Genomic DNA, 49,476 nt, shown 5'->3' with positions numbered 1-49,476 from the left:
CCATAATATTAATATTATTATCCTGATTTTATTATTTTTGCACCAAGATGGAAAATTCAAAAAAGAAAGCCGCTATTGGCTTTATTTTCATAACGCTACTGATTGATATTACAGGATGGGGAATCATTATTCCCGTTGTTCCCAAGCTTATTGAAGAGCTCATTCACAGTGATATCAGTGAGGCTGCCAAATATGGTGGTTGGCTGGGATTTGCATATGCATTTACCCAATTTATATTCTCTCCTGTGGTGGGGAATCTGAGTGATAAATATGGGCGTAGGCCTATTATTCTTATTTCTCTTTTTGGCTTTGCTGTAGATTATATTTTGCTTGCACTTTCTCCGACAATTCTATGGTTATTTATCGGAAGGATAATTGCGGGAATTACAGGGGCAAGCGTAACTACTGCAAGCGCTTATATTGCTGATATTTCAACTGATGAAGACCGAGCGAAAAACTTTGGGATGATAGGTGCAGCTTTTGGGCTGGGATTTATTATAGGACCGGTAATCGGTGGTATCTTAGGGCATTATGGTGCCCGTGTTCCTTTCTATGCCGCAGCGATACTTTGTATGCTTAATTTTCTCTATGGTTATTTCATACTTCCGGAAAGTCTGGATAAAGAAAAGAGAAGAAAATTTGAATGGAAAAGGGCTAATCCTGTAGGATCATTTAAGTTTTTGGGTAAGCATCCCGAAATCTCAGCATTAATATTTGCCTTGATTTTAATTTATATTGCAGGACATGCAGTGCAAAGCAACTGGAGCTTCTTTACCATGTATGAATTCAGCTGGACAGAAAGAATGGTAGGGATTTCACTCGGAGTAACAGGCTTATTAGTAGGACTGGTACAGGGGGTTCTGATAAGATGGACAGCTCCAAAACTGGGAGAAGAAAAGAGTATATATTATGGATTGGCTCTTAATGCGATTGGGATGCTGTTATTTTCCTTTGCTACGGAAGGCTGGATGATGTTCGTGTTTCTTATTCCTTATTGTTTAGGGGGAATATGTGGTCCGGCACTTCAGTCTGTGATTACCAAAAGTGTTCCTGCCAATGAACAGGGAGAACTTCAGGGATCATTAACAAGTCTGATGAGTGCTACTTCGATTATCGGGCCTCCGATGATGACGAATCTCTTTTATTATTTTACCCATGATGAAGCGCCCGTTAAATTCCCAGGAGCGCCTTTCTTCCTTGCATTTATCTTAATGGGGCTTGGTTTGATGGTGACTTATTCTGCTTTTCAGAAAAAAAAGAAATAATTTCAATATAAAAGGGAATTAGAGTATAAAGTTCTTTTTTTGTTGAAAATGGAAATAAATTGCATTCAGAATAGAATCTAATTTTATTCTAAATGAGATGAGAAAAGTATATTAGAGTAAAATATTCACTGTTTTTACTTTGTGATTATTAATTGCTAATAAATATTTATAAATCTTAAAATTTCTTTAAAATTTAAGTGGGGATTCAATATGTGTATAATCTTTTGTAATTTTACAACATGGAACTAAGCATTGGAGAAATGGCACTGATTGCAATTGCAATCGTTGTATTATTTGGACCGGATAAACTTCCTCAGATTGCCCGTGACCTTGGAGCTGGGGTTAGAAAAATGCGTGGTGCAGTAGAAGATATTAAAACTGAGATCATGAAAGAAACAGATAATCCTGTTTCTGAAATTAAACGTGAAATTGAAAAGGTGAAAGATGCTGCAAAAGATTTTAATCCTGTAAAAAATATTGAGAAAGATATTATCACGGAACCTTCTTCTGCAGATCCAAAACCAAAGCCTGCTGATGATGAATCACATGAAGGACCTGTAAGCCGATAATCATAATGGAAGAAATAGTTCAGGAAGACAAGCACGTCTTTTTATATCTCAATAATCTAGGGGACTCTTCTTTTGATCAGTTTTGGATGATGATTTCTTCCACCTGGATCTGGATTCCGCTCTATATTATTTTTCTTTATTTTTTACTGAAAAGTTATAATCTAAGATCTTTAGTATATATTCTTATATTTATTGCTATCGGGGCTACCGTTTCGGATCAGCTTGCTTCTGTATTTAAATTTGGAATAGCAAGATTGAGACCTTGCCATGATCCTACACTGATAGATCATATGAGGATTGTGAAATGTGGGGGACAGTATGGCTTTTATTCAGCCCATGCTTCTAATACTTTCTTTTTGGCAAGTTATTTGAGTATTCTATTAAGAAAGAAATTAAAATGGTTTCCATATGCCATATTTGGATGGGCTATTGTAGTTTCTTACAGCAGAATATATTTAGGTGTGCATTTCCCAATGGATATTTTGGTGGGGGCGATTGTTGGATTTTTATTGGGAGGGCTTTTTGCTACGCTCGCCAAGAAAGTGATCAGCAAACAAAAAAAAGCCACATGAAAATCCTTTTATTACTTCCTATTCTTTTTTCATCCATACATTACGCACAGGACGCAAAAGCAGCTGAAGAATGCTTTAAAAAAGCAGATTATAAATGTGCTGAAGAACAATACTCCAAGCTTGCCGGACAAGAGAAAATTCAGAAATTTCAATCTGAATATTATAATAATTTAGGAACCTCCCAGAGACGGTTGGGAAAAACGAGTCTGGCTTTCAAATCATATGAATCTGCCTTAAAGGCTAATCCTTTATCCGCTCAGGTATACGCTAATCTGGCGTCACTTCATGGCCAGAGGGGTAGTAAGGCAAAAGCATTGGAATATGTGAATAAAGGCCTGCAGATTGAACCTGAGAATGTGGAAATGTATCTTACCCGTTCCCGGATTTATGATGATACAGGGAAAAAGGATCTGGCAGCTCAGGACTTAAATCAGATTTTAAGTTTTGATCCTGAGAATATCTATGCTAGAACAGGCCTAGCCAATCTTAAAAAAAATAACGGAGATCTCGAAGGTGCTTTGAAAGATTATAATCGGCTTCTTGCAGAAAAGCCTGAGTCACTTCTTTATACCGGAAGAGCAGATGTTTATTTTAAAATGAAAAAAACTAAAGAAGCTTTTGCAGATGTTAATAAAGCGATTTCAATTGATCCTACATTTGCACAATCCTATGTAACCAGAGCTTTGATTTTATTTGATTCCGGTAAAGACAAAGAAGCCTGTTCCAATTTAGATAAAGCTGTAAACTTAGGATATGAAAAAACGATCCTTACCGATTATTATACCCGTTGCGAGAAAAAATAAATTAATCGTTATGGTAAGGCTTACCCTGTAAAATCTGATCTGCACGATAGAGTTGTTCAACAATGAACAGACGGATCATCTGATGGGTAAAGGTCATTTTGGAAAGAGAGATCTTTTCATTGGCCCTAGAATAAATTTCATCAGAAAACCCATAAGCTCCTCCGATTAAAATATGTACTTTTTTCACGGAAGAATTCATCCAGCTATCAATTTTCTGGGAAAACTCTCTGCTGGTAAACTGTTTGCCTTTTTCATCCAGAATAATAACAAGATCGGTCCTGTCAATCTGATTGAGAAATAATTTGGCTTCCTCTTTCTTAAGAAGTTCCGGAGATAAATTTTTCGCATTTTTTACATCCGGAATTTCTGTAATCTCAAAATTCCAGTGTTTTGGGAGGCGGTTTAAATAATAATTAATTAGACTCGAGATCTCCTTGTCGTCCGTTTTGCCAATACAAAGTAAATTAATTCTCATTTGTTGCAATCATAATTCATAAGAATGAAAGCCCAAAGATATTCATAAATTCAGGAATAACTTCATATTCTTACTATCATTTTAAGATTTATGATTAGCATGTTCTGGAATAGAAAAGAATGAGAAATCTAAAAAATCAGTACTTTTACCTAATATAGATTCTGATGAAATAAATTGGTTACATTTGGGTTAAGGGAAAGAATTAAGTATTATAGATAAATTCCCTTAAATTTGTATTATGAATTTTCATTAGGCATTCAAAGCAAAATAATATATGGGAATAAAAACTCCAAAGTTTATTTTAAAAATACAGGATTTTTTTGACGGGATTCATATTCCCGTTTTGGGAATTTCAGTATGGCAGATGTTTCAGATCTACATTTCAGGTATTTTTAAAGACAAAATAGGAAGGAAGGCAGCTGCTATTTCTTGGAGTTTTACAATCAGTCTTTTTCCCTTCATTTTGTTTTTGCTTTCCATCTTACCCTATATGCCGCATTATGATAAGCTTCAGTTTTATATTTTTGAAGTCCTGATGCATAATATTTTCCCTTCCAATATGGAAAGTGATGTAAGAGGATATATCGAGCAAAATATTATTCCCAATATGAAAGGAATCAGTAATCTTACCATTGTACTGGCCTTGATATTTGCGACGAATGGAACCTTTTCTCTTATCAATGGATTTAATGAGAATTCAGAAGAAAAACTAAGTGATGTTAAAGAATTTATTCTATCCTTTTTTATTACCATTGGTTTTATCACTATTGTATTTCTTGCCTTATTTGGAGTTTATTATGTAGAAGTAGTAATGAAGCTGTTTACTCCGGCTTATGATATTTCCTGGCTGGTGAATAATCTGACTAAAATTATCGGATTTGTTTCTTTCCCTCTGTTTTATTTTATTCTTTTAGCAATGTTTTACTGGCTGGGGACCGTAAAGATTACCAGATTCAGGCAGGCGGTTCCGGGGGCTATTTTAACAACTATTCTATTTGTGCTTACTACTTACCTTTTTGCGCTTTATATGAAGAATATTGCCCGTTATAATGTGTTATACGGTTCGATAGGAAGTATGATCCTTTTGATGGTTTGGGTTAATGTCAATGTCTATCTGCTTTTATTTGGAAATGAACTGAATATGGCCATCAGGAAATTAAGGATTGAAAAACTTATTTCCGACGGCTTAAAGAGAGAAGCAGCCTATTATCCTTCTTATACAGAATCTGAATCAGAAGTTAATGAAGAGCATCTCAGAAAAATAGAGGATAAAAAATAAAATTTAATATTCTTCAGGTATCTCTTTTCTTTTTTTACTGCTTGAATACAAGACTATATATCCAAGACTAGCAGCTAAGACAGAAGCAATTAGAATCGCAAATTTGGCTTCATCCTGAATTTCAATCTGTCCTTTAAAGGAAAGCAAAGCAATAAATATGGACATGGTGAATCCTATACCTGCAAGAAGTCCAACTCCCAGCATCTGCACCCACGAACTGTTTTGAGGGAGTGAGCTTAGTTTAAGTTTGATCGCAAGAAATGAGAACATATTAATTCCAATCAGTTTTCCAATCACTAATCCTCCGATAATTCCCAATCCTAATGTACTTGTCAACCCTTCGACCATTCCACTGTTGAAGGTGATATTGGTGTTCGTTAATGCAAATAAAGGCATGATGAAAAAGCTTACCGGAATATGCAGCTGATGCTCCAGCTTTTCCAGAGGTGATATTTCAGTATCTGAAGCATTGGTTGGAATGGAGAATGCTAATAAAACTCCAGCAATAGTAGCGTGGATTCCCGAATGGTGCAGAAAATACCATAAAAATAATCCAGGAATCAGATAGAATATGATCTTCGTAACTTTGAAAAAATTCAGAAGGAATAATAAAGCTACGATCACAAAAGAAAGAATCAGATATACCCAGTGGATTTGATCCGTATAAAAAACAGCAATTACCAAGATGGCTCCTAAATCATCTACAATGGCTAATGCAGCTAAAAATATTTTAATGGAACCAGGAATTCTGCTTCCCAGCATGGAAATAATGGCTAGAGAGAAAGCGATATCCGTTGCCATAGGAATTCCCCAGCCGTTACCGTATTCTGTTCCCGAGTTGAAAATAGAATAGATTACTGCTGGAATAAGCATCCCGCCAATAGCTGCAAAAATGGGAAGGGAAGCATTCTTAAAAGAAGAAAGTTCACCCTCTATCAGCTCTCTTTTGATTTCCAGTCCTACAAGAAGAAAGAAAATTGCCATCAATCCATCATTGATCCAAATACTTACAGGATATTCAAGATGAAAAAGGTGAGTACCTATTTCCAGATCTAAAAAACTCTGAAAATCAGTACCGGCTGAAGAGTTAGCAATAATAAGGGATATAATGACACAAAAAATGAGGATAATTCCCGATGACTGACTATTATTGAAAAAATTTTTAAAGTAGATGCTTAATTTCATATATTAAATTATAGTCGTCTCACTTTGGAAACGCCATTAATTGCTTTAATTTTCTTGAAAGTTTCTTCCAGCTGACCTTTATTTTTTACTTCCAGATTAATATTTCCGGTAAATAAACCATCATTGGACTCAATGGACATGCTTTTCATATCCATTCCCATAGCATTACTGATTACAGCTGTGATATCATTGATCATACCCATTCTGTCCAGTCCTTCGATTTCAATTTTCACACGGTTTTTAAAGCTTTCAGCATTTACCCATTTAGCAGGGATTACCCTGTAATCATATTGAGCTCTTAGGTTGATGGCATTCGGACAGTTATCGCTATGCACTTTTATTCCATCGGATATGGTGATAAATCCAAAAATTTTATCTCCTGGAATTACGGTACAGCATTTGGCAAAACTGTAATTCAGTTTTTCCTCATCTTTTCCGAACACGATCATGTCCAGATTCGTTTCCGGCTGTTCTTCGTAAGTGGTATTCTTCGGAGAAGATTTTCTGAACCTTGAAAGTAGGTTGTTGAATACGTTTTTACTTTCTATATATTTTCTCAGGCTGCTTACGTCCAGTTCATTGCTTTGAAACTTAAGAAATAATTCCTGAGAAGTCTTTAAATTGAAAAACTTTTGAAGCTTATTGACTTCATCATCATTAAAGTTGATTTTAGCATGACGAAGTTTTCTCTGAAGAATTTCCTTGCCTTCCTCTACCAGTTGGTTTTTCTGGGAATTCAGGAAGCTTTTGATTTTAGACTTCGCTTTGGAGGTTACTACGAATTCAAGCCAGTCAGTTTTGGGCTTCTGATTATGAGATGAGAGAATATCTACCTGATCTCCATTTTGCAAAATGTAGGAAATCGGAACAAGCTTTCCGTTGATTTTTGCTCCCAGACATTTCATTCCCAGATCGGAATGAACTGCAAAGGCAAAATCTAATGCCGTTGCATTTTTAGGTAAAATCTTAATTTCCCCTTTGGGCGTAAATACAAATACCTCCTTAGAATATAAATTAAGCTTAATATTGTCTAAAAGCTCAGAAGTAGAAAGGTTTTGCTGCTGTTCCAGAACTTCACGGATTTCACTTACCCATCTTTCGAAATTTCTGTCTTCAGAATTCTGTTTATAGCCTTCTTTATATTTGTAATGGGCTGCTACTCCTTTTTCAGCAATCTCATCCATTCTTTCAGAACGGATCTGTACTTCAATCCATTTTTTGTCAGGACCAAGTACAGTCAGATGTAAACTTTCATATCCCGTGGAACGGGGCTGGGTAATCCAGTCTCGCATTCTTGACGGATTACTGTGGTAAACATCGGTAACGATAGAATAGATTTTCCATGCCAGGAATTTTTCATTTTTGGCATCGGATTTATAAATGATCCTTATCGCATAATTATCAAAAACCTCTTCAAAAGAAACACCCTGCTTGAGCATCTTTCTGTAAATGGAAGATATAGCTTTTGCACGTCCTTTTATCGTAAAGTTGAGCCCTTCGTCTTTTAATCTTTCGGACACCTCTTTTTTAAACTCTTCGATATATCTTTCGCGGCTGTCTTTCTCTAATTCTAATTTCTCGGAAATTTCATGGTAGACTTCCGGATTATTATATTTCATTGAAAGATCTTCCAGTTCAGATTTTATGTTGTATAAGCCTAAACGGTGAGCCAGAGGAGCATAGATATAAACGGTTTCAGAAGCAATTTTTTTCTGTTTATCCGGTGCCATACTTTCTAAAGTACGCATGTTATGAAGGCGATCGGCAATCTTAATAAGAATAACCCGGAAATCCTGTGAAAGAGTCAGCAACAGTTTTCTGTAATTTTCGGATTGTACAGAAATGTTCTGGTGGTTCATGATGGATATCTTCGTTAATCCATTCACGATATCGGCTATTTTATCACCAAATATTTTCTTGATGTCTTCATAGGTATAGTCGGAATCTTCAATCACATCATGCAGTAATGCACATGCAATGGAAGTAGCACCCAAACCTATTTCTTTAGCTACGATTTTAGCTACGGCAATAGGGTGGTAGATATAAGGCTCCCCTGTTTTTCTGCGCTGATCTTTATGAGCATCCAGTGCAATATCAAAAGCCTTTCGGATGAGTTTGTTATTTTCCTCATCCAAAGTCCTGTATGTATTGGAAATCAGATCCTTGTACCGCGCAAGGATCTCTTTGTTTTCTTGTTCTAAATCGTAACTCATTTGTGTGAAAGCCTTTATTAAACGAAAATACGAAAAATAATACTATTTTTCTGTTTTTTATAATTCAAAAAATCCGTAGAAAGCTCTACGGATTCTCGGTTATTAGATTTTAAAGATATGTTTTATGATTTTACTTCCGAATTGATACCCTCTGTGGAACCTTTTATTTTTATATTCATACTGTTATGAATTTCCGCTCTGCTCCTTGCATCTATATATTTTTTCAGGTTATCATAATTAGCCTGTTCTATCCCCATATTTTCAAACATATACGTTTTTAAAACCGCATTCTGACTGAAAATATGTTTCGCATTGTCTACCTGATCAAGGTCTTTCACGGCAACACTGGCAAGATATTGAGTGTTGTGGCTGTTGTCCAGATAAATGATATATTCGGAATTTTCAAATCCGGAATTCTCAAGATCGGACTCAAGTTTTTTATAATCGCTGTGAAATTCAAATAATCCAGCTAAAATATTTGACATAGCAATAGGTTTTTAGTTCATACTAAAGGTAATAATTATTTTTTTAATATTGTTTGTTTTTTAATTAAATTTAATATTTGTTGATTTATCTTTATTTATAAGTGTTATATGTTGTGCTTTATTTGTTTTAATGCTGTTTTTTTAAACAATTGTTTTATTTTCATGAAAAAAGAGCAGGGAAATTTTCCTGCTCTTCATATTGGATTTGATATTTTAGCCTAATCGTTCATTTTTTATTTCTTCCACAATCTCCGGGTTGAGTAAAGTAGAAATATCCCCGAAATTACTAAAGTCCCCTTCAGCAATTTTTCTAAGGATTCTACGCATGATTTTTCCTGACCGTGTCTTAGGTAGCCCTGAAACAAACTGTATTTTGTCCAGTTTAGCAATAGGTCCGATCTGATCGGAAATCAATTGATTGATTTCTTTTTTAAGATTTTCCTTGTCTCTGCTTTCCCCGCTTTCCTTCAGCATTACGTATCCGTATAAAGCATTTCCCTTAATATCGTGAGGGTACCCTACAATAGCAGACTCTGCAACCGCAGGGTGCTGATTAACACTGTCTTCAATCGGTGCAGTTCCCAGATTGTGTCCGGAAACAATGATCACATCATCAACTCTACCTGTAATTCTGTAATATCCAACTTCGTCTCTTAACGCTCCGTCACCGGTAAAATATTTTCCCGGAAATGCTGAGAAATAAGTTTCTTTATATCTTTGGTGGTCTCCCCAGATGGTTCGTGCGATTCCGGGCCATGGAAAACGAATACAAAGGTTTCCTGTTACCTGATTTCCTGAAATTTCATTTCGTTTATCATCCATTAATACAGGCTGTATTCCCGGTAACGGTAAAGTAGCATAGGTTGGTTTGGTAGGTGTTACAAACGGGAGGGGAGAGATCATTATTCCTCCGGTCTCCGTTTGCCACCAGGTGTCCACAACAGGGCATTTCTTTTTCCCCACATGATCATTGAACCAATGCCATGCTTCATCATTGATAGGCTCTCCAACGGATCCTATTACTTTTAATGAACTCAAGTCATGCTTATCTACCCATTCCGTACTTTCTTTAGCTAATGAACGTATTGCAGTCGGTGCCGTATAGAATTGGGTAATCTTATGTTTTTCAATCACTTCCCAGAAGCGGTCCGGTTCCGGATAAGTAGGAACACCTTCGAAAATTACGGTTGTAGCTCCGTTACATAATGGTCCGTACAAAATATAAGAGTGTCCCGTTATCCACCCTATATCGGCTGTACACCAATAGATGTCGTTTTCTTTATAATTGAAAATATTTTTGAAGGTATAGGCTGTATAGACCATATATCCAGCACAGGTATGAAGCATTCCTTTAGGTTTTCCCGTAGATCCTGAAGTATATAGAATAAAAAGCGGGTCTTCAGCATCCATGATTACAGTAACAAAATCTTCTGAAGCTTTTTCGTAAAGATCTGCCATCCAGTAGTCTCTTCCTTCTTTCATTTTGATCTCATTATGAGTTCTTTTCACTACTAAAACATTTTCAATGGTTTCAGTCTTTTCCAAAGCTTCATCTACGATACTTTTTAAATCGAGAACTTTACTTCCACGGTAGCTTCCGTCAGAAGTGATAATCATTTTTGCACCACAATCATTTACCCTTGAAGCAACAGCGGAAGAAGAGAATCCTGCGAAAATAACAGAATGCACTGCTCCTAATTTTGCACAGGCGAGCATCGTAATGGCCAGTTCCGGAATCATCGGAAGGTAGATGCAGACACGGTCTCCTTTTTTTATCCCCAGATCCCTTAGAATGCTAGCGGTCTTATTAACCCTTATGTATAAATCATTATAGCTTATGTGCAAGGCCTCTTCTTTTGGATCATTAGGTTCCCATATAATAGCTGTTTTATCACCTCTTTCCGCTAAATGTCTGTCGATACAGTTTTTAACGATGTTCAGTTTTGCATTTTTGAACCATGTAATTTTAGCCTCCGTCATATCATAATCTACAACCTTGCTCCAGCGCTGATACCAAACAAAATTTTTGTCAGCTATATTATCCCAGAATTTCTTAGGATTTTTAATCGATTTTTTATATTGTTTAAAGTAATCGGGAAGGTCTTCGATCTGGTAATTTCTCATATCCTTTATTCTTTATTTTAAATTGTTTAATTTTTTTCTAACTTAAAGTTAATTCAATTTTGCTTAGCAAGCCTTGTATTCAAAGAATTTTTCTTGAATTTCATCAATGATTTTTTCATCGTCAATAGTGGATGGAATCTGGAAATCTTTTCCCTCCAATAGGGTTCTTATCAGTTTTCTTAAGATCTTTCCTGACCGGGTTTTCGGCAACCTGTTGACAATCATTGCGTTTTTTAGACATGCTACGGCTCCTATCTTTTCACGGACAGTCTGTATAATTTCTTTCTCTAGCTGTTCTTCTGAAATAGATGAATTGTTTTTTAAAACTACTGTAGCGAACGGGATCTGACCTTTTAAATGATCATCGATTCCTACCACGGCACATTCTGCTACATCCGGATGTGAGGATACTACTTCCTCCATTTCTGAAGTGGAAAGCCTGTGTCCTGCTACATTGATTACGTCATCCACTCTGCCTGTGATAAAAAGATATCCGTCTTCGTCCTTAATAGCTCCGTCACCGGAAAAATAATATCCATTGTACTGTGATAAATAACTTTTCTGAAAACGCTCGTGATCTTTCCAGATTCCGAGAAGTGCACCCGGAGGAAGAGGGAGTTTAATAGCTAAATAACCTTCATGGTGTGGATCGAGTTCATATCCGTTTTCGTCAAATATTTTAATATCATATCCCGGAATAGGTTTTCCGGCAGAAGCTCTTTTTATTTTATATTGATCATCAGCGGTCATGAGTCCCAGCATGGGCCATCCTGATTCGGTTTGCCACCAGTGGTCAATAGCAGGAACTCCAATATGTTCGTTAAACCAGTCTAAAGTAGCAACATCACATCGCTCACCTGCTAAAAATTGTTTTTTGAAATGGGAAAGATCATATTTTTTTACTAATTTTCCCTCAGGATCTTCCTTTTTGATGGCCCGGATTGCAGTCGGAGCAGTAAACATAACCGATACTTTATGCTCAGAAATGATTCTCCAGAAAGTTCCGGCATCAGGAGTCATTACAGGTTTACCCTCGAAAATAATAGTGGTATTTCTGTTGATTAAAGGGCCGTATACAGAGAAACTGTGTCCTACAGCCCATCCGAAGTCAGAAGCCGCCCAATAGGTTTCACCAGGTTCTACTCCGTAAACATATTTCATGGAGAACTGAAGTGCGGTAGCATATCCTCCGGTATCACGAACAATTCCTTTAGGTTTTCCGGTTGTACCTGAAGTGTAAAGTAAATAGAGTGGGTGGATAGATTCTACAGGGATACATTCCACGGGATCGGACTGAGTAAATAATTCTTCGTAGTCAATTAATCCTTCAAACATTTCATGTTGATTATCAATCAGGTTACGATTATAGACAATAATATGCTCCACCTTATCCTGCGCCAGTTCGATTGCTTTTTCTACCAATGGTAAGTAGGGAATTCTTTTTGAAATCTCCACTCCGGCAGTGGCTGTGATCAAAGCTTTTGGTTTACAGTCATCAATTCTTACTACGAGCTCATAAGGAGCGAATCCGCCGAAAACTACATTGTGAATCACTCCGATTCTTGCACATGCCAGCATAGCAAATAAAGTTTGGGGAATCATCGGCATGTATACTACAGCGGTATCTCCTTTTTTTAATCCCAAAGAAGTAAGGCCTCCTGCAAATTTTGCAATTTCTTTTTGAGCTTCCTTAAATGTATAGCTTTTCTTCTGCCCTGTTACAGGAGAATCATAAATAATAGCGATCTGATCTCCATATCCGTCTTCAATATGTTTGTCTATACATAAATAGCACATATTGAGCTCACCATCAGAAAACCACTGAGGGTAGTTATTCTGATCTGCAGATAAGATATTGCTCGGGAATTTAAACCATGTAATTTCCTGTGCCTGCTGCTTCCAGAAATTCTCTTTGTCTTCGATACTCTGTCTGAATAAGGTGTCTGCATTCATATTAGATTTGTTTTAGTGTTTATATTGTTTCTATGTCATTGTTTTCCCGGAGTAAATCTTCAATTTGTTGTAATAATTTTTTGATGGAATAAGGTTTTGTAACATAGGCGTCTGCACCCATTTCAAGCCCTTTTTTAATGTCTTTAGGATTGTTTTTTGCACTTAAGAAAATAACCCTGGTGTTTTTAAATTTTTCCTGTTGCCTGATGATTTCCAATGTGCTGTATCCGTCAAGATTAGGCATCATGATATCAAGCAGGATGATGTCAGGAGTAATGGTTTCAAGAAAATCCAAAACTTCTGTACCGTCCCTGGCGATAAATACATCATATCCGCTTTTCCTGAAGCTGTATTCCAATGACATTAAAATTTTATGTTCATCATCTGCGATAACGATCTTTTTCATTTTTGTGTTTATTATAAGTGTTCGACTTCATTTGTAATCTTTTGTGCATCTCCCTCCGGGAAGCTGATAGTAAATGTAACTCCCAGACCACTGTTTTCTGCTTTTATTTTCCCCTGATGAGCCTGTACGATTTTTTTGGAGATGGCCAATCCGAGACCACTCCCAGTGGGTTTAAGGATATTTTGATTTCTGGATTGGTAGAATTTATCAAAAATCATTTCCAAGTCTTCTTCAGGGATGTTTTTCCCTGTGTTGAATATTGTAATGGTTAATATATTATTTTTCTCTAAAAGTTTAGTCTGTATTGTTCCCTGTTCCTCAGTGAACTTTAAAGCATTACCCAGAATATTCTGGAAAAGCTGTATCATTCTGGCTTCATCGTATTCAAAAACATATTGATTAAGAAGATTAACTTCACTTAAATGGATACTTTTCTGCTGAATAAGATGAAGTAAGGGGTTAAGGGCCTTTTTATAGGTCTGGATAATATTGTTTGGTTGAATATTAAGGGCAATTTCTCCATGTTCCAGCTTATCCAGATACAGAATATCGTTAATGATTTCACTTAATCTGTCAGACTCTGTAATAATATTGTTGAGGAATTCTTTTTTAATGTCTAACGGAATATCATCATCATCTGCCAGAATTTCTCCAGCGGATCTTATTGCTGTAATAGGTGTTCTCAATTCATGAGCAACAGAATCAAGAAAGTCATCTTTCTGACGGTCTTTGATGATTAGGCTTTCATTAGCTGTTCTAAGATCATCTGATAGTTGTTGTAATTCCTGTGATTGCTCGGTTAATTTCTTATTGAGAGAAATGTTTTCTTTTGATTCTTCCAATATATTTAACACTTCCTTTAAAGATATTTTATCTTCTTTGGTAACTCCTTCAATAAGTATTTTAGCAGAAGCTGTACCTATTCTTCCTGCCAAAAGGTTTTCGGAAAATTTTATGAAACGGGAATCAGCGGTTTCTGTTTCTGAATTGATATTGTATTTCAGGTTGAAAATCCGCATTGCCTGTTCAGTTTTCTCTTTTCCGAGGAATCTTTCAAGGATGTTTTTAATATCAGAAATATAAGCGGTTCCCCTCCAGATAAATGCATTTTCAGGGTTTTGAATATATTTGTCAATGTCTACATATAATTCAGCAAAGTTTCTTTCGCGATAATTTCCTTTCATGCTCACAGAAACAATAGTAAAGATTCCTGTATTGACCAGAATAGACCAAAAGAAAATCTGGGAGATTCTGCTTAAATAAGGAATACTGAAGAAATCGAAATAAGTGTACATCTCTCTCAGTACCCCCTTGAATTCCTGAGTGTAAGAAAAGTAGTATTGAGGAATGATCAGTCCGAAATAGCAAATCGTTAATCCTGCAATAAGTCCGGCAACAACACCTTTGTAGCTTCCTCTTCTCCAGAAAAGAGCGCCAAAGAAAGCTGGAGCAAGCTGGGCAATAACAACGAAAGAAATTAAACCCACTGAATCCAGTGAAGTTTTTAAGATAAAATATTTATAAAACACAAAAGCCATGATTACCAATACCAGAATACTTATTTTCCGGATATTGGTGATATTTCTGGTGTTTTGAATTTCATTTTCAGATTTTAATTTTCCTAATAAGCCGTAAGGAATGACTAAATTATTGGAAAGCATAATAGATAAGGTGATAGATGAAATAATAATCATGGAAATACAGGAGCTGAGTCCTCCAAGGAATACCAATACTGTAATCCATGTATTATTGAAATGCTGTGGAATAAGAATGGAATAAAATTCAGGATTTACTTTTTCTCCGTCGAAGATAAGTCTGCCACCCCAGGCAATGGGAAAAATAAATACAGTGAAAATCAATAGGTATAGAGGGAAAAACCAAATAGCAGTTTTAATATGTTTTTCCTGCCTGTTTTCTACTATAGCCGTGTGAAACTGTCTCGGAAGAATGCATATGGCGGTAGCAGAAATCATGCATAAGATCATCCAGTTGAGAGAACCTTCAATTCCGTTGAATGTATTTTTTCTTTTAAAATCCGGAAACTGACTTGCTTTCTGGTAGATGTCAGAGAAACCGTCAAAAACAAAATAGATAACAAATAATCCCAGAATAACAATGAAAAACAATTTTAAAAAACTCTCCAAAGCAATGGCAGAGATGATTCCCAATCTTTTTTCCGAAGCATCTACATAACGTGTTCCGTAATAAGAAGAGAACAGAGCGATGAGGAGGACGACAAAAGTTGCATTGTCTGTCAGGATATTACTGGAGGAAGGAGTTCGGGTAACTAAATGAAAAGTCTCGGAAATGGCTTTAATCTGTAATCCAATATAAGGAACAATGGCAAGAAGACAAACTGAAGTGATAATGGCTCCTAAACTTCTGCTGTTTCCATAACGAAGAGAAATGAAATCTGATAGACTGCTTATTTTATTTATCCGTGCAATTCTTATAATCCTGGTATTAATGAAGATCCATGCCGGAATAATCATAACAGGACCGATATAAATGGGTAAGTAATCCAGTCCGCTTGTTGCAGCAACTCCTATACTTCCGTAATAGGTCCATGCAGAACAATAAACAGCCAAAGACAGTGAGTAGATATAAGGATTGTTGATCCATAGCTTGCTTCTTTTCTGTTCAGCCAGATAAGCAGCTAAAAATAAAAGAGCCAGGTATAAGGAAACAACAATAAATAAAGCAAAACTACTCATAATACTTTTTTACAATTATAAAAGATATAATGATAGAAAGCATCCACATGGCAAACAAATAAATCAGAATCATCGGATATCCCAATATTTCTTTCTCACTGTTAAATAACAGCGAAATAGGAATACTGAAAGCGATCATCAGGGCAACACTCAGGATAATCAGCTTTTGTTCGTGTCTCTTCTTCATTAATATTTTGAAACCATACAGAACATGGGCTCTGTATGGTTCCTATTGAGGTTATAATTAGTTAAACTTTATCATCTGAGTATTCACCTGTCAGTGCATAATATCCGAAAATAGCTAATCCGCCGGAAATTATGGGTACCAATATGAATAAAATGATAATACCAAATACCAGATCTTCCTGTTTTCCCGACGCGATTTTCGGGATTCCCATAACGGTAATTCCGAAATATCCCACTACAAGAGCAATGATGATCCAGAGTATACCTAATATTTTTTTTAGTCCGTCCATTTTAGTAGTTTTTAAATTTAATAAAAATTTGAAAGATTTGGTGATTAATCATGAATATTATTGTTTTTATTTTTAAGATATACTAATCCTATCAGTAAACAGACTGCGGCCACTCCAATCGGATACCATAGGCCTTCTAGGTACCATGTAGGATGACCTGCATCTTTTCCTACCGTTACGAGATAAGTGGCTACGGCAGGAAGTAACCCTCCGAATACTCCGTTACCAATGTGATAAGGCAAAGACATGGAAGTGTATCGGATTCTTACCGGGAACATTTCCACAAGGAAGGCTGCAATAGGGCCGTATACCATGGTTACAAAGATCACCTGAATAAATACCAGGAATACCAGATACCATTTTGTATGGTCGCCTAGTGTCACGGATTGTGAAACTTTAGGTTCTTCTGCTTTGCCGTCCTTCATTACCGGACCGGCAGCAGACCAATGGACAATACTGTCTTTCTTTAATAAAGTTCCGTCTGTGAATACAGTCTCTTTATGGAAAGTGATAAGACTGTCAGTAGCGATATCCTTATGGATTTTTGCACTTCTTTTTTCTGTGATACCTCTGGATGCAACTGTTTTACTCTCAAGATTTACACTTTTGTACATGCTGTCATAAATGGGACGGTAAGCAAAAATGGCAACCAACATTCCTGTCATCATAATGGCTTTACGCCCAATTTTATCAGACAACCACCCGAAGACGACAAAGAATGGAGTGCCGAGGAAAAGAGCAGTGGCCATCAGGGAATCTACCTGTGCGGATTCTACATTCATTACCTTTTGCAGGAAGCTCATGGCGTAAAACTGGCCGGTATACCAGATAACACCTTGTCCCATTGCGGCTCCGAATAGGGCAAGAAGGACGAATTTAAAATTATATTTATTCCCGAAACTTTCTTTAAGAGGGTTTTTGGAAGTTTTTCCTTCGCTTTTAGCTTTTGCAAAAAGAGGAGATTCTTTCATATTCTTTCTGATGATGTAGGAAACGCCTACCATTAAAATAGAAATCCAGAAAGGAACCCTCCATCCCCAGGTGTCAAACTCCTCTGTTGAAAGTGAAGTCTTAGTAACCAGTATGACGATTAATGAAATAAAAAGTCCTGCTGTAGCCGTGGTCTGTATCCATGAGGTCCAGTATCCTCTTCGATGAGGCTGGGCGTATTCAGCGACATAGGTGGCAGCGCCTCCGTATTCGCCTCCTAAAGCTAATCCTTGTAATAATCTTAAAATTAATACTAACACAGGAGCAAGGAAGCCTATGGTTTCATAACTCGGAATACATCCGATAAGGAAAGTGGAAAATCCCATGATCAGCAGTGTAACAAGAAAAGTGTATTTTCTTCCGATAAGATCTCCCAATCTTCCGAAGAAAAGAGCTCCGAAAGGTCTTACTACAAATCCCGCAGCAAATGTTGCCAGTGTAGATAAAAATGCTGCAGTAGGGTTGTCGGCGGGGAAGAATTTTGTCGCAAGAACAATGGCTAGACTCCCAAAAATATAAAAGTCATACCACTCAATCAATGTGCCGAGAGAAGAAGCTGTGATCACACTCCAGATCGTTCTGTTCTTCTGTTTTTCGGTCATGTTATTGTAATTTTCGTGATGGTTTTCGCTCATATTGCTTGATTTTGATGTTAAATATGGATGAGGTTAAAGTCCGTAGTGTTTTACAGATAGATTTGGAACTGAACAATGAATTCTCCTTTGGATTTAGGGTTTTCCGTAGGACTGGTATAAACAGGGCGGGTAGAGTATTGGGTTGTGATTTTAGCATGATGGCCGTCTATAAACCAGTTGGCACCTACATCAAATTGGGAAGACGACCTATCAAAAGCTTCAAAATCTTTATACGTATAAGCCGCAAAAGGCTGAATTCTTATTTTGGGTTTTTCAGCCTGGCTGGGAAGAAGGAGCCCTGCCTGTGCGTAGACAATATTACCTGTTCCGATAGTAGGCTGCATATTTCCCGGACCTGCAATTGCCTTATCTCCTATGAAATTAGGATCCGTAGAGGCGATATTCATAATACCTAGATTTCTGATATAATTGGGTCCGAATTTATAGTTGTAATATCCGGCATAAGCTGAAATAGCCATTTTATTTTTAGCTTCCCCAAGTGGAATATCTGCAAAAGCATCTACAGCAAGTAAGGTAATATCATGCTTTTCAATGTTATCATTCACAGAAGACTTTGTTCCATCTGCCTGATGGTAAAAACCAGCCCCCACATTGAACACTTTTTTGGTTCCCAGATAAGATCCTACTTTAAAAGGGAGTGTGTTGGATTCATCATCAAGAAACTGATATTCAAGATATCCTGCTTTTGAAAATTTTGGGTTACCATTATTATCAACTGCAACAGCATTGGCTGGATCAGTGACATTAGTGGGAATTAAATCCGTTGCAAAAGGTTTATTTAAGCTTAAGCGGTATTCCAGTTTTCCATATTTACCTTTTGCAAACATTCCAAGCTGTCTTGCGAACTGGTCAGAATTATCAATTAAGGGCCATGAAAAAATAGGGGAATCTACAGTTAAGAAGTTAAGAGTTGAGGCCATGGTCATACGGGATAATCCCATGTAGTAATGTAATCCTGCTCCTAAAGATAAGCTGAAGTCTCCTGCCTCTCCCGGTAATACGACTGCATATTCATTCCAGGCATCATGGAAAAACATCTGGGGTTTTTTACCATTCCCGTTTCCTCCTGTTCCGGTAGTTCCAGGAGCTCCTCCATTAATGAAAGTCTGGTTATTGATACCGAAATGAACGAGAATCATGTATCTTTTAGAAATTTGTGCATAGGCTAAAGCTCTTAACCTTCGGTTTCCTAAGCTCCAGGAATCTTTAGTAGCTTCTCCGCCTACCATACTTCCCGGATTCATCTGGGTATTTCTCAACCAGAACTGATCCCATAAAATGAAACGAACGAATTTATCGCCTTCCTGATTGAGATTTAGCTTTAATCCGCTTCCATATTCGGGGGAACCTTGAGAATATAGTGAGTTGCTAATTAATGCTAATCCAATAAAAGTGAATATTTTCTTCATAAATTATCAATTTTTTGGTATTAATTTTATGGACTCCAAATTGTAATTAATAATTTGTTTATGAAAATTTAATATATATTATTGGTCATGATATATATACTTATAAATTATGAGTGAAAAATGATAAATTGAAGATGGTGGATATTACTTGGAAAAGGGTTTAAGTTGTTGATTTAAAGTGAATATGGATATTTATTATTTAATACTTATACCTTTTCTCTATTTTTTGAAACGTTCCCATTTTATAAGCATATACTTGTCTGCAAACTGAGTAATGATAATACCGGAATTTTTAAGGTTTTCTTCTTTAGCAATATAATCGATGAGCTCGTTTTGTTTTAGAATTTTATATACAGGATGGAATTCTGAATGAGGAGGTCTTGTGATATTGTACTTTTTTATCCATGAGCTTATGGTGACATGAGAAACCCCAATAATTCTTTCTATCTCACGGAAACTTAAGCCTTCCAGATAAAGTTGTAATGCCTTGGTTACATAGTAGTCATCTATTTGTTTTCCCAGTTTTTTTACGGTAAAATAGTAATTGCAGTCTTTACACAGAAACCTCTGTTTTTTGTTAATGATTCCGCTTTTAACCACTTTATCACCTTTGCATTTTGGACATTTATCTTCCATATATAGTATTTTAGCAAATATATAATAATTTAGCAAATTAAAAATTAACTAATAAGATATATTATCTTTTTAAATATGTTTTTTAAGAAAAAAATATCTTTTAAATTTGCTTTGTAAAGTAAATATCTTTTAAATTTGCCAAAAAATTCAGATAAATAAATGGAAATAGAAATTTCCTCATGCGAACACTTAGTGTATGTGAGTGAAATACAGCAGGAAATGTATGATTCTGCACAGAGAAGAGGAACGGGGATCGCAAAACGTTCCATAGAATATTTAAGTAAGAAGATTTCAGATGGGAATGCTGTGGTTGCCACTGAAAACGGTGAGTGGGTAGGGTTCTGCTATATAGAAACCTGGTCACATGGTCAGTTTGTGGCCAATTCCGGACTTATAGTTTCTCCTAAATTCAGGAATACTGGGGTTGCTACCCAGATTAAACAAAAAGTCTTCCAGTTATCAAGGACTAAGTATCCTGATGCTAAAATATTCGGATTAACAACAGGATTAGCAGTCATGAAAATTAATAGTGAATTGGGGTACAAACCTGTTATCTATTCTGAATTGACACAAGATGAGGATTTTTGGAACGGATGCAAAAGCTGTGTAAACTATGAAATCTTAATGAGTAAGGAGCGTAAAAACTGTTTATGTACAGCAATGTTATACGTTCCGAAAAATGATAAAAAAAATATAACAGCTGAAGAAAATCAGCAAGACAAAGGATATAATAATGAAAAAGAAAGTCGTTTTAGCGTTTAGTGGAGGTTTAGATACCTCTTATTGTGCTAAATACCTTAGCGAGACACTTGGGTATGATGTGTATGCTGTAACCGTGAATACAGGAGGTTTTTCTAAAGAAGAAGAAAAAGAACTGGAAAAAAGGGCCTTAAATCTTGGAGTTAAGGAATACAGGTGCATCGACGCTCAGGAAGATTATTATAATTCTTGTGTTAAATATCTGATATTCGGGAATGTATTGAAAAATAATACATATCCTCTATCGGTAAGTGCTGAGCGTACTATTCAGGCGCAGGAAATTGCAAAATATGCTATAGAAACCAAAGCAGATGCTATTGCTCATGGAAGTACAGGAGCAGGAAATGATCAGGTGCGTTTTGACCTGATATTTCAGGTGATGTGTCCCCAGGTGGAAATTATAACTCCCATCCGTGATATGGCTTTATCAAGAGAAGAAGAGATAGAGTTTCTTAAGCAGCATGGATATGAAATGGAATTTCAGAAAGCTCAGTATTCAGTTAATAAAGGACTTTGGGGAACTTCCGTAGGAGGTAAGGAAACACTGACTTCCCGAAACTATCTGCCTGAAGAAGCTTTTCCTTCACAGGTAAAAGAAACTCAGCCTTCAGAACTGGAGATCGAATTCAAGAAGGGGGAAATTGTAGCAGTAAACGGTGAAAAGTTTGATCATCCTGTATATGCCATTCAGAAAATAGAAAAATTAGCTTCTGTATATGGAATAGGACGTGATATTCATATAGGAGATACTATTGTAGGAATTAAAGGAAGAGTAGGTTTTGAAGCTGCAGCAGCTTCAGTGATTATAAAAGCACATCATTTGCTTGAAAAACATGTTCTATCAAAATACCAGCAGATGATCAAATCACAATTATCCGACTGGTATGGAAACTGGCTGCATGAAGCTCTGTTCCTGGATCCTGTGATGAGAAATATAGAATCTTTTTTAACAGATTCTCAGGAAACAGTTACGGGTAAAGTATTTATAACCCTGCATCCATACAGATTCATCTTAAATGGAATTGATTCTGTACACGATCTGATGTCAGATAAATTTGGAAGTTATGGCGAAGCTAACAGAGCATGGACAGGCGATGATGTGAAAGGATTCACAAAAATCGTAAGTAATTCCTTAAACATATACCATCAGATAAACGAAGGGAAAATATGAAGACAGTCGGAATAATAGGAGCGAACGGATATACGGGGAGTGAGTTGGTTCGGTTGTTGTCTTTTCATCCTAATGTAGAATTAAGCTTTTTGTTCAGCCGTTCCAATGCCGGAGTGAAAATTTCTGAAATTTATCCTGACCTGGATTCTGTATGTGAAATGGTATTAACGGATCAGGTTCAGGAGGTGGATGTATTATTTCTGTGTCTTCCTCATAAAGAAAGTCAGAACTGGCTCCAGCAGAATATGATCAGTGAAGAGACATTGATTATAGATCTGGGAAATGATTTCAGACTGGAGGGGAAATGTGGAAACAGGGATTTTATCTACGGACTTCCTGAGGTTAATAAGGCTCAGTTGATTCATTCAAAAAGTATTGCCAATCCGGGATGCTTTGCGACAGCTATTCAGCTGGCATTGTTGCCATTGGCTAAAAACAGAGATCTCGCAGAAGTTTATACGACAGGAATTACGGGTTCGACGGGAGCAGGAGTGAAATTACAACCTACTACTCATTTTACCAATAGAAATAATAATATTTCGGCTTATAAAACTTTAACTCATCAGCATGTAGAAGAAATTCTGCAGCAGCTGAATTCTTTCAACGGAAAAGAAGTGAAGTTGAATTTTGTGCCGTGGAGAGGAGACTTTACAAGAGGAATCTTTACCAGTTCAACAGTAAAGACTGATATGGAACTTTCAGAAATATACAAGTTATATCAGGAATTCTATAAATATGAACCTTTTGTAAAAGTAAGTGAAACTCCAATAGATTTAAAACAGGTGGTTAATACCAATCGTTGTGTGATTAATATTGAAAAAGAAGGAGATGTTATCGTAGTCCATTCAGCAATAGACAATCTTTTAAAAGGAGCCTCCGGACAGGCTGTTCAAAATATGAATATAGCTTTAGGCTGGGAAGAGAATTTAGGATTAGGATTAAAACCTGTAGCATTTTAAAAAAACAGAAAACATGAAATTATTTGAAGTATATCCATTATTCAATATAAATCCTGTAAAAGCTCAGGGATCTTTCCTTTGGGATGATAAAGGAGAAAAGTACCTTGATTTTTACGGTGGGCATGCCGTGATCTCTATTGGTCATAATCATCCATATTATCAGGCTAAATTAAAAGATCAGCTCGATAAAATCTCATTTTATTCCAATTCTGTACAGAATGGATTGCAGATAGAATTAGCAGAGAAACTGGGAAAGCTTTCAGGCTATGAAGATTACAGTTTATTTCTTTGTAATTCAGGAGCAGAAGCTAATGAAAATGCTTTAAAACTGGCTTCTTTTCACAATGGAAAAAAGAAAGTATTGTATTTTTCAGGAGCCTTTCATGGAAGAACTTCTGCAGCGGTTTCCGTTACGGACAACCCCAAAATAGTAGCCCCTGTTAATTATTCAGAGAGATTCATTAAATCGGAATGGAATAATATAGAACAGCTGGAAGAAACCTTCAAAACTCAGGGAGATGAAATATCTTCCGTAATTATTGAAGGAATTCAGGGAGTAGGAGGAATTATAATTCCGGATAAAGATTTCCTGTTAAAGATTAAGGAATTATGTGAAAAACATAATGTGGCTTTAATATTAGATGAAGTACAGTCAGGATATGGAAGATCAGGATATTTCTTTGCCCATCAGGAGTATGGAATTCAGCCGGATATTATTACGGTTGCAAAAGGGATGGGAAATGGATTTCCGATCGGAGGCGTATTGATCAGTCCTGAATTTAAAGCAAGCAATGGTCTGTTAGGAACTACTTTTGGAGGAAATCATCTGGCATGTGTAGCAGCAATTGCTGTTCTTGATGTTATGAAAGATGAAAATCTTATTGAAAATTCAGAAAAACTGGGAGCTTATATTGAAAATGAAATTAAAGACTTTCCACATATTAAATCTATAAGGCGAAAAGGCCTGATGATAGGTATTGAGCTGGATAGGGACTGTTCCGAAGTAAGGAAAAGCCTGTTGTTCGACCATCATATCTTTACAGGTAATGCCAGTGATAAAAGTGTTCTGAGGATTTTACCGGCACTTAATATCAAAAAAGAAGAAACCGATCTTTTTATCAACTCTTTAAAAGAGATTCTTCACCAAATAGATTAATATCAATTTAAAGTCTGTTGACAGACTGTCAAAAAATTACAAAAATGAAAAATTTCACTGCTGTAAGTGATATAGAAAACTTACAGGAAACAATAAAGAAAGCTTTACAAATAAAGGCTGATCCACTTGCTGATTCCCAAAAAGGAAAAGGAAAGACAATTGGTTTGGTATTCTTAAATTCGAGCTTAAGAACCCGTTTAAGCAGTCAGATTGCCGCTCAGAATCTGGGGTTGAATGTTTTGGTATTGAATGCCGCTCAGGAGGCCTGGAATTTAGAGTATGCGGATGGAACCGTGATGGACGGAAATACGGTGGAACATATTAAAGATGCTATTGAAGTATTAAACCAATACTGTGATATCATTGCTGTTCGTTGCTTTGCAGGAATGAAAAATAAGGAAGATGATGTGAACGAAAGTATTTTAAGCCAGTTTCAGAAACATGCAAAAGTTCCTGTAGTTTCATTGGAATCTGCAACCCGTCACCCTTTACAAAGTTTAGCAGACTGTATTACGATTACAGAAAACTGGAAAAGTGATAAAAAGCCGAAGGTTGTATTGACCTGGGCTCCTCATATAAAGCCTATTGCTCATGCAGTAGGGAATTCGTTCACAGAATGGATGCAGCAAATGGATGTCGATTTTGTAATTACTAATCCAGAAGGTTATGATTTAGATAAGAAATTCACAAAAGACACTCCTGTTATTCATGATCAGGAAGAAGCATTGAAAGATGCGGATTTCATTTATGTGAAAAACTGGTCTTCTTTTGATGATTATGCTGCGATGCCGGAAGTAAAAGAGAACTGGATGCTTACCAATGAAAAACTGGCGGCTACGAACAATGGGAAAGTAATGCACTGCCTTCCTGTACGTCGTAACCTTGAGCTGAGTGATGAAGTGATGGACGGGAAACATTCTATCATTTATCAGCAGGCTAAAAACAGAATTTTTTCTGCACAGGTAGTATTCAGTGAAATTCTCGATGAAATTGAATCAGGAAAATAACTCAGGATCCCAAGTAATGAAAGAAAAACTTTTTGTTGTAAAAATTGGTGGTGCTCTTATCGATGATGATGTCCTGCTCAATGAATTCCTTACCCAGTTCTCAGAAATTGAAGGAAAGAAGATTCTGGTACATGGAGGAGGAAAGCTGGCCAATATCCTTGCTGAAAAGTTAGGAGTGACCCAGCAGATGATCAATGGAAGAAGAATCACGGATAAAGATACACTGGATATCGTAACTATGGTATATGCAGGAAATATCAACAAGAATATTGTTGCTAAATTGCAGCATAAAGATTGCGACGCAATTGGACTTTCCGGGGCAGATGCCAATGTAATTCAGGCAACAAAAAGAAACCATCCCGAAATTGATTTTGGATTCGTAGGCGACATAGAAAAAGGAAGTGTAAATCGGAAACTTATTTCGGGCCTGCTTCAAATGAACCTTATCCCTGTCTTTTCAGCGATTACTCATGACAAAAAAGGAAATCTTTTCAATACCAATGCTGATACTATTGCCTCTGTAATTGCACAGGCTTTATCAGAAGAGTATGATGTAGAATTATTATTCTGTTTTGATAAGGAAGGTGTTCTCGAAGATGTAGATCATCCTGAAACACTGATTAAGAAGGTATCTGAAAAAGACTTTTATACTCTAAAAGAAGAAGGAAAACTGCATAAAGGAATTTTACCTAAGCTGGAAAATGCTTTAGGAGCCGTTAAGAACAATGTCAATAAGGTATTTTTAATGAAAGAAACCCGACTGAAAAATCATATAGAAAACCACCATGAAGGAACTGAAATCTGTTTATAGCTTAGAAGAATTAAAAAGTAATGCCGTGGAATTACTTAAGAAACTGATTGAAATTCCTTCATTCAGCAAAGATGAATATAATACTTCCGTAGAAATCGAATCTTTTTTTACAAAACATCAGATTCCTACGAAGCGTTTTAAAAATAATATCTGGGCAGTCAATAAACATTTTGATGAAGCCAAGCCATCTCTGTTGCTGAATACCCATCACGATACGGTAAAACCGAATAAAGCTTATACGCTGGATCCATTTGTTGCTATTGAAAAAGAAGGGAAACTATTCGGACTCGGAAGTAATGATGCTGGTGCGTCACTGGTTTCTTTAGCACAGACATTTTTACATTTTTATGAGGCAGAAGATTTACAATATAATTTAGTTATTGCTTTGACGGCCGAGGAGGAGATTTCCGGACTGAACGGAATAGAAGCCTTATTTCCGCAATTACCCAATGTAGTATTGGCAGTGGTAGGAGAGCCTACCCAAATGAATCTGGCCATTGCGGAAAAAGGACTCCTTGTAATCGATGGAGAAATGAAAGGAACTCCTTCTCACGCCGCTCATCCTAACGATGACAATTCCATCGTTAAATGCATGGAAGATCTGCATCATATTTTAAGCTTTAAATTTCCTAAAGTATCCGATTATCTAGGAGAAGTAAAGGTTACCTTATCAGGAATTCATGCAGGAGTACAGCATAATGTGGTTCCTGAGTCATGTACCTTCACACTTGATGTAAGAGTTACGGATGAATATTCCAATAAAGAGGCTTTTGAAATTATTCAGTCTCAGATGAAATCGAATCTTACAGCAAGATCTTTCAGGTTAAACTCCTCAAAAATTGAAATGGATCATCCTTTTGTTCAGGCAGGAATAGCTGTTGGAAGAACTACCTATGGCTCTCCCACGTCATCAGATCAGGCTATTATTCCATGTACATCTGTGAAGATAGGTCCCGGAGACAGTAGGCGCTCTCATACGGCAGATGAATTTATATTCATTGATGAGATAGGAGAAGGAATTGAAATTTATATAAAAATTTTGGAGAAAGTATTGTAGTACTTATATCCTCATATTAGTTAGTTTTTTTAATGTTTTGACTTAGCTCAGTATAATTGAAATTAAAGCCCGGAAGTTCTTATAAGATTCATACATACCATAATAAGCAGGGTTTTAATACATACATTGAATTGAGGTATTGAGATTATGCTGGGCAAAGCCGGAACAGATTATATATTTAATATTTTTATTATGAAAAAGATATGGCAGAAGGATGACCTGGCCACCAATATATTAGTTAATAATTTTACAGTAGGAAAGGACCTTGATTTTGATGAGCGTCTGGCAAAATATGACGTTAAAGGATCAATGGCTCACTGTAAAATGCTTGCGGAAGTAGGAATTATTTCTGAAGAAGAATCAAAGCAGATGCTTGCTGTGCTTTCTTCAGTATTACAAGATATTGAAGAAGGAACATTTGTTATTGATAAAGAGGCGGAAGATATCCACTCTCAGGTGGAAGCGATACTTATTGAAAAATTAGGAGATACAGGAAAGAAAATTCATACGGCCCGTTCAAGAAATGATCAGGTTTTATTGGATATTAAGCTTTATTTATTGGATGAAATCCGTGAAATAACCAATCTTACAGACGTTTTTTTTCAGACTTTGATCCAATTGGCGGATCAGCATAAGAATGTTTTGCTTCCGGGATATACCCATTTTCAGATTGCAATGCCTTCCTCTTTCGGACTTTGGTTTGGAGCTTATGCAGAAGCATTGCTGGATGATCTTGAATTGCTGTTTTCAGTAAAGAATATCATCAATAAAAACCCATTAGGTTCAGCAGCCGGTTATGGATCATCATTCCCGATTAACCGTGAAACCACAACCTATGAGTTAGGATTTCATACGATGAACTATAACGCTGTGTATGCACAAATGACACGTGGGAAATCTGAAAAGGTTCTTGCGATGGCGATGGCAACTCTGGGTGGAACACTGGCTAAATTTGCCTATGATGTATGCCTTTATTTAAGCCAAAATTTTGACTTCATCAGTTTTCCTAAAGAATTCACGACAGGAAGCAGTATTATGCCCCATAAAAAGAATCCTGATATCTTCGAATTGGTTCGTGCAAGATGCAACCGGATTCAGTCTCTGCCTAACGAACTGATGATGGTGACAGGTAATCTGCCATCAGGCTATCACAGAGATGTGCAGCTGACCAAAGAAATTCTGTTTCCGGGTATAGATTCCCTGAAAGAATGTCTGGAGATATTGAATTACACCTTACCTAATATTCAGGTAAAAGACGGAATTCTGGAAGATGAAAAATACAAATACCTTTTCAGTGTAGAAAAAATCAATGAAGAAGTAAAAAAAGGAAGCTCATTCCGTGATGCCTATATTAAAATAGGAAAGGAGATAGAGAATAATGAATTTGAATTCGAACTTCAAAACCTCAATCATATCCATCAGGGAAGTATAGGAAATCTTTGTTTAGATAAAATAAGTTATGAGTTTAATAAAATTAAAAATAAACTATTGGGTTAGTCCATGTTTATTTTAAACTTGGTAGCTTTTTTTACTTCATGAAGAACAATAGAGCTATGGTACTGTCCTATGTTAGGAATATTTGATATTACATTTACGGCGAACTCGTTATAGGAATTAATATCCTTTGCGATAATCTTCAGCATATAATCGTATTCACCAGATAGGCTGATCACTTCCTGAACTTCGTCGTATTTTGTAATATGACTCTCAAAAGAAGCGAGAACCTCCTGGGATTGCTCCTTTAAACGAACATTGCAATAAACAACAATATTGAGACCCAGTTTTTCACGGTTGAGAAGAACCACATACTTCTCAATAATTCCCTGTTTTTCCAGCTGCTTGATTCGTTCATAGGTCGGAGTAAATGTCAGACCTATTTTTTCTGATATTTCTTTAACAGATAAAGTAGAGTCATCCTGAAGGATATTAAGGATCATAATGTCTTTTGCGTCCATAATGTAGATAGTGTAGAATTGAGTTGTAACAAAAATATTAAGAAAAAATGAAAGAGAGGTATAATTAAGGTTTTTTAATTTATTTTAAAACTTGAGTTGGATGGTATCGGTAAATTTTTATATCTTTGCACCTAATGAATAAAAGAGTATTTATATCATTAGATTTACCGGGCGAAGACGCCCTTTACGATATTTATTGTTATTAAGCGAAGATTTGTCTTCGCTTTTTTTATGTAAAAAAATAGAGATATTATGTTCACGACCACAGAATTAAGTACAGAAAAAATCAACAGTATCTTAGCAGAAGCGATAGCTTTTGCTAATGGAAAAACAGTAAAGGTAGAAGGAGAATGTTTTTGTTCCAATCTTTTTTTTGAAGACAGTACAAGAACAAAAACAAGCTTTGATATTGCTGAAAGGAAGTTAGGATTGCAGGTAGTACCTTTTGACGCTTCCAACAGTTCTGTAAATAAAGGTGAAAGTTTATATGATACCGTAAAAACACTGGAGAGTTTAGGAGTGAACCTGGTAGTGATCAGGGATAAAAGAGACCGTTATTTCGATGAGCTTAAAAATATAAAAATTCCTATACTAAACGGAGGAGATGGAAAAGGAAATCATCCTTCACAATGTATGCTGGACTTAATGACAATCTATCAGGAATTCGGAAAATTTGAAGGACTGAATATAGGAATTGTGGGAGATGTAAAACATAGCAGAGTCGCCAATTCCAACGCAGAAGCATTAAGACGATTAGGAGCTAAAGTATACTTCTCAGGACCTGAGCAATGGTTTGATGAAGGAGCTTTAATTAACGGAACTTATATGTCATTAGATGAATTGATTCGTGAAGTGGATGTGTTGATGCTGTTAAGAATCCAGCATGAAAGGCATGATACACAAATGAATATTTCTTCGGCAGAATATCATAGAAGGTATGGACTGACAAAAGAAAGAGAATCGGTAATGAAAGAAAAAGCAATCATTATGCATCCGGCACCAATTAACAGAGGGGTGGAAATAGACTCAGATCTTGTGGAATCTCCACGTTCAAGAATTTTTAAGCAGATGGAAAACGGAGTATTTGCAAGAATGGCAATCATTAAAGATGCCTTGGAAAGAAAAGGATTTACATTTAAATAAAAAATACCAGGAACTCCTATCATGGATTCCTGATCAAAATAAAAATTCCCTCCGTCGGAGGGATAATAAAAAAGAAAATAAAAATAAATATCTAATATAAAAAATGAAGAAAAAATTAATACTGGAGTCCGGCGAAGTTTTTCATGGCGAGGGTTTCGGAGCACAATCTGAAACGGCAGGAGAAGTAGTTTTCAACACCGGAATGACAGGTTATCAGGAACTGATTTCAGACCCTTCTTATTGTGGGCAGATTGTTTGTATGACATATCCGCTTATTGGGAATTATGGAATCAACCGTGATGACTACGAAAGTATTGAACCGGCGATTAAAGGTCTTATTGTAAAGGAAATTTGTGATCTGCCATCCAATTTCCGTACACAAATGACTTTAGATGAACTGTTTCAAAAGAAAAACCTTTCAGGGATTTCAGGAATTGATACAAGGAAATTAACGAGAATTCTTCGTAACCATGGAGTGGTAAAAGGAAAAATCGTAAATGAAGATGCAGATGAAAAAGCAGTTGTAGAAGAGTTAAAAGCTACAACATTTCCAACCAATCAGGTGGAAACTGTATCTACAAAAACACCTTATGCTAACCCCGGGAGAGGATTTAAAGTAGTGTTGGTAGATTTTGGTTCTAAATTAGGGATTATCAGAGAATTATCTCAAAGAAATTGTGATATTACGGTAGTATCACAAGATACTACAGCAGAAGAAATTTTGCTGATGGATCCGGATGGAATTATGCTTTCCAATGGTCCTGGAGATCCTGAAGATAACCCTAAAGCATTGGAGATGATCAGAGGTTTGCTGGGAAAAGTTCCGATTTTTGGAATTTGTTTGGGACACCAGTTGATTGGTCTTGCATGCGGAGCTAAAACATTCAAATTAAAATTTGGACACAGAGGCGGAAACCATCCTGTACTGGATCTGGCAAAAAATACAGTTTCCATTACATCTCAGAATCACGGATATGCAGTGGATCAGGAAAGTCTCAAAGGAACCGATCTTATTGAAACGCATATTGCTCTGAATGACAGAACGAATGAAGGATTGAAACATAAAATCCACCCTTGCTTCTCCGTACAGTATCATCCGGAAGCAAGCCCCGGACCTGAAGATGCAAACTATTTATTCGATGAGTTCATTGATCTAATGGAAGAGTATAAAAAATAAGAATTAAGAGCTAAGAACCGAGAGTCAAGATTTAAGACGAGAAAGAATATAGATGCATAATTTTGAGAAACTACTTTTCTGGCAAAAGTCCATAACATTGGCAAAAAATATTTATACTGTTTGCCAGGAGATTAGTAGTGATGAAAAATATGGTTTAATTTCTCAGATTAAAAGATGTGCAGTTTCTATTCCATCTAATATCGCTGAAGGTTCCGGGAGAAATAGTAGTAAAGAATTTAATCATTTCCTTGCTATTGCTTTAGGCTCTGCATTTGAATTGCAGACTCAATTGATTCTGGTTAAAGAACTAAACTTTTTATCAGAAGAAAAAGTAAATACTTTACTAAGTGAAGTATCTGAAATCCAAAAAATGATTTACTCATTTAAAAATAAATTACAATAAAGTCTTGATTCTTGGCTCCAGACTCTTGATTCTAGACTCAAATAAAAAAAGAAAATGGCAAAACGTACAGATATAAAAACAATTTTAGTAATCGGTTCAGGACCTATCATCATCGGGCAGGCGGCAGAATTTGATTACGCAGGAACACAGGCTTGTTTATCTTTAAAAGAAGAAGGTTACAAAGTAATCCTGATTAACTCTAATCCGGCAACAATTATGACGGATGTAGAAATCGCAGATAAAGTATACATCGAGCCGATTTCACTTCAGTTTGTAAGTCATATCATCCGCAAAGAACGTCCGGATGCACTACTCCCTACACTGGGAGGGCAGACGGGGCTAAATATGGCAGTAGAGCTGGAAAAATCAGGAATCCTTGAAGAATGTAAAGTCGAGGTTCTTGGGACAAAACTTTCAGCGATCAACAGAGCAGAAGACAGAGATCTTTTTCGTGAATTGATGAGAGAATTGAACGAACCCGTACCTGAATCTGATATCGTAAATACGGTAGAAGGTGCTTTACAGTTTGCGGAAAATATCGGTTATCCGGTAATCGTGCGTCCGGCTTTCACAATGGGTGGAACAGGAGGAGGAATCGCTTCCAATGTTACAGAATTAAAAGAAATTGCTGAACTGGGATTAAAACACAGTCCGGTTACACAGTGCCTTATCGAGAAATCCATTGCCGGTTTCAAAGAAATAGAATATGAAGTAATGCGTGATGCAAACGACAACGCCATTGTAGTTTGTAATATGGAAAATATAGATCCTGTAGGAGTTCATACAGGAGATTCAATTGTAGTAGCACCTTCTCAGACTCTTTCAGACAGAGAATATCAGTTACTGAGAAACGCTTCCCTTAAAATCATCAGAGCACTGGGAATTGAAGGAGGATGTAACGTTCAGTTAGCTTTAGATCCACATTCATTCGACTACTATATTATTGAAGTAAACCCTAGGGTTTCCCGCTCTTCGGCACTGGCAAGTAAAGCAACTGGATATCCGATTGCTAAAATTGCAGCTAAAATTGCAGTAGGATTGACTTTAGATGAAATTATGAATCCGGTAACGGGAAAAACATATGCCTGTTTCGAACCGGCACTGGATTATGTAGTGACTAAATTCCCAAGATTCCCGTTCGACAAGTTTGAGACAGCGGACAGAAGACTTTCCACTCAGATGAAAGCTACAGGAGAGGTAATGGCAATTGGTAGAAACTTTGAAGAATCATTACAAAAAGCCATCCGTTCACTGGAAACAGGGATCAGACATTTAGGATTAAAGAAAAAACAGGCTGATGCACTTACCGCTGAAGAAATCGAAAGAAGAATCAGAGTATGTGACGATGAAAGATTATTCATCATTGGAGATGCTTTAAGAAAAGGATATGACTGGGAACAGATCGTAGAATGGAGTAAAATCGATAAATTCTTCATCTGGAAATTAAAGAAGTTAGTTGATTTTGAAAAAGTAATCGCTGACAATAAATTCGATAAAGAAACTTTAATTCAGGCTAAAAAATTAGGATTTGCAGACTTAAACATCGCTCACCTTTGGGAAGTAAAGCAAAGAGAAGTTTTCAACTTCAGAAAAGAAAACGGAGTAATGCCGGTGTATAAAATGGTAGATACCTGCGCTGCAGAATTTGAAAGTGAAACTCCTTATTTCTATGGAACTTATGAGGAGGAGAATGAAAGTGTAGTTTCCAATAAAGAAAAAGTAATCGTTTTAGGATCAGGGCCGATAAGAATCGGACAGGGAGTAGAATTTGACTATGCAACTGTACATTCGGTTTGGGCTATTAAAGAAATGGGTTACGAAGCGATTATCATCAATAATAATCCTGAAACGGTTTCTACGGATTTCTCAATTTCAGATAAATTATACTTTGAGCCGCTTACTGAAGAAGATGTAATGAACATCATCGAGCTTGAAAAACCGACAGGGGTTGTAGTTCAGTTCGGAGGACAGACAGCGATTAACTTAGCAGATAAATTAGCTTCCCATGGTGTTAAAATCTTAGGAACTTCATTAGAAGACCTTGACAGAGCTGAGAACAGAGATAAGTTTGAAAAAGCCCTTCAGGAAATGGGAATTCCTCAGCCTTTGGGAAGAACATCAACATCCAAGGAAGAAGCTATAAAAATCGCCAATGAAATAGGTTATCCTGTTTTAGTACGTCCAAGTTATGTATTAGGAGGTAGAGCGATGGAAATCGTATATACAGAAACGGAATTAGCTCACTACATGGAAAATGCAGTTGAAGCAAGTCCTGAGCATCCGGTGTTGGTGGACAAATACATGGTAGGAAAAGAAATCGAAGTAGATGCAATCTGTGACGGGGAAACAGTAGTGATCCCGGGAATTATGGAACACATCGAAAGAGCAGGAGTTCACTCCGGAGACTCTATAGCAGTATATCCTCCACATAATCTTTCCCAAAGTGAAATCGATACCTTGGTAGACTATACCAAAAGATTGGCTCACGGTCTGAAGGTGATCGGATTAATGAATATCCAGTATGTGCTTTTTGAAGGAAATATATTTGTGATCGAAGTGAATCCGAGATCTTCAAGAACAGTTCCTTTCCTTTCTAAAATTACAGATGTGCCAATGGCTAACCTTGCCACTAAAGCGATTTTAGGAAAAAAACTGAAAGACCTAGGATACGAAAGCGGATTAGTACCTAATAAAGAAGGAGTATTCGTAAAAGTACCGGTATTCTCTTTCTCAAAATTAACTAAAGTAGATATCTCTTTAGGACCGGAAATGAAGTCTACTGGAGAAGTAATGGGGAAAGATACTACACTGGAAAAAGCTCTTTATAAAGGATTAATAGCGGCAGGAAGAAAAGTTCCGATTCACGGTTCCATTCTCTTCACAGTAGCGGATAAACATAAAGAAGAAGCTGCGGAATTAGCAAGAGGGTTCCATGAAGTAGGTTTCAGAATCTGGGCAACAGAAGGTACAGCCAAATATTTCGAAGAAAAAGGAATTCCTTGTAAAATCGGATATAAAATAGGAGAGGACGATGTTAATTTAATCGACCTGATCCAAAAAGGAAAAGTACAGTATGTTGTTAATACGACTACCAAAGGAAAACAATCCGAGAGGGACGGGTTCCAGATTAGAAGGATGAGTGTTGAAAATGGAGTACCTTGTCTGACTTCAATGGATACCGTAGCAGCAATCCTGAAAGTGATCGAAAGCATGAGCTTTAAAATGACAGCAATGTAATCATATATCTAAATATACCATATTAAACCTCGTAAGTTTTCTTGCGAGGTTTTTTTATTGAATCTTTTCCTGAGGATTAATTCATGATTCAGTACAAATTTAAGTCTCTTGCTTGTCTGTTTAGAATTAAAGATGTTTTTCTTATAAATATAACCAACAGATTTCTTTGCCTTGCGAGGAAAAATATATATATACGAAAATTTTGTCATTCGGAATGGTGTGGAGCGTAATTTAGAATCTCTAATTTCCACCCAAAGTTTATTCTTTTCATACTCCTTCCTAAGGAGCAAGAAAGCAACAAGTGGTCTATGAAATTAACCTTATATAATCAATTTTAAAATCTCTATATTTGGTGAATTATTGTAAGTGAAAAACAAATGACGAAACACCAGCAACGTGTAAAAGAAGTCGAAGACTTTTTTAATAATAAAGATACGGTTCTTGGTTTCAGGAAACTTTTGGATTGTGCAATGGATACCCAAGACATGGGAATTTATAAAGAAGCTATAGCTCTTACAGACTGGAAAGAACAAAATCCTGAATCTACAGATGAATTTATAGGAAAATCCAGAGTTTTGCTTCAGAAAATTGAAAAAGTTTCTGTACAGGAGTATCCTGTTGAAAAACCAATTATTACGGCAAAAAATATCCAGAAATCTTATGGAAGTAATAGATTTTCATTAGGTCCTGTTTCTATGGAAATTAAAAAAGGACAGGTATATGGATTGGTTGGAGAAAACGGAAATGGGAAAACCACTCTTTTAAGGATTCTGGCCAAAGAGATTTCTTTTAATAAAGGAAGTCTTGATTATGTATTCAGTTCAGATCCTGAAAATGAATATGATCTTCGTACAAAGTTGGTCTATATTCCTCAAAGAACAGCAAAATGGTACGGAAGTCTAAAAGATAATCTCAAATTTGTTCTTGCTAACTATGGAGTAAGTCCGGAAGAAAATGAAACCCGTACTTTAATGATGATTGCCCGTTTAGGACTTTGGAATTATAAGCATCTTAAATGGAGTGAGCTTTCTTCAGGGTATAAGATGCGTTTTGAACTGGCACGTACCCTTTTAAGAAAACCTGAAATGTTACTGTTAGATGAGCCTTTGGCTAATCTTGATGTGCTGGCTCAGCAGATTATTCTAGAAGATTTGAAATCCATTGCTAATTCAGTTAATCATCCGATTGCTTTAATTCTGAGTTCTCAACAGTTATATGAAGTTGAGAAAGTATCGGATAAAGTGATATTCCTTAAAAACGGTCAATACAAAGATAATTCAGAACTGAATGAAACGGATACTGATCATTTGATTATTGAAATTGATACACCTGCTTCAAGGGAAGAGTTATTGGAAGTTTTCCAAAATTTAAGCATGGAAAAACTCAATTATAATGGTGGGGTGTATGTCACTTATTTCAGTAAGGAAACAGAATTTTATGATGTAATGGCGGCTTTAGGTAATGCTAAAATCAATATTGTGTATATCCGTAATATTTCATCTTCTACAAGGAGGTTTTTTGTTAATTAACCTCTTAAATCAAACTCAAAAATGAAAAAACTCAATCAAATTAATCAGCAGTTGTTGGAAAAATATCCTACGGTCTGGAATACCAAAATTGTATGGATGCTGCTGGCTGGTATTATTGTTCATATTATATTTTTTATCATCGGGTATTTATCACATATGGAGCCCCGGACACTTCAGAAATATAGTGTTAAAAATGATTATTATGAAAACGGAATTATTTTTATACATCTTATTATCTCCATTCTGATGATTGTAGGATGGCTGATCATGATGTTTAAGAATAATGCATTTAAAAACTTTTATCCATCCTCAAATAGGAAACTCTTTTCTCAGTTTGTCCAGTATTTTATTATTATATTTTGCTGTACGACTTTTTATTTTTCCTATATGTTTGGGTTTAAGACTTTTCTTAATCAGAAATATCCAGCTGCTGAAACTACTGAAAACATAGAAATCATTAACAGGGCTTATCCTTTTCTTTCTCAGAACCTTGAACTTTACACGCTTGAAAAGAGATTGTATCCACAACCTTTTTTTGATTTATATTGTGAAACAGACATTCAGAAAATAGATAAGACAAAAAAGTATTTTGTTTACTATAATAGGGCTTATCAGTTTTATTCTGTATATTCAAAAACAAGTGGTAAAACAGATAACGAAGGAAATTATATTATTCCGGAACCTGAAAACTCTAATAAGACACCCATTGCTTATACAGCTGTAATTGATACTTCCAAAGTTTATTATTTTAAAAAAGATGTCGTGGATTTGTCTTCTTACATTAAAACAACAAATCCTAGCTATTATAATTTTGCAGACATCTTCTATATTCAAAATAATGATGACTATTATAACAGAATTGTTTATAAAAGTGAGTATACAAATAATAGAGATGAGGCTATCCAAAAACAAAAAGCAGAAATTAATAAGCATACTGCAGAGCTCTTAAATAAGAACAATCCTGTTGAAATAGAAAAGCTATTAACCGATTTTTTGAAAATTTCCGGGCAGTATAAGATTGAAAATAATCTTGATGTAAAAGCATGGACTCAAATGGTGGTCAATGCTCCTAATTTTGAAGTAAAAGGTTTTATTAAAACGTATAAACCTGAGAGGGGAGAAGAATATAGATTTAGTGGTATACAAAATGATTACGCTGAAACTGTCGTTGAAGCTCCGGTAGAAACTACGACTCAGATTTTGGATAATGACGGTAATATTATCAATGAGCCTACTTTAGCTCTGGAGCTTAATCCTGAACTTAACAATCAACTTTCTCCACAAAAATATTTTAAACAAAATATAACAGAATACTATTATTATTCAGAGAATTTGAAAGATTTATTGACTAATGTGGAGAATATGAGGTCATACGATTTTTTCTCCCAAGATGTTCATGTCTATCTTTGGATTTCTTTTTTTCTGTCCACAATTGTTTTCTGTTTTAGAATTACCGGATTAAAATCTTTGTTGTTTAGTATTATCAGTTCAGGAATCCTTTCCCTGACAGTTACTTTAATCACTGTTTTATGTTCTGTTTTATTTATGGCGAAAGAAGAATATTTTGTAGCTTATTTAGGTTTATTAATAGGATTAATTATTCTTATGATTCCTATTTTCAGAATGAGAAAAACCGGGAAAATGATTTCCTCTATTTTTGTCAATATTTCAATGACAGGATTTACACTCTTTGTATTTCTTATTGTTGGAATCATTACGATGCACCAGCGTGATATTTGCAGAGAGGTTAAATACGAACCATGTACTACCATTATGGATGATCTGGGACTTGGTTTAAGTTATATTATTCTGCTCCTTGGTTTTATCTTTATGTATTTCTATACTTGGATTCTTCAGAAATGGAAAGCAATGCCGGAATAAAAAAAAGAGGTCTCACAATAATGGGACCTTTATTTTTTTAATCTTTATAAAATTAAAAATCTTGTCATAAATATAAATTTGCAAAGCAAAAATAATTGTTCATTTTTCGGTTGTAGAAGAAGGCTGTCAATCCTAATTTTACAAAAAAAAGATGACAGATATTCAACGTTTTAAAAGGCTTCATGTAGAAAATACCCCTTTATTATTAGGTAATGTATGGAATGTTCAAAGTGCTAAAATATATGAAAAAGCGGGATATAAAGCATTGGCTACTTCAAGCTCTGCCGTTGCAGAGAGTTTAGGCTATGATGATGGTGAGAATATGAGTTTTGAGGAGTATTTTCATATCATTAAAAGGATTACAGAATCCGTATCGATTCCACTGACAGTAGATTTAGAAGGAGGTTACGGAAATACTCCTGATGAGATTACAACGAATATTTCCCGGCTTGTTTCAATAGGGGTGGTAGGTGTCAATATTGAGGACAGTGTTGTAAAGAATGGAGTCAGAAGGATGCTGGATAAAGGGAAAACTTATGATAAACTGAAAGCGGTTACTGAAAGATTAAGGGCAAATAAAATAAATATTTTTTTGAATATAAGAACCGATGCATTTTTATTAGGGCTTGAAAATCCTCTGCAAGAAACCTGTGAAAGAATCAGGCTTTTTGAAAATCTCGGGGTGGATGGAGTTTTTGTTCCTTGTGTAACTTCTGAAAATGATATTGAAACCCTTGTCAACTTAACAACTCTTCCCATTAATGTAATGGGGATACCAGGTCTTCCCGGTTTCGAAATACTTAAGAATTTAGGGGTTAAAAGGATTTCTTCAGGTAATTTTGTAAATAGTTATATTTACAGATGCCTAGAAATAACAGCGGTGAAAGTTGTTGCAGATCAAAATTTTTCAACTCTTTTCATATAAATTATCTATGGATCTTACAGAGGAAATAATGTACAGGGCTTCCTTTAATAAGGATGTCTCATTTGAAGGTGTTTTCTGGATGGGAGTGAAAACAACCGGAATTTTTTGCAGACCGACATGTACGGCAAGAAAGCCTAAGTTTGAAAATGTAGAATTTTTCAGCAATACTAAAGATGCAATTCTTAAAGGGTACAGGCCTTGCAAAATATGTAAACCGCTGGAAAATCCGAATGAAACTCCTAAGCTGATTCAGATGTTATTACAGGAACTTTCAGACTATCCTGCACTCAAACTGAAGGATTATGATCTTATAAAAAGAGGACTTGAACCTGTAACGGTGCGAAGATGGTTTTTGAAGCATCACGGAATGACATTTCATGCTTTTCAGAGAATGTTTAAAATTAATACCGCCTTTAAAAAATTACAGCAGGGTGAACCTGTTATAAATGCTGCTTTTGATAGTGGGTATGAAAGTTTAAGTGGATTTACAGAGAGTTTTAAAAGTATTTTCGGAACTTCTCCTAAAAAGACGGTAATGGAAAAATTGATAGATTTAAAAAGAATAGAAACGCCTTTGGGGACAATGATTGCCTGTGCTGATGAAAAAGGCATCTGCCTATTGGAGTTTTCAGATCGAAAAGCGCTTCCGAAAGAACTGGAACAAATTTCCAAGCATTTTAAGGCTAATATTATTCAGGGAGAAAATGAGCATTTTACAGTTTTAGAAAAGGAGCTTAACGAATATTTTAAAGGAGAAAGAAAAATTTTTACCGTTCCTCTTTCTTTGGTGGGAAGTGAATTCCAGAAAAATGTATGGAATATATTACAAGAAATTCCATATGGTACTACAAGGAGTTATCAGCAGCAGGCTGAAATATTAGGAAATCCCAAATCGATAAGAGCGGTAGCCAACGCAAATGGTCTTAACAAAATATCCATTATCATTCCATGTCACAGAGTTATTGGTAGCGATGGAAATTTGACGGGGTATGGTGGAGGAATCTGGAGAAAACAAAAATTATTGGAATTAGAGAAAGCTATTTTATTTTGATTTATTTAAATTTATAGATTGCAATAAACGAAAGTTTTGAATTTATGAGTTCTGTAAATATTATCCAAACACTGGTTGATGCTGATCTTTTTCAAACCCAAAAAACCATTCAGCGGTATCAGTTTCTAAAAATAAAAGGAGAGACCGATACCAATGTTTATTTTGTGGAAGAGGGGAGTGTTCGCACTTTTATCATGGATGAAGATGAAGAGCGGATCATCCGTTTTGGATACAAGGATAATATTATCGTCTCTTTAGATTCATTTTTATCAGAAAAGCCATCAGAATTCTATATCCAGGCCATTAAAAAGACGACGGTCAAAATAGCTTCAAAGAAGGCTTTCTATGATTTTATCCAATCGAGTGATGAACATTTGAGGTTATGGACCTTCATATTGGAGGATCTTGTTTTACAACAGATTGAAAGGGAAAAAGATCTGTTGATCAATTCGCCAAAAGAACGCTTTGAAAGAGTATTGAAAAGAAGCCCAATACTATTTCAGGAAGTCCCTAATAAATATATCGCCAATTATCTTAGGATGAGTCCTGAAACTTTATCCAGATTAAAAAAATCTTGAGTTCAATCAATATTTACTAATTATGAAACATGGAAATTTGTGTAAATAAAAAATTCAATGAAAATTTCTACTTCACAATTAATTTCAGATTTAAAGGATATCATACAAGGTCAAATCCAGTATGTAGAAATGCTCTTGCAAAAATCAGATGGGGAGCTCAATTTCAGAATGACAGGAGAAAGCTGGAGCGCTCTTGAGTGTATTAAACATCTTAATCTTTACGGTGATTTTTATATTCCTGAAATAGGTACAAGGATCCGATCTTCAAAAACGTCGCCATCAACTACATTTTCGCCAGGATGGCTAGGCGATTATTTTGCAAAATCTATGTTGCCAAAAGAAAAATTAAATACAATGAAAACATTTAAAGCAATGAATCCAATTCATAGCAAACTCGATAAAGAAGTACTGAATGAATTTATCAGGCAACAGCAACAGCTACTCAGTCTACTGGATAAAGCAAAAAGCATTAATCTTGAAAAGACGAAGACGAGTATTAGCATCTCCAAATTCGTTAAGCTGAAATTAGGAGATACTTTACGCTTTATTATTTATCATCAGATAAGGCATATTGAGCAAGTTAAGAAGGTGTTAAAAAGTGTTTAGAATTTTTATAAGAAGGAGTTAAACAATTAGAAATTTCGAAGATCAGATAGATTATTTTGTTTAGATTTTGTACTTTTAAACAAAAATTTATCACGTGAAAAAGTTATTAATTATTGCTTGTATATCAGTATCAGCTTTAAGTTTTGCACAGGATTATTCAGTGCCTGCGGCAAGCCCGCGTCAGAAAGTGGAACAACAGTTTTCAATGTCTAAAATATCCATTGACTATGGAAGGCCGGGTGTAAAAGGGCGTAAGATCTTTGGAGAATTGGTTCCCTACGGTCAGGTATGGAGAGCAGGTGCGAATTCATCTACTAAAATCACTTTCGGACAATCTGTAAATTTTGGAGGTAAAGTGGTACCGGCAGGTACTTACGGATTATTTATTGTACCTTCTGAAAAAGAATGGAAGGTTATTCTGAATAAAGATTTCCAACAGTGGGGATCATTTACTTATGATGCTAAACAGGATGTAGTAGACGTGACAGTGCCTGTTCACCCGTTAGAGGATAAGCAGGAATGGTTTGAAATTACTTTAAATCCTACTGATGAAAACTCAGCTAATCTCGTTCTTAAATGGGATCATTTGGAAGCAGAAGTTCCTTTAAAACCGGCAAAATTGGATACAGTAATAAAAATCTCTGATAAATTGAAGGAGATTAAGAAAATAGAATCTGACGCAAATAAATCTAAAAGTTAGTAATGAATTTTTCGGTTCAAACTATTCTTGAAAATAAAGATTATCAATTAATCCCCTTACAGCAAGGGGATTTTGAATCTTTATACGAAGTGGCTTCCAATCCTAAGGTTTGGGAACAACATCCTAATAATGACCGCTATAAAAGAGATGTTTTTAAAAACTTCTTTAAAGGTGCAATGGAAAGTAAAGGAGCTTTTAAAATTATAGATAAATCGACCGGGGAGGTTCTGGGAAGCAGCCGTTATTATGATTTTGATGAAAAAGACAACAGCATTTTTATAGGATATACCTTCTATGGTACAGGATCATGGGGAAAAGGAATCAATCCTCAGGTAAAGAAGCTGATGCTTGATTATATACTGCAATTTGTAGATAAAGTATATTTTCATGTAGGGAAAAACAACATCCGTTCACAGATTGCTATAGGCAGATTGGGAGCTGAGAAAATTGACGAGCAGGAAATTGCTTATTTTGGTGAACCTTCACGGACTAATTTTGTATATGAAATTAAAAAAGAAAATTGGCTGAAATGAAAAAATATAAAATTCAGAAATCACCTTTTGTAGTTCCTACTACGGATGGGAAGCTTATAGAAGAGCATTGGGGAAATACCACACAACATTCCAATATTTCCATTGCCCATATGGTAGCACCTCCTAACTGGAGTGAGCCACATCAGACCCCTGAGTTTGATGAATTTACCCTAATTATATCAGGTAAAAAGCAGTTTGAAATAGATGGTGAGTTGGTAACCCTTGAAAAAGGACAAAGTATTTTAATTGAAAAGGGAGCGAGGATACGCTATAGTAACCCTTTTGAAGAATCCTGTGAATATGTTGCTATTTGTCTTCCCGCTTTCTCTATGGATTTAGTCAACAGAGAAGACGAAAAGTAATTTTTTGTACTATTTTCAGAAATAAAAGTAAGCATACCCTTCCAGAACTCCAGGGTAAAGGGAATATATAGTTTCAAATGACCAAAATAATTAAGATTTCATTGATAGGTTTAGGAAAAAGCAATGTTCTGAGATTCCCGAAGGTGCAGTAACTCAATATTGATATAAACCCCAATATATTACGATATAAAAAATAAGTAGCCTAAGATTATCGAAGACTACTTACTAAAAATATTCTATTTCAAAATTTCTTTTAAAAACATCAGTGTATGATTCCAGGCTCTTTTAGCCATAACCTCATTATAATCCGCAGATTTGGGATCTGTAAAAGTATGCTTTGAATGTGCATACGTAATAATCTGCCAATCTGCATTTCCTGCATTCATTTCTTTAATCAGATTATCATAATCCTCTTTAGAAACACTCTGATCATCTGCCGGATGTTCTACCAGAATTTTCGTAGCAATAGGTCCGTTAGCTCTTTTAGGATCTTTGGCTAAACTTCCATGAATGGAAACTACACCCGCAACAGGAAGACTTCCCCTTGCAGATTCCAAGGCTCCGGTTCCTCCGAAGCAGTACCCGATAACTGCTATTTTATCAGCTACAGCCCCCTTTTTCTTAAGCTGTTCCAATGCCAGCAAAATACGCTTTTGATATGCTTCATAATTTTCTTTGTAATATCCTGAATTTTTCATCGCAGATGCATTATCAGAAGGAATATTCCCCTCACCGTAAATGTCGGCGATAAATGCAATATAGCCTTGTTTTTCAAGTTCTGTAGCTGCTGTTTTAGCTTCCTCATCAATACCTTTCCATGCGGGCAGAATAATGACTCCCGGTAATTTTTTTCCTGCATTGGAAGTAACCAATCCATTGAGTTTCTGAGTGCCGTCCTGATAGGATACACTGGATAATTTCTGACTGAAAAGGCTGCCTGATGCCATAAACAAAGTGGTTAATAAGATTGAACGTAACATATTATTTATTTAATGATTTATTTTTCATAGTTCTAATCATGAAGCTTGTTAACTTCAGACTGAAAATTATATTATCTGACAGAAAATATAAATTTTCAACTAATTTAATGAAAAATAGGAACGGATGATAAGAATGTGTTATGAAAAATGATTATTCCGAAGTTTTCAGATTTTTATTGAATACGATGTAAAGCAGCGTAATCACTATCAGTAGGTGGAGATAATAGGAATGAAGGAACAGATCAATATACTGGATTTTGAATCTGCTCAATGAAATAAGAATTAAAACCTGTGCTCCATACGGAATAAGCCCCTGAACATAACAGGCAAAAATATCAAGAACGGATGCACTGGCTTGTGGTCTCAGCTGATATTGATCTGTAATCTTTTTAGCAATTTTACCCGAAATCAAAATAGCAATGGTATTATTAGCCACGCAAAGATTGGCAACGCCGACTAATCCACCGATTCCGAGAGAAGCAGATCTTTTAGATGAAATGATACCATTAATTTTTTTCATGATATAATTAATTCCTCCGGCATGTTCTACCATAGCAGCTAATCCTCCTGTTAATAAAGACAGTAAAAAGATTTCTGTCATACTCGTAAACCCTTCATAAGTATGTTTAGCCAAGCCCATTCCATCGAATTTTCCATAGATCAGGCCTAATATTCCTGAAAAGATAATTCCTGAAAACAATGATACAAAAACATTTACTCCTGTAATTGAAAGCAGAATTACAAGTAAATAAGGGAGAATTAAAAGGAGATTATAGTTTTCTGTTTCAAGTAAAATGGCGGCTGAACCCTCTGATTGAAATCCTGCAAAAATAAGAATGGCGATCGTAATGATTGCTGCAGGAAAAGCAAGTTTAAAGTTTTCCCGGAATTTATCTTTCATTTCGCAGCCCATACTTTGGGTTGCAGCAATGGTTGTATCGGAAATAACGGATAGGTTATCCCCAAACATAGATCCGGCGAGGAGAGACGCTCCTATTAATCCCAAAGGAGAATTGGTTTTTTCTGCCAGTTCAATAATGATAGGGCCTAGCGTAACAATAGATCCTACGGATGTTCCTGACGCGAAAGATAAAAAGGAAGCCATGATAAATATTCCGACCGGGAAGAAATCAGGTGAAATATAGGCTATTCCTAAGTTTACGATACTATCCACACTGCTGCTTGCTTTAGAAACCATTGCAAACGCTCCCGCCAGAAGATAAATGATACACATCGTAAGAATTTTCCCATCTCCACAGCCTTTGAGAAAAATATCAGTTTTTTCATCCAGATTTCCTTTCAGAAGTATAAATGCGGCCACGATTCCTACTACAGCTGCAATAGGGGAGGGAACAGCATAAAAATCCTGATAATAAATTCCGCATCCCAGAAAAAAGATGACGAATATTAATAAAGGAAGTATAGTGAGAATACTATTCTTTTTCATAAATGGATCTTATTTGTGTATTATAATCGCAAAGATCGGGCTTATGGGTATAAAATACAAAGCTAGGACCTAGGATCATTAAAATAAAACAGGTATATACGGTAATTGAACTTAATATATACGTGATTTATAGAGACTGATGAAAATGATAAGTGTTTTCTGAGAAAGTAGCAAAAATATGCTGAACACCATTGGTAAGGATAATCTGTTCTGCTTGGATGATTGAATTATATCTTGCCGTCTGCTCAAATGTCTTTTCAGATAATTTGATTTGAGGAGCTTTGCATTCTACCAATATTTTAGGCTCTGTTTTCTCCGTTACAAGCAGGTCAATCCTTTTCGTTAATCCATTAAGAACAATCTTTTTTTCAGTAATCAAAGCAGAGGCGGAATAGCCTTTTATGGTCATGAAATGGTGGACCCAATGCTGTCTTACCCATTCTTCGGGAGTAAGCAAAAGGTAAGTTTTACGAATCATATCATAAATAAAAAACTTATCTTTGTCCTTCCTGAATTTAAAATCAAAAGAATCCTGAAAATTGAGTTTTAGAAGTTCCATTAGAAAATGAAAGAATTAGATTTAATCCTCAAAAATATTAAAAATAAAGAAGTTTTACCTATTTATTTTTTCCATGGTGACGAAGCTTATTTTATCGATGTAGCAGTAAAAGCTCTGGAACATGATTTTCTCGAAGAAGATGAAAAAGCTTTTAATCAGACTGTAGTATACGGAAAAGACACTTCTTATCCGGAGATTCTTTCATTGGCAAGACAGTTTCCTATGATGGGGGACAAGCAGGTGATTATTGTGAAGGAAGCACAGGACTTAAGGCTGAATGAGGAAGAAGGCAGGCAGCTTGAAGCCTATGCTGAAAATCCGGTACCTTCCACCGTATTGGTTTTTGCTCACAAGCATAAAAAACTAGACAGCAGAAAAAAGGTTACCAAAGCATTGGATAAAGGAAAATTCCTTTTTCTCAGTGAATCTATAAAGGATAATAATCTTCCTAAATGGATTGCTGATGAATGTACATCACTTAATATAAAAACAGCTCCTAATATTTCCCATCTTCTTGCAGAATATATGGGAAATGACCTTTCAAGAATTTCCAATGAGCTGAATAAGCTGAAAATCATTCTTAAAGAAGGGGAAATCCTGGATGGAGCGATTATTGAAAACCATATAGGAATCAGTAAGGAATATAATGTATTTGAACTTCAGAAAGCTTTAGGAGCAAAAAATTCCAATACAGCTTTTAAGATTGCCTATTATATGGGTAAAAACCCTAAGAATAATCCCTTCGTTATGATGCTGGCGAGTTTGTACAATTATTTTTCCAATGTTATTATTTATCAGACCATGATGGGACAGCCTCCGCAAACCATTGCTTCGCAAATGGGAATTAATCCGTATTTTATTAAAGATTATGCAGAAACAGCAAGATTATATCCTTTAAAACATGCCACCAGGGTTATCTCTATTTTAAGAGAGTTTGACATGAAAGGAAAAGGGCTGGGAGCTGTTAATATGGGAGAGGCAGAACTGATCAAAGAACTGGTTTATAAGATTATCAATGTAGATAAGATTAAAATGAAAGTCTAAAGAACAGGTATATGAAAAGTATTGTACTGATTATATTATCCTTATTTTCATTGAATTGTACTGCTCAACAACAGCAAAGTGCTTCGGTGAAAGGTAATCAATACAAATTGAATAAAGCTGAAAATCAAAAAGCTGTACTTGTTTTATTTCCTTGTTTTCCCTGCAACAGTGAATACACGAGAACAGAAGCCCGTTTTTTAAAAGGCATTGAAAAGAAAGGAATTACAACTTTACTTCTCGACTATAATCAAAAGTTATTTTTGACAAAAGCTGAAAAAAGAGAATATTCAGAAGCTTTAAATACGATACTCGATCAGAATAAAGTTCTGAAAGAAAATATTTATATCGGGGGCTTTTCCAGTGGTGGAAATGTGGCACTTCTGATTGCCAATTTCTTACTTGAAACTAAGAATCAGATTCAGCCCAGAGGATTATTTGTAGTAGATTCTCCCATTGATTTGGAAAAATTATATAATGATGCAAAGAAAGACATTGCCAGAAATGTAAATAAAGAAGCTGTGGAAGAAGGAAAGTTTCTGACGGCATTGCTTGGGGAAAAATTAGGAAACCCTAATCTGGATCTGGAAAAATATAAACAATATTCTCCTTATCTGATTTCCTGCAATTCTGTTGAAAATATTCGGTATTTAAAGGACATCAAAACCAGGTTTTATTGTGAACCTTCTCTGGAATGGCAGCTGAAAAATAAGAATAGGAGATATGAAGATCTTAACGCTTTTATGCTTAAAAAAGTGAATCAATCTTTAACAGATCTGGGAAGCAGGAAAACCGAGTATATAGAAACTGAAAACAGAGGAGTGAATACTGATGGAAAGAAAAATCCTCATTCCTGGAATCTTGTGGAACAGTCTGAATTACTTGAATGGTTATTACAGGAATAGTAGTTTAATTTGTATTAATTGACAATTTACATATCTCTTATTGACAAGTATCATTAAAATAACTTTCAATAAACACTTAAAATTACGAAATTAGCGGACCTAATAAATGATAATCTTTTTGAATAATATATAGTTATGGAGCAAAATATTTTAGATTGTGTAATAGTTGGATCCGGACCTTCTGGTTTTACAGCGGCAATTTATGCAGCAAGAGCAGACTTAAAACCTGAATTGTATACAGGTCTGGAGCCCGGTGGACAGTTAACAACCACTACGGAAGTAGATAACTTCCCGGGGTATCCCAACGGTATTACAGGTCCTGAACTTATGATGGATTTGCAAAAGCAGGCAGAAAGATTTGATACGAAAGTTCACTACGAGATGATTACCAAAGTTGAGTTTTCCAAAGAAGTAGGAGGTGTACATAAATTATATGCAGGAAGTAAAGAAATTTTAGCAAAATCAGTGATCATTTCTACAGGAGCGACTGCTAAATATTTAGGATTGGACGATGAAAAAAAATATAATGGAGGAGGAGTTTCTGCATGTGCTACCTGTGACGGATTTTTCTATAAAGGAAAAGATGTTGCAGTAGTAGGGGCAGGAGATACGGCTGCTGAAGAAGCTACTTATCTGGCTAAATTATGTAATAAAGTGACAATGCTCGTAAGAAGAGATGAGTTCAGAGCTTCCAAGGCCATGATCCACAGAGTTAACAATACTCCGAATATTGAAGTGAAGTTCCACCATGAACTAGTGGGTATCGAAGGAGAAAATAACCTTGTGGAAAGAGCAGTTGTTATTAATAACCAGACTCAGGAGACCTCTACTATAGATGTGCATGGAATTTTTATTGCTATCGGGCATAAACCAAATACTGATATTTTCGTAGGGCAGATTAACCTTGATGAAAATGGATATATCTTAACTGAGAAAGGATCTTCAAGAACGAACCTTCCGGGAGTTTTTGCGGCAGGAGATGTGCAGGATCATATCTATCGCCAGGCGATCACAGCTGCAGGAAGCGGTTGTATGGCTGCTATGGATGCTGAAAAGTATCTGGCTGAGTTACATTAATTAAGGAAATAATAAAACATACTGAACGCACCTAAGGGTGCGTTTCTTTTTTATAGCTATAATCATAAAAGATCTGTTATATATTTTTATAGGAAGTAGGGAAGGAAGCATTGCTTGGTATCTGATTCCGATTATATTTAGAAGCTAAGGAATATCAATTCCTTTCCGATAGGAATTCTACTCCCTTTTCAACTTTTTCAGCAAAAAACTACTCTTTATGGCAGGAACAACAGTCTGGAATTCTCATTACCTATGTT

46 protein-coding genes are annotated in these 49,476 nt (G+C 35.8%); 29 read left to right on the top strand and 17 right to left on the bottom strand.

Translation table 11 applies throughout. The annotated features are described in order from the left end of the window. Positions 1 to 47 precede the first annotated feature (47 nt). The 4 genes from Q0A18_RS16230 (at position 48) to Q0A18_RS16215 (ending at position 3,209) form a co-directional block, all read left to right on the top strand. Positions 48 to 1,265, top strand: coding sequence for a TCR/Tet family MFS transporter (locus Q0A18_RS16230; protein ID WP_292011211.1), 1,218 nt, complete (start codon positions 48 to 50; stop codon positions 1,263 to 1,265). A gap of 239 nt (positions 1,266 to 1,504) precedes the next feature. Further along, positions 1,505 to 1,834 (top strand): twin-arginine translocase TatA/TatE family subunit, encoded by a 330-nt coding sequence (locus Q0A18_RS16225; protein WP_292011210.1) that lies wholly within the window; start codon positions 1,505 to 1,507, stop codon positions 1,832 to 1,834. Between the two features lie 5 nt (positions 1,835 to 1,839). After that, positions 1,840 to 2,406, top strand: coding sequence for a phosphatase PAP2 family protein (locus tag Q0A18_RS16220; RefSeq protein WP_292011209.1), 567 nt, complete (start codon positions 1,840 to 1,842; stop codon positions 2,404 to 2,406). Then, the gene (locus Q0A18_RS16215) at positions 2,403 to 3,209 is read left to right on the top strand and encodes a tetratricopeptide repeat protein (protein ID WP_292011208.1); all 807 of its coding nucleotides are present in this window, start codon (positions 2,403 to 2,405) and stop codon (positions 3,207 to 3,209) included. Before Q0A18_RS16220 ends, Q0A18_RS16215 begins: the two co-directional genes overlap by 4 nt. 1 nt (position 3,210) lies before the next feature. Here Q0A18_RS16215 and rlmH read toward each other — a convergent pair whose 3' ends face one another. Continuing rightward, a complete protein-coding gene (gene rlmH, locus Q0A18_RS16210; protein WP_292011207.1) occupies positions 3,211 to 3,684 on the bottom strand; it encodes a 23S rRNA (pseudouridine(1915)-N(3))-methyltransferase RlmH in 474 nt (157 codons plus the stop codon). A 274-nt stretch (positions 3,685 to 3,958) separates the two neighbouring features. Between rlmH and Q0A18_RS16205 the strand changes: the two genes are divergently transcribed. Next, entirely contained in the window at positions 3,959 to 4,963 is a 1,005-nt protein-coding gene (locus tag Q0A18_RS16205; RefSeq protein WP_292011206.1) for a YihY/virulence factor BrkB family protein, read from the top strand. Positions 4,964 to 4,966: 3 nt separating this feature from the next. On the opposite strand, the gene nhaA is transcribed toward Q0A18_RS16205, so the two are convergent. The 12 genes from nhaA to Q0A18_RS16145 form a co-directional block, all read right to left on the bottom strand. After that, the gene (gene nhaA, locus Q0A18_RS16200; protein WP_292011205.1) at positions 4,967 to 6,148 is read right to left on the bottom strand and encodes a Na+/H+ antiporter NhaA; all 1,182 of its coding nucleotides are present in this window, start codon (positions 6,146 to 6,148) and stop codon (positions 4,967 to 4,969) included. An 8-nt stretch (positions 6,149 to 6,156) separates the two neighbouring features. After that, positions 6,157 to 8,361 carry a RelA/SpoT family protein gene (locus Q0A18_RS16195; RefSeq protein ID WP_292011204.1) on the bottom strand — a complete coding sequence of 735 codons (2,205 nt, stop codon included), beginning with the start codon at positions 8,359 to 8,361 and terminating at the stop codon, positions 6,157 to 6,159. Positions 8,362 to 8,483: 122 nt separating this feature from the next. Then, on the bottom strand, positions 8,484 to 8,846 hold the full coding sequence (locus Q0A18_RS16190) for a hypothetical protein (RefSeq protein ID WP_292011203.1): 363 nt from the start codon (positions 8,844 to 8,846) through the stop codon (positions 8,484 to 8,486). Positions 8,847 to 9,059: 213 nt separating this feature from the next. Further along, a complete protein-coding gene (gene acs, locus Q0A18_RS16185; protein ID WP_292011202.1) occupies positions 9,060 to 10,970 on the bottom strand; it encodes an acetate--CoA ligase in 1,911 nt (636 codons plus the stop codon). 63 nt (positions 10,971 to 11,033) lie between these two features. Beyond that, positions 11,034 to 12,923, bottom strand: a complete 1,890-nt coding sequence (locus tag Q0A18_RS16180; RefSeq protein WP_292011201.1) for an AMP-binding protein — start codon at positions 12,921 to 12,923, stop codon at positions 11,034 to 11,036. Between the two features lie 19 nt (positions 12,924 to 12,942). After that, positions 12,943 to 13,329, bottom strand: a complete 387-nt coding sequence (locus Q0A18_RS16175) for a response regulator (protein WP_292011200.1) — start codon at positions 13,327 to 13,329, stop codon at positions 12,943 to 12,945. A gap of 11 nt (positions 13,330 to 13,340) precedes the next feature. Next, a complete protein-coding gene (locus Q0A18_RS16170) occupies positions 13,341 to 16,043 on the bottom strand; it encodes an ATP-binding protein (protein ID WP_292011199.1) in 2,703 nt (900 codons plus the stop codon). Continuing rightward, positions 16,036 to 16,230: a hypothetical protein gene (locus Q0A18_RS16165; protein WP_292011198.1), complete on the bottom strand. Its 195-nt coding sequence runs from the start codon at positions 16,228 to 16,230 to the stop codon at positions 16,036 to 16,038. Before Q0A18_RS16165 ends, Q0A18_RS16170 begins: the two co-directional genes overlap by 8 nt. A gap of 61 nt (positions 16,231 to 16,291) precedes the next feature. Beyond that, positions 16,292 to 16,519, bottom strand: coding sequence for a DUF6814 family protein (locus tag Q0A18_RS16160; RefSeq protein WP_292011197.1), 228 nt, complete (start codon positions 16,517 to 16,519; stop codon positions 16,292 to 16,294). Positions 16,520 to 16,563: 44 nt separating this feature from the next. Next, positions 16,564 to 18,144, bottom strand: a complete 1,581-nt coding sequence (locus Q0A18_RS16155; RefSeq protein WP_292011196.1) for an MFS transporter — start codon at positions 18,142 to 18,144, stop codon at positions 16,564 to 16,566. 50 nt (positions 18,145 to 18,194) lie between these two features. Further along, positions 18,195 to 19,574, bottom strand: a complete 1,380-nt coding sequence (locus Q0A18_RS16150; RefSeq protein ID WP_292011195.1) for a porin — start codon at positions 19,572 to 19,574, stop codon at positions 18,195 to 18,197. 219 nt (positions 19,575 to 19,793) lie between these two features. Next, positions 19,794 to 20,210, bottom strand: coding sequence for a helix-turn-helix domain-containing protein (locus tag Q0A18_RS16145; protein WP_292011194.1), 417 nt, complete (start codon positions 20,208 to 20,210; stop codon positions 19,794 to 19,796). A gap of 159 nt (positions 20,211 to 20,369) precedes the next feature. Here Q0A18_RS16145 and Q0A18_RS16140 point away from each other — a divergent pair, with 159 nt between their 5' ends. The 8 genes from Q0A18_RS16140 (at position 20,370) to argH (ending at position 28,627) form a co-directional block, all read left to right on the top strand. Next, entirely contained in the window at positions 20,370 to 20,972 is a 603-nt protein-coding gene (locus tag Q0A18_RS16140; RefSeq protein ID WP_292011193.1) for a GNAT family N-acetyltransferase, read from the top strand. Beyond that, on the top strand, positions 20,944 to 22,140 hold the full coding sequence (gene argG / locus Q0A18_RS16135) for an argininosuccinate synthase (protein ID WP_292011192.1): 1,197 nt from the start codon (positions 20,944 to 20,946) through the stop codon (positions 22,138 to 22,140). The genes Q0A18_RS16140 and argG overlap by 29 nt, the downstream gene beginning before the upstream one ends. Then, positions 22,137 to 23,099 carry an N-acetyl-gamma-glutamyl-phosphate reductase gene (gene argC / locus Q0A18_RS16130; protein WP_292011191.1) on the top strand — a complete coding sequence of 321 codons (963 nt, stop codon included), beginning with the start codon at positions 22,137 to 22,139 and terminating at the stop codon, positions 23,097 to 23,099. The genes argG and argC overlap by 4 nt, the downstream gene beginning before the upstream one ends. A gap of 13 nt (positions 23,100 to 23,112) precedes the next feature. Beyond that, a complete protein-coding gene (locus tag Q0A18_RS16125) occupies positions 23,113 to 24,255 on the top strand; it encodes an aminotransferase class III-fold pyridoxal phosphate-dependent enzyme (protein ID WP_292011190.1) in 1,143 nt (380 codons plus the stop codon). Positions 24,256 to 24,299: 44 nt separating this feature from the next. After that, a complete protein-coding gene (locus Q0A18_RS16120) occupies positions 24,300 to 25,262 on the top strand; it encodes an acetylornithine carbamoyltransferase (RefSeq protein ID WP_292011189.1) in 963 nt (320 codons plus the stop codon). A 16-nt stretch (positions 25,263 to 25,278) separates the two neighbouring features. Then, positions 25,279 to 26,073 (top strand): acetylglutamate kinase, encoded by a 795-nt coding sequence (gene argB / locus Q0A18_RS16115; RefSeq protein WP_292011188.1) that lies wholly within the window; start codon positions 25,279 to 25,281, stop codon positions 26,071 to 26,073. Further along, on the top strand, positions 26,048 to 27,130 hold the full coding sequence (locus tag Q0A18_RS16110; RefSeq protein ID WP_292011187.1) for a M20 family metallo-hydrolase: 1,083 nt from the start codon (positions 26,048 to 26,050) through the stop codon (positions 27,128 to 27,130). Before argB ends, Q0A18_RS16110 begins: the two co-directional genes overlap by 26 nt. A 192-nt stretch (positions 27,131 to 27,322) precedes the next feature. Next, a complete protein-coding gene (argH, locus tag Q0A18_RS16105; protein WP_292011186.1) occupies positions 27,323 to 28,627 on the top strand; it encodes an argininosuccinate lyase in 1,305 nt (434 codons plus the stop codon). Here the strand turns inward: argH and Q0A18_RS16100 are convergent. Next, positions 28,624 to 29,085: an Lrp/AsnC family transcriptional regulator gene (locus Q0A18_RS16100; protein WP_292011185.1), complete on the bottom strand. Its 462-nt coding sequence runs from the start codon at positions 29,083 to 29,085 to the stop codon at positions 28,624 to 28,626. The two genes, argH and Q0A18_RS16100, sit on opposite strands and share 4 nt — an antisense overlap. Before the next feature lie 252 nt (positions 29,086 to 29,337). On the opposite strand from Q0A18_RS16100, the gene Q0A18_RS16095 reads away from it, so the two are divergent. The 13 genes from Q0A18_RS16095 (at position 29,338) to Q0A18_RS16030 (ending at position 43,210) form a co-directional block, all read left to right on the top strand. Continuing rightward, complete coding sequence (locus Q0A18_RS16095; RefSeq protein WP_292011184.1) at positions 29,338 to 30,228, top strand: aspartate carbamoyltransferase catalytic subunit; 891 nt, start codon at positions 29,338 to 29,340, stop codon at positions 30,226 to 30,228. A gap of 103 nt (positions 30,229 to 30,331) precedes the next feature. After that, a complete protein-coding gene (locus tag Q0A18_RS16090) occupies positions 30,332 to 31,405 on the top strand; it encodes a carbamoyl phosphate synthase small subunit (RefSeq protein WP_292011183.1) in 1,074 nt (357 codons plus the stop codon). Positions 31,406 to 31,457: 52 nt separating this feature from the next. Beyond that, on the top strand, positions 31,458 to 31,808 hold the full coding sequence (locus Q0A18_RS16085; protein ID WP_292011182.1) for a four helix bundle protein: 351 nt from the start codon (positions 31,458 to 31,460) through the stop codon (positions 31,806 to 31,808). A 54-nt stretch (positions 31,809 to 31,862) separates the two neighbouring features. Continuing rightward, positions 31,863 to 35,045, top strand: coding sequence for a carbamoyl-phosphate synthase large subunit (gene carB, locus Q0A18_RS16080; protein WP_292011181.1), 3,183 nt, complete (start codon positions 31,863 to 31,865; stop codon positions 35,043 to 35,045). A 377-nt stretch (positions 35,046 to 35,422) separates the two neighbouring features. Further along, positions 35,423 to 36,574, top strand: a complete 1,152-nt coding sequence (locus Q0A18_RS16075) for an ABC transporter ATP-binding protein (RefSeq protein WP_292011180.1) — start codon at positions 35,423 to 35,425, stop codon at positions 36,572 to 36,574. 21 nt (positions 36,575 to 36,595) lie between these two features. Further along, positions 36,596 to 38,455 (top strand): hypothetical protein, encoded by a 1,860-nt coding sequence (locus Q0A18_RS16070; RefSeq protein WP_292011179.1) that lies wholly within the window; start codon positions 36,596 to 36,598, stop codon positions 38,453 to 38,455. A gap of 151 nt (positions 38,456 to 38,606) precedes the next feature. Then, complete coding sequence (locus tag Q0A18_RS16065) at positions 38,607 to 39,380, top strand: isocitrate lyase/phosphoenolpyruvate mutase family protein (RefSeq protein ID WP_292011178.1); 774 nt, start codon at positions 38,607 to 38,609, stop codon at positions 39,378 to 39,380. Between the two features lie 7 nt (positions 39,381 to 39,387). Next, positions 39,388 to 40,431 carry a methylated-DNA--[protein]-cysteine S-methyltransferase gene (locus Q0A18_RS16520; RefSeq protein WP_363315997.1) on the top strand — a complete coding sequence of 348 codons (1,044 nt, stop codon included), beginning with the start codon at positions 39,388 to 39,390 and terminating at the stop codon, positions 40,429 to 40,431. A 44-nt stretch (positions 40,432 to 40,475) separates the two neighbouring features. Next, positions 40,476 to 41,009: a Crp/Fnr family transcriptional regulator gene (locus Q0A18_RS16050; RefSeq protein WP_292011177.1), complete on the top strand. Its 534-nt coding sequence runs from the start codon at positions 40,476 to 40,478 to the stop codon at positions 41,007 to 41,009. Between the two features lie 57 nt (positions 41,010 to 41,066). Continuing rightward, positions 41,067 to 41,615 (top strand): DinB family protein, encoded by a 549-nt coding sequence (locus Q0A18_RS16045; RefSeq protein WP_292011176.1) that lies wholly within the window; start codon positions 41,067 to 41,069, stop codon positions 41,613 to 41,615. 94 nt (positions 41,616 to 41,709) lie between these two features. Beyond that, a complete protein-coding gene (locus Q0A18_RS16040; protein ID WP_292011175.1) occupies positions 41,710 to 42,315 on the top strand; it encodes a DUF2911 domain-containing protein in 606 nt (201 codons plus the stop codon). Between the two features lie 2 nt (positions 42,316 to 42,317). Beyond that, the gene (locus Q0A18_RS16035; RefSeq protein ID WP_292011174.1) at positions 42,318 to 42,848 is read left to right on the top strand and encodes a GNAT family N-acetyltransferase; all 531 of its coding nucleotides are present in this window, start codon (positions 42,318 to 42,320) and stop codon (positions 42,846 to 42,848) included. Beyond that, complete coding sequence (locus tag Q0A18_RS16030; protein ID WP_292011173.1) at positions 42,845 to 43,210, top strand: cupin domain-containing protein; 366 nt, start codon at positions 42,845 to 42,847, stop codon at positions 43,208 to 43,210. The genes Q0A18_RS16035 and Q0A18_RS16030 overlap by 4 nt, the downstream gene beginning before the upstream one ends. Before the next feature lie 236 nt (positions 43,211 to 43,446). On the opposite strand, the gene Q0A18_RS16025 is transcribed toward Q0A18_RS16030, so the two are convergent. From Q0A18_RS16025 to Q0A18_RS16015, 3 genes are all read right to left on the bottom strand, one after another. Beyond that, positions 43,447 to 44,190 carry a dienelactone hydrolase family protein gene (locus Q0A18_RS16025; RefSeq protein ID WP_292011172.1) on the bottom strand — a complete coding sequence of 248 codons (744 nt, stop codon included), beginning with the start codon at positions 44,188 to 44,190 and terminating at the stop codon, positions 43,447 to 43,449. 151 nt (positions 44,191 to 44,341) lie between these two features. Beyond that, positions 44,342 to 45,637 carry a Na+/H+ antiporter NhaC family protein gene (locus Q0A18_RS16020; RefSeq protein ID WP_292011171.1) on the bottom strand — a complete coding sequence of 432 codons (1,296 nt, stop codon included), beginning with the start codon at positions 45,635 to 45,637 and terminating at the stop codon, positions 44,342 to 44,344. Positions 45,638 to 45,764: 127 nt separating this feature from the next. Beyond that, complete coding sequence (locus Q0A18_RS16015; protein WP_292011170.1) at positions 45,765 to 46,196, bottom strand: type I restriction enzyme HsdR N-terminal domain-containing protein; 432 nt, start codon at positions 46,194 to 46,196, stop codon at positions 45,765 to 45,767. A gap of 6 nt (positions 46,197 to 46,202) precedes the next feature. On the opposite strand from Q0A18_RS16015, the gene holA reads away from it, so the two are divergent. From holA to trxB, 3 genes are all read left to right on the top strand, one after another. Then, positions 46,203 to 47,240: a DNA polymerase III subunit delta gene (holA, locus tag Q0A18_RS16010; RefSeq protein WP_292011169.1), complete on the top strand. Its 1,038-nt coding sequence runs from the start codon at positions 46,203 to 46,205 to the stop codon at positions 47,238 to 47,240. Positions 47,241 to 47,251: 11 nt separating this feature from the next. Then, positions 47,252 to 48,142 carry a hypothetical protein gene (locus Q0A18_RS16005; protein WP_292011168.1) on the top strand — a complete coding sequence of 297 codons (891 nt, stop codon included), beginning with the start codon at positions 47,252 to 47,254 and terminating at the stop codon, positions 48,140 to 48,142. Positions 48,143 to 48,277: 135 nt separating this feature from the next. Continuing rightward, positions 48,278 to 49,219: a thioredoxin-disulfide reductase gene (gene trxB / locus Q0A18_RS16000; protein WP_292011167.1), complete on the top strand. Its 942-nt coding sequence runs from the start codon at positions 48,278 to 48,280 to the stop codon at positions 49,217 to 49,219. Positions 49,220 to 49,476: the final 257 nt, after the last annotated feature.

Source organism: Chryseobacterium sp., assembly GCF_022712095.1.
In the GTDB taxonomy this organism is placed as follows: domain Bacteria; phylum Bacteroidota; class Bacteroidia; order Flavobacteriales; family Weeksellaceae; genus Chryseobacterium.
This window is presented reverse-complemented; position numbering and strand designations above follow the sequence as displayed.

Coding starts and splice junctions, on each gene's coding strand:
- Q0A18_RS16230 (WP_292011211.1), top strand. CDS start 48: ATGGAAAATTCAAAAAAGAAAGCCGCTATTGGCTTTATTTTCATAACG.
- Q0A18_RS16225 (WP_292011210.1), top strand. CDS start 1,505: ATGGAACTAAGCATTGGAGAAATGGCACTGATTGCAATTGCAATCGTT.
- Q0A18_RS16220 (WP_292011209.1), top strand. CDS start 1,840: ATGGAAGAAATAGTTCAGGAAGACAAGCACGTCTTTTTATATCTCAAT.
- Q0A18_RS16215 (WP_292011208.1), top strand. CDS start 2,403: ATGAAAATCCTTTTATTACTTCCTATTCTTTTTTCATCCATACATTAC.
- rlmH (WP_292011207.1), bottom strand. CDS start 3,684: ATGAGAATTAATTTACTTTGTATTGGCAAAACGGACGACAAGGAGATC.
- Q0A18_RS16205 (WP_292011206.1), top strand. CDS start 3,959: ATGGGAATAAAAACTCCAAAGTTTATTTTAAAAATACAGGATTTTTTT.
- nhaA (WP_292011205.1), bottom strand. CDS start 6,148: ATGAAATTAAGCATCTACTTTAAAAATTTTTTCAATAATAGTCAGTCA.
- Q0A18_RS16195 (WP_292011204.1), bottom strand. CDS start 8,361: ATGAGTTACGATTTAGAACAAGAAAACAAAGAGATCCTTGCGCGGTAC.
- Q0A18_RS16190 (WP_292011203.1), bottom strand. CDS start 8,846: ATGTCAAATATTTTAGCTGGATTATTTGAATTTCACAGCGATTATAAA.
- acs (WP_292011202.1), bottom strand. CDS start 10,970: ATGAGAAATTACCAGATCGAAGACCTTCCCGATTACTTTAAACAATAT.
- Q0A18_RS16180 (WP_292011201.1), bottom strand. CDS start 12,923: ATGAATGCAGACACCTTATTCAGACAGAGTATCGAAGACAAAGAGAAT.
- Q0A18_RS16175 (WP_292011200.1), bottom strand. CDS start 13,329: ATGAAAAAGATCGTTATCGCAGATGATGAACATAAAATTTTAATGTCA.
- Q0A18_RS16170 (WP_292011199.1), bottom strand. CDS start 16,043: ATGAGTAGTTTTGCTTTATTTATTGTTGTTTCCTTATACCTGGCTCTT.
- Q0A18_RS16165 (WP_292011198.1), bottom strand. CDS start 16,230: ATGAAGAAGAGACACGAACAAAAGCTGATTATCCTGAGTGTTGCCCTG.
- Q0A18_RS16160 (WP_292011197.1), bottom strand. CDS start 16,519: ATGGACGGACTAAAAAAAATATTAGGTATACTCTGGATCATCATTGCT.
- Q0A18_RS16155 (WP_292011196.1), bottom strand. CDS start 18,144: ATGAGCGAAAACCATCACGAAAATTACAATAACATGACCGAAAAACAG.
- Q0A18_RS16150 (WP_292011195.1), bottom strand. CDS start 19,574: ATGAAGAAAATATTCACTTTTATTGGATTAGCATTAATTAGCAACTCA.
- Q0A18_RS16145 (WP_292011194.1), bottom strand. CDS start 20,210: ATGGAAGATAAATGTCCAAAATGCAAAGGTGATAAAGTGGTTAAAAGC.
- Q0A18_RS16140 (WP_292011193.1), top strand. CDS start 20,370: ATGGAAATAGAAATTTCCTCATGCGAACACTTAGTGTATGTGAGTGAA.
- argG (WP_292011192.1), top strand. CDS start 20,944: ATGAAAAAGAAAGTCGTTTTAGCGTTTAGTGGAGGTTTAGATACCTCT.
- argC (WP_292011191.1), top strand. CDS start 22,137: ATGAAGACAGTCGGAATAATAGGAGCGAACGGATATACGGGGAGTGAG.
- Q0A18_RS16125 (WP_292011190.1), top strand. CDS start 23,113: ATGAAATTATTTGAAGTATATCCATTATTCAATATAAATCCTGTAAAA.
- Q0A18_RS16120 (WP_292011189.1), top strand. CDS start 24,300: ATGAAAAATTTCACTGCTGTAAGTGATATAGAAAACTTACAGGAAACA.
- argB (WP_292011188.1), top strand. CDS start 25,279: ATGAAAGAAAAACTTTTTGTTGTAAAAATTGGTGGTGCTCTTATCGAT.
- Q0A18_RS16110 (WP_292011187.1), top strand. CDS start 26,048: ATGAAGGAACTGAAATCTGTTTATAGCTTAGAAGAATTAAAAAGTAAT.
- argH (WP_292011186.1), top strand. CDS start 27,323: ATGAAAAAGATATGGCAGAAGGATGACCTGGCCACCAATATATTAGTT.
- Q0A18_RS16100 (WP_292011185.1), bottom strand. CDS start 29,085: ATGGACGCAAAAGACATTATGATCCTTAATATCCTTCAGGATGACTCT.
- Q0A18_RS16095 (WP_292011184.1), top strand. CDS start 29,338: ATGTTCACGACCACAGAATTAAGTACAGAAAAAATCAACAGTATCTTA.
- Q0A18_RS16090 (WP_292011183.1), top strand. CDS start 30,332: ATGAAGAAAAAATTAATACTGGAGTCCGGCGAAGTTTTTCATGGCGAG.
- Q0A18_RS16085 (WP_292011182.1), top strand. CDS start 31,458: ATGCATAATTTTGAGAAACTACTTTTCTGGCAAAAGTCCATAACATTG.
- carB (WP_292011181.1), top strand. CDS start 31,863: ATGGCAAAACGTACAGATATAAAAACAATTTTAGTAATCGGTTCAGGA.
- Q0A18_RS16075 (WP_292011180.1), top strand. CDS start 35,423: ATGACGAAACACCAGCAACGTGTAAAAGAAGTCGAAGACTTTTTTAAT.
- Q0A18_RS16070 (WP_292011179.1), top strand. CDS start 36,596: ATGAAAAAACTCAATCAAATTAATCAGCAGTTGTTGGAAAAATATCCT.
- Q0A18_RS16065 (WP_292011178.1), top strand. CDS start 38,607: ATGACAGATATTCAACGTTTTAAAAGGCTTCATGTAGAAAATACCCCT.
- Q0A18_RS16520 (WP_363315997.1), top strand. CDS start 39,388: ATGGATCTTACAGAGGAAATAATGTACAGGGCTTCCTTTAATAAGGAT.
- Q0A18_RS16050 (WP_292011177.1), top strand. CDS start 40,476: ATGAGTTCTGTAAATATTATCCAAACACTGGTTGATGCTGATCTTTTT.
- Q0A18_RS16045 (WP_292011176.1), top strand. CDS start 41,067: ATGAAAATTTCTACTTCACAATTAATTTCAGATTTAAAGGATATCATA.
- Q0A18_RS16035 (WP_292011174.1), top strand. CDS start 42,318: ATGAATTTTTCGGTTCAAACTATTCTTGAAAATAAAGATTATCAATTA.
- Q0A18_RS16030 (WP_292011173.1), top strand. CDS start 42,845: ATGAAAAAATATAAAATTCAGAAATCACCTTTTGTAGTTCCTACTACG.
- Q0A18_RS16025 (WP_292011172.1), bottom strand. CDS start 44,190: ATGTTACGTTCAATCTTATTAACCACTTTGTTTATGGCATCAGGCAGC.
- Q0A18_RS16020 (WP_292011171.1), bottom strand. CDS start 45,637: ATGAAAAAGAATAGTATTCTCACTATACTTCCTTTATTAATATTCGTC.
- Q0A18_RS16015 (WP_292011170.1), bottom strand. CDS start 46,196: ATGGAACTTCTAAAACTCAATTTTCAGGATTCTTTTGATTTTAAATTC.
- holA (WP_292011169.1), top strand. CDS start 46,203: ATGAAAGAATTAGATTTAATCCTCAAAAATATTAAAAATAAAGAAGTT.
- Q0A18_RS16005 (WP_292011168.1), top strand. CDS start 47,252: ATGAAAAGTATTGTACTGATTATATTATCCTTATTTTCATTGAATTGT.
- trxB (WP_292011167.1), top strand. CDS start 48,278: ATGGAGCAAAATATTTTAGATTGTGTAATAGTTGGATCCGGACCTTCT.